Annotated in this window: 51 protein-coding genes and 5 pseudogenes (2 of these 56 running past the window's edge); 32 read left to right on the top strand and 24 right to left on the bottom strand. The window is 64.7% G+C overall.

Annotation, left to right across the window (positions count from 1 at the left end):
- From QNA09_RS28560 to mcrC, 3 genes are all read left to right on the top strand, one after another.
- Window positions 1-217, top strand: partial view of a hypothetical protein gene (locus QNA09_RS28560; RefSeq protein WP_219130582.1) — the 3' end only. The gene continues 356 nt to the left of window position 1, outside the view; 217 of the gene's 573 nt are visible here — the last part of the coding sequence; its start codon lies off the left edge, out of view; its stop codon occupies window positions 215-217.
- 250 nt (window positions 218-467) lie between these two features.
- The gene (locus QNA09_RS28555; RefSeq protein ID WP_082921202.1) at window positions 468-2,711 is read left to right on the top strand and encodes an AAA family ATPase; all 2,244 of its coding nucleotides are present in this window, start codon (window positions 468-470) and stop codon (window positions 2,709-2,711) included.
- Window positions 2,708-3,760 (top strand): 5-methylcytosine-specific restriction endonuclease system specificity protein McrC, encoded by a 1,053-nt coding sequence (gene mcrC / locus QNA09_RS28550; protein WP_064257655.1) that lies wholly within the window; start codon window positions 2,708-2,710, stop codon window positions 3,758-3,760. The genes QNA09_RS28555 and mcrC overlap by 4 nt, the downstream gene beginning before the upstream one ends.
- Window positions 3,761-3,770: 10 nt before the next feature.
- Here the strand turns inward: mcrC and QNA09_RS28545 are convergent, their stop codons facing one another.
- A complete protein-coding gene (locus QNA09_RS28545) occupies window positions 3,771-4,064 on the bottom strand; it encodes a hypothetical protein (protein WP_156666277.1) in 294 nt (97 codons plus the stop codon).
- On the opposite strand from QNA09_RS28545, the pseudogene QNA09_RS28540 reads away from it, so the two are divergent.
- The 4 genes and pseudogenes from QNA09_RS28540 to QNA09_RS28525 all read left to right on the top strand — a co-directional run.
- Window positions 4,057-4,938: pseudogene (locus tag QNA09_RS28540) on the top strand (IS256 family transposase); the annotation flags it as partial. The gene QNA09_RS28545 and the pseudogene QNA09_RS28540 sit on opposite strands and share 8 nt — an antisense overlap.
- A 137-nt stretch (window positions 4,939-5,075) precedes the next feature.
- The gene (locus tag QNA09_RS28535; RefSeq protein WP_068158111.1) at window positions 5,076-6,431 is read left to right on the top strand and encodes a helix-turn-helix domain-containing protein; all 1,356 of its coding nucleotides are present in this window, start codon (window positions 5,076-5,078) and stop codon (window positions 6,429-6,431) included.
- Window positions 6,428-7,249: an IS21-like element helper ATPase IstB gene (gene istB, locus QNA09_RS28530; RefSeq protein ID WP_068158116.1), complete on the top strand. Its 822-nt coding sequence runs from the start codon at window positions 6,428-6,430 to the stop codon at window positions 7,247-7,249. Before QNA09_RS28535 ends, istB begins: the two co-directional genes overlap by 4 nt.
- Window positions 7,250-7,311: 62 nt before the next feature.
- Window positions 7,312-7,746 (top strand): annotated as a pseudogene (locus tag QNA09_RS28525) (transposase); the annotation flags it as partial.
- Window positions 7,747-7,770: 24 nt separating this feature from the next.
- On the opposite strand, the gene QNA09_RS28520 reads toward QNA09_RS28525, so the two are convergent.
- From QNA09_RS28520 to QNA09_RS28505, 4 genes and pseudogenes are all read right to left on the bottom strand, one after another.
- A complete protein-coding gene (locus QNA09_RS28520) occupies window positions 7,771-7,926 on the bottom strand; it encodes a hypothetical protein (protein WP_156666319.1) in 156 nt (51 codons plus the stop codon).
- A gap of 125 nt (window positions 7,927-8,051) precedes the next feature.
- Window positions 8,052-8,288 (bottom strand): annotated as a pseudogene (locus QNA09_RS28515) (transposase); the annotation flags it as partial.
- 44 nt (window positions 8,289-8,332) lie between these two features.
- Window positions 8,333-10,288, bottom strand: coding sequence for a tyrosine-type recombinase/integrase (locus tag QNA09_RS28510; protein WP_064257806.1), 1,956 nt, complete (start codon window positions 10,286-10,288; stop codon window positions 8,333-8,335).
- Complete coding sequence (locus QNA09_RS28505; protein ID WP_064257805.1) at window positions 10,285-11,340, bottom strand: tyrosine-type recombinase/integrase; 1,056 nt, start codon at window positions 11,338-11,340, stop codon at window positions 10,285-10,287. The genes QNA09_RS28510 and QNA09_RS28505 overlap by 4 nt, the downstream gene beginning before the upstream one ends.
- Before the next feature lie 93 nt (window positions 11,341-11,433).
- Between QNA09_RS28505 and QNA09_RS28500 the strand changes: the two are divergent.
- Window positions 11,434-11,691 (top strand): annotated as a pseudogene (locus tag QNA09_RS28500) (transposase); the annotation flags it as partial.
- A 114-nt stretch (window positions 11,692-11,805) separates the two neighbouring features.
- On the opposite strand, the gene QNA09_RS28495 reads toward QNA09_RS28500, so the two are convergent.
- The 7 genes from QNA09_RS28495 to QNA09_RS28465 form a co-directional block, all read right to left on the bottom strand.
- On the bottom strand, window positions 11,806-12,420 hold the full coding sequence (locus QNA09_RS28495) for a DUF2510 domain-containing protein (protein WP_024100410.1): 615 nt from the start codon (window positions 12,418-12,420) through the stop codon (window positions 11,806-11,808).
- Window positions 12,421-13,043: 623 nt separating this feature from the next.
- The gene (locus QNA09_RS28490) at window positions 13,044-13,403 is read right to left on the bottom strand and encodes a hypothetical protein (protein WP_064257446.1); all 360 of its coding nucleotides are present in this window, start codon (window positions 13,401-13,403) and stop codon (window positions 13,044-13,046) included.
- Window positions 13,400-13,687, bottom strand: a complete 288-nt coding sequence (locus QNA09_RS28485; protein ID WP_231912113.1) for a hypothetical protein — start codon at window positions 13,685-13,687, stop codon at window positions 13,400-13,402. The genes QNA09_RS28490 and QNA09_RS28485 overlap by 4 nt, the downstream gene beginning before the upstream one ends.
- A 14-nt stretch (window positions 13,688-13,701) precedes the next feature.
- Window positions 13,702-13,866 (bottom strand): hypothetical protein, encoded by a 165-nt coding sequence (locus QNA09_RS28480; RefSeq protein WP_231912114.1) that lies wholly within the window; start codon window positions 13,864-13,866, stop codon window positions 13,702-13,704.
- 161 nt (window positions 13,867-14,027) lie between these two features.
- Entirely contained in the window at window positions 14,028-14,477 is a 450-nt protein-coding gene (locus QNA09_RS28475; RefSeq protein WP_064257447.1) for a hypothetical protein, read from the bottom strand.
- A gap of 109 nt (window positions 14,478-14,586) precedes the next feature.
- Window positions 14,587-15,258 (bottom strand): hypothetical protein, encoded by a 672-nt coding sequence (locus QNA09_RS28470; RefSeq protein WP_082921156.1) that lies wholly within the window; start codon window positions 15,256-15,258, stop codon window positions 14,587-14,589.
- 9 nt (window positions 15,259-15,267) lie between these two features.
- Window positions 15,268-16,281 (bottom strand): hypothetical protein, encoded by a 1,014-nt coding sequence (locus tag QNA09_RS28465; RefSeq protein ID WP_156666232.1) that lies wholly within the window; start codon window positions 16,279-16,281, stop codon window positions 15,268-15,270.
- A gap of 187 nt (window positions 16,282-16,468) precedes the next feature.
- Here QNA09_RS28465 and QNA09_RS28460 point away from each other — a divergent pair, with 187 nt between their 5' ends.
- Complete coding sequence (locus tag QNA09_RS28460) at window positions 16,469-16,999, top strand: TetR/AcrR family transcriptional regulator (protein ID WP_064257449.1); 531 nt, start codon at window positions 16,469-16,471, stop codon at window positions 16,997-16,999.
- A gap of 573 nt (window positions 17,000-17,572) precedes the next feature.
- Here QNA09_RS28460 and QNA09_RS28455 read toward each other — a convergent pair.
- Both QNA09_RS28455 and QNA09_RS28450 read right to left on the bottom strand, forming a co-directional pair.
- Complete coding sequence (locus QNA09_RS28455) at window positions 17,573-18,310, bottom strand: hypothetical protein (protein ID WP_197481929.1); 738 nt, start codon at window positions 18,308-18,310, stop codon at window positions 17,573-17,575.
- Window positions 18,307-18,657 (bottom strand): hypothetical protein, encoded by a 351-nt coding sequence (locus QNA09_RS28450; RefSeq protein ID WP_197481928.1) that lies wholly within the window; start codon window positions 18,655-18,657, stop codon window positions 18,307-18,309. The genes QNA09_RS28455 and QNA09_RS28450 overlap by 4 nt, the downstream gene beginning before the upstream one ends.
- A gap of 385 nt (window positions 18,658-19,042) precedes the next feature.
- Between QNA09_RS28450 and QNA09_RS28445 the strand changes: the two genes are divergently transcribed.
- Genes QNA09_RS28445 through QNA09_RS28425 form a run of 5 tightly spaced genes read left to right on the top strand, consistent with a single transcriptional unit; the run spans window position 19,043 to window position 22,445 of the window.
- The gene (locus QNA09_RS28445; RefSeq protein ID WP_064257451.1) at window positions 19,043-19,441 is read left to right on the top strand and encodes a helix-turn-helix transcriptional regulator; all 399 of its coding nucleotides are present in this window, start codon (window positions 19,043-19,045) and stop codon (window positions 19,439-19,441) included.
- A complete protein-coding gene (arsB, locus tag QNA09_RS28440; RefSeq protein ID WP_064257452.1) occupies window positions 19,438-20,535 on the top strand; it encodes an ACR3 family arsenite efflux transporter in 1,098 nt (365 codons plus the stop codon). The genes QNA09_RS28445 and arsB overlap by 4 nt, the downstream gene beginning before the upstream one ends.
- A gap of 3 nt (window positions 20,536-20,538) precedes the next feature.
- A complete protein-coding gene (locus tag QNA09_RS28435; protein WP_082921158.1) occupies window positions 20,539-20,952 on the top strand; it encodes an arsenate reductase ArsC in 414 nt (137 codons plus the stop codon).
- 16 nt (window positions 20,953-20,968) lie between these two features.
- The gene (locus tag QNA09_RS28430; protein ID WP_064257453.1) at window positions 20,969-22,015 is read left to right on the top strand and encodes an ArsO family NAD(P)H-dependent flavin-containing monooxygenase; all 1,047 of its coding nucleotides are present in this window, start codon (window positions 20,969-20,971) and stop codon (window positions 22,013-22,015) included.
- A gap of 22 nt (window positions 22,016-22,037) precedes the next feature.
- Window positions 22,038-22,445 carry a low molecular weight phosphatase family protein gene (locus QNA09_RS28425; RefSeq protein WP_064257454.1) on the top strand — a complete coding sequence of 136 codons (408 nt, stop codon included), beginning with the start codon at window positions 22,038-22,040 and terminating at the stop codon, window positions 22,443-22,445.
- A 52-nt stretch (window positions 22,446-22,497) separates the two neighbouring features.
- Here QNA09_RS28425 and QNA09_RS28420 read toward each other — a convergent pair whose 3' ends face one another.
- Window positions 22,498-22,989: an ArsI/CadI family heavy metal resistance metalloenzyme gene (locus QNA09_RS28420; protein ID WP_064257461.1), complete on the bottom strand. Its 492-nt coding sequence runs from the start codon at window positions 22,987-22,989 to the stop codon at window positions 22,498-22,500.
- A gap of 97 nt (window positions 22,990-23,086) precedes the next feature.
- Between QNA09_RS28420 and QNA09_RS28415 the strand changes: the two genes are divergently transcribed.
- The 3 genes from QNA09_RS28415 (at window position 23,087) to QNA09_RS28405 (ending at window position 24,625) form a co-directional block, all read left to right on the top strand.
- Window positions 23,087-23,446: an Rv2640c family ArsR-like transcriptional regulator gene (locus QNA09_RS28415; protein ID WP_060654893.1), complete on the top strand. Its 360-nt coding sequence runs from the start codon at window positions 23,087-23,089 to the stop codon at window positions 23,444-23,446.
- 535 nt (window positions 23,447-23,981) lie between these two features.
- On the top strand, window positions 23,982-24,209 hold the full coding sequence (locus QNA09_RS28410) for an Arc family DNA-binding protein (RefSeq protein ID WP_064257462.1): 228 nt from the start codon (window positions 23,982-23,984) through the stop codon (window positions 24,207-24,209).
- Window positions 24,206-24,625 (top strand): type II toxin-antitoxin system VapC family toxin, encoded by a 420-nt coding sequence (locus QNA09_RS28405; protein ID WP_064257455.1) that lies wholly within the window; start codon window positions 24,206-24,208, stop codon window positions 24,623-24,625. The genes QNA09_RS28410 and QNA09_RS28405 overlap by 4 nt, the downstream gene beginning before the upstream one ends.
- 203 nt (window positions 24,626-24,828) lie before the next feature.
- Here QNA09_RS28405 and QNA09_RS28400 read toward each other — a convergent pair whose 3' ends face one another.
- The 6 genes from QNA09_RS28400 to QNA09_RS28375 all read right to left on the bottom strand — a co-directional run bounded on the left by QNA09_RS28400 (window position 24,829) and on the right by QNA09_RS28375 (window position 32,113).
- Window positions 24,829-25,899 carry a DUF2637 domain-containing protein gene (locus tag QNA09_RS28400; RefSeq protein WP_156666233.1) on the bottom strand — a complete coding sequence of 357 codons (1,071 nt, stop codon included), beginning with the start codon at window positions 25,897-25,899 and terminating at the stop codon, window positions 24,829-24,831.
- A 158-nt stretch (window positions 25,900-26,057) separates the two neighbouring features.
- Window positions 26,058-26,744 carry a hypothetical protein gene (locus QNA09_RS28395; RefSeq protein ID WP_064257456.1) on the bottom strand — a complete coding sequence of 229 codons (687 nt, stop codon included), beginning with the start codon at window positions 26,742-26,744 and terminating at the stop codon, window positions 26,058-26,060.
- Between the two features lie 28 nt (window positions 26,745-26,772).
- Window positions 26,773-27,954, bottom strand: a complete 1,182-nt coding sequence (locus QNA09_RS28390; protein WP_064257457.1) for a hypothetical protein — start codon at window positions 27,952-27,954, stop codon at window positions 26,773-26,775.
- A 115-nt stretch (window positions 27,955-28,069) separates the two neighbouring features.
- A complete protein-coding gene (locus QNA09_RS28385; RefSeq protein ID WP_064257458.1) occupies window positions 28,070-29,479 on the bottom strand; it encodes a ParA family protein in 1,410 nt (469 codons plus the stop codon).
- A 2-nt stretch (window positions 29,480-29,481) separates the two neighbouring features.
- A complete protein-coding gene (locus QNA09_RS28380) occupies window positions 29,482-29,832 on the bottom strand; it encodes a hypothetical protein (protein ID WP_064257459.1) in 351 nt (116 codons plus the stop codon).
- Window positions 29,833-29,956: 124 nt separating this feature from the next.
- A complete protein-coding gene (locus QNA09_RS28375) occupies window positions 29,957-32,113 on the bottom strand; it encodes an FtsK/SpoIIIE domain-containing protein (RefSeq protein WP_219130581.1) in 2,157 nt (718 codons plus the stop codon).
- 990 nt (window positions 32,114-33,103) lie between these two features.
- Here QNA09_RS28375 and QNA09_RS28370 point away from each other — a divergent pair.
- The 6 genes and pseudogenes from QNA09_RS28370 (at window position 33,104) to QNA09_RS28345 (ending at window position 40,270) form a co-directional block, all read left to right on the top strand.
- Window positions 33,104-33,412 (top strand): hypothetical protein, encoded by a 309-nt coding sequence (locus QNA09_RS28370; RefSeq protein WP_064257743.1) that lies wholly within the window; start codon window positions 33,104-33,106, stop codon window positions 33,410-33,412.
- A 47-nt stretch (window positions 33,413-33,459) separates the two neighbouring features.
- Complete coding sequence (locus tag QNA09_RS28365; RefSeq protein WP_064257742.1) at window positions 33,460-33,870, top strand: hypothetical protein; 411 nt, start codon at window positions 33,460-33,462, stop codon at window positions 33,868-33,870.
- Window positions 33,854-36,931 carry an ATP-binding protein gene (locus QNA09_RS28360; RefSeq protein ID WP_064257741.1) on the top strand — a complete coding sequence of 1,026 codons (3,078 nt, stop codon included), beginning with the start codon at window positions 33,854-33,856 and terminating at the stop codon, window positions 36,929-36,931. The genes QNA09_RS28365 and QNA09_RS28360 overlap by 17 nt, the downstream gene beginning before the upstream one ends.
- Window positions 36,932-37,029: 98 nt before the next feature.
- Window positions 37,030-38,388 (top strand): annotated as a pseudogene (locus tag QNA09_RS28355) (hypothetical protein); the annotation flags it as partial.
- 71 nt (window positions 38,389-38,459) lie between these two features.
- A protein-coding gene (locus QNA09_RS28350) for an IS3 family transposase (protein ID WP_153008490.1) occupies window positions 38,460-39,709 on the top strand; the annotation gives its coding sequence in 2 pieces (ribosomal slippage) (window positions 38,460-38,790 and window positions 38,790-39,709; 1,251 coding nt in all).
- Between the two features lie 165 nt (window positions 39,710-39,874).
- Complete coding sequence (locus tag QNA09_RS28345; RefSeq protein ID WP_248957603.1) at window positions 39,875-40,270, top strand: transposase; 396 nt, start codon at window positions 39,875-39,877, stop codon at window positions 40,268-40,270.
- Window positions 40,271-40,789: 519 nt separating this feature from the next.
- On the opposite strand, the gene QNA09_RS28340 is transcribed toward QNA09_RS28345, so the two are convergent.
- Window positions 40,790-40,987: a histone-like nucleoid-structuring protein Lsr2 gene (locus tag QNA09_RS28340; protein WP_231912171.1), complete on the bottom strand. Its 198-nt coding sequence runs from the start codon at window positions 40,985-40,987 to the stop codon at window positions 40,790-40,792.
- Between the two features lie 116 nt (window positions 40,988-41,103).
- Between QNA09_RS28340 and QNA09_RS28335 the strand changes: the two genes are divergently transcribed.
- Window positions 41,104-41,907 (top strand): IS5 family transposase, encoded by an 804-nt coding sequence (locus QNA09_RS28335; protein WP_219130572.1) that lies wholly within the window; start codon window positions 41,104-41,106, stop codon window positions 41,905-41,907.
- Window positions 41,908-41,914: 7 nt separating this feature from the next.
- Here the strand turns inward: QNA09_RS28335 and QNA09_RS28330 are convergent, their stop codons facing one another.
- Together QNA09_RS28330 and QNA09_RS28325 are read right to left on the bottom strand one after the other, a co-directional pair.
- Window positions 41,915-42,073 (bottom strand): Lsr2 family protein, encoded by a 159-nt coding sequence (locus QNA09_RS28330; protein WP_257606232.1) that lies wholly within the window; start codon window positions 42,071-42,073, stop codon window positions 41,915-41,917.
- A 1,022-nt stretch (window positions 42,074-43,095) separates the two neighbouring features.
- A protein-coding gene (locus tag QNA09_RS28325) for an IS3 family transposase (RefSeq protein WP_141764068.1) occupies window positions 43,096-44,294 on the bottom strand; the annotation gives its coding sequence in 2 pieces (ribosomal slippage) (window positions 43,096-44,039 and window positions 44,039-44,294; 1,200 coding nt in all).
- Window positions 44,295-44,833: 539 nt separating this feature from the next.
- Here QNA09_RS28325 and QNA09_RS28320 point away from each other — a divergent pair.
- From QNA09_RS28320 to QNA09_RS28285, 8 genes are all read left to right on the top strand, one after another.
- Window positions 44,834-45,178, top strand: coding sequence for a hypothetical protein (locus tag QNA09_RS28320; RefSeq protein WP_064257745.1), 345 nt, complete (start codon window positions 44,834-44,836; stop codon window positions 45,176-45,178).
- A 4,547-nt stretch (window positions 45,179-49,725) separates the two neighbouring features.
- Complete coding sequence (locus QNA09_RS28315) at window positions 49,726-50,421, top strand: ParA family protein (protein WP_080597800.1); 696 nt, start codon at window positions 49,726-49,728, stop codon at window positions 50,419-50,421.
- On the top strand, window positions 50,421-51,329 hold the full coding sequence (locus QNA09_RS28310; protein WP_219130580.1) for a peptide transporter: 909 nt from the start codon (window positions 50,421-50,423) through the stop codon (window positions 51,327-51,329). The genes QNA09_RS28315 and QNA09_RS28310 overlap by 1 nt, the downstream gene beginning before the upstream one ends.
- A gap of 54 nt (window positions 51,330-51,383) precedes the next feature.
- Window positions 51,384-53,198, top strand: a complete 1,815-nt coding sequence (locus tag QNA09_RS28305) for a hypothetical protein (protein ID WP_064257726.1) — start codon at window positions 51,384-51,386, stop codon at window positions 53,196-53,198.
- Complete coding sequence (locus QNA09_RS28300) at window positions 53,199-53,993, top strand: hypothetical protein (protein WP_064257727.1); 795 nt, start codon at window positions 53,199-53,201, stop codon at window positions 53,991-53,993.
- A 194-nt stretch (window positions 53,994-54,187) separates the two neighbouring features.
- Complete coding sequence (locus tag QNA09_RS28295; RefSeq protein ID WP_308072636.1) at window positions 54,188-56,179, top strand: cutinase family protein; 1,992 nt, start codon at window positions 54,188-54,190, stop codon at window positions 56,177-56,179.
- A 413-nt stretch (window positions 56,180-56,592) separates the two neighbouring features.
- Entirely contained in the window at window positions 56,593-57,480 is an 888-nt protein-coding gene (locus QNA09_RS28290; protein WP_064257729.1) for a replication initiation protein, read from the top strand.
- A protein-coding gene (locus QNA09_RS28285; RefSeq protein WP_064257730.1) for a helix-turn-helix domain-containing protein crosses the window boundary here: on the top strand, window positions 57,477-57,671 show its 5' portion. Its footprint extends 75 nt past the window's final position; the window shows 195 of its 270 coding nt (coding positions 1-195); it begins with the start codon at window positions 57,477-57,479; its stop codon lies beyond the right edge, outside the window. The genes QNA09_RS28290 and QNA09_RS28285 overlap by 4 nt, the downstream gene beginning before the upstream one ends.

Here is a 57,671-nt window from a genome sequence, read left to right as displayed (position 1 = left end):
TGCGCTGCCCTTCACCGGTGTCGTCTATCCTACCGGTGTTGCAGTCGGACCCCAGGATGCGGTCACCGTCTCGTATCTCGAGGGCAGCAGCACCACCTCCACCAGCCGTGTCGTGAAACTCGTTCCGGATCCCGCCCCCGAACCGGAACCAGAGCCGGAACCGGAACCCACCCCGGTATTACCGCCGATTCTCGGCAGCAGTGGCAGCAGCGAATAGCTGACATCCCGCCCTTTCCCGTCGTCGATCAGCATCGTGTCCTTGATCGACGACGGGCCAGCTGGTAGCACGATGCAGCTTTACGCAAAGTTTGGGCCGGAGTTCAGTGGAGAGCCCTTGCGTATCGGCTCGTTCGACCCCGTCGTCGACCAGAGCCCTGCGTCTTTGCCGCCGCGACTTGAGGTTTTCATCGCTAATCGCGGGGGGACGCCTATACCTTGCGCGGGTAACGATCGGGCAGACTGCAGACATGGCCAATGATCATTTTGATGTCGACTCAGAGTTTGCCCTCGAATCTTCACGGCCGGTCCCTGACATGAAGATCGCGCGCGAGATCGGCGAGGTGTTCACTCATATGCTCGGAGACGGTCGGTCCGTGATCGACCCGGCGACCACGATCTGGACAGCTGAGGCGGCAGAAGAACTTCGGGCCAGAATTGGGGACAACCCCATCGTCGGAAAGGACCAGGGCCAATGGGAAAAGCTCGACCGGCAACTTCAAGGAGCATCTCGTGAGGTCGTGCTCCTTGCGGCCGAACTCGTCTTCCTACGAGAGCACGCGCTTCGGTCGGCCCGCCCCGAGACACGCAGGGCCCATGTCGACCGGGTGCTGACGCATCTCGACTCCCCTTTGGCAATCCCGGAGCCAATGTCCACCTGGCTTGACCGCCCGGCCGGGACCGCAGGGTTCGACCCCGGTTCCTGGTACAACGGGGTACTGTGGCGACACGTCATTTGGGCTTCGACCTTCGTGCGCCACTGGACTGGCCTGTCGGAGGCCGAGCGCGAGTCAGCGCGGAGCGATCCGTGGGAGCTGCAGCGCGTCATGCTCGCCTCCGGTGACGACCGCTCCGACATCCGCAACGCCCTGCAGTTCCTTGCGCGACCCGATGTGTTCGAGCCGATCTCTTCGGCCTCGATGAAGGTGAAAATCCGTGATGGTCTGGCCGATCGAATCGGCGGGGCGTCAGGCGGCACCCCTGGCTCGATCGACCGCGATCTACTCGCGATCCGCGCCGCCCTCGCTCACGAGGTCGAGGGACCGTTCCACTTCTGGACACCTGGGGTAGCGGAGCTCTGGGACGCCTCCCGCGCTGAATCGACTCTCACAGACGTTGAAGTCGGTGAGCTGGTTGAGCCTCGTCCACGCCACTACTGGCTTTACTCCCCTGGGCCGCAAGCTTCGGAGTGGGAGGAGTTCTCGTCCAGCGGCATCATGGCGATCGGTTGGGACGAGCTCGACGACCTCGCTACGTACCCGAGTCGAGAGTCGATTCGACAGGCACTCGACGTCGAGGGGACCGGCGGGTCGTTGAGAAACGACGTTCTTGCAGTGTGGGAGTTCCAGAACGAGATCGCCGTGGGCGACATCGTCTATGCCAAGCGCGGGCGGCGCGAGATCGTCGGGCGCGGCGAGGTCACCTCCAGCGCCCGGTTCGAGCCGGGTCGCACCTCGTATCGCCATGTGCGCTCAGTGAAGTGGACCCATATGGGGTCCTGGGAGCACCCCGGGGATGCCGCAATCAAAACACTGACCGATATTACGAGCTATCACGACTACGTCGAGAACCTTGAAGAGCTCATCGCCGGCGAGGAAGAGCCGGAGTTGCTCGGGACTCCGACGCCACTTCCGGCTTACGACAAGACGGCATTCCTCAAGGAGGTCTATCTGCCGGAGGAGCGATACGAACGTTTGCGCTCTCTGCTGGCGCGGAAGAAGAGCGTCATCCTCGCTGGCCCGCCCGGTGTCGGGAAGACCTTCGCCGCAAAGCGCCTGGCATACTCGATCATGGGGGTGAAGGATCCGAGTCGGGTCCAGATGGTCCAGTTCCATCAGAGCTACTCGTACGAGGACTTCATGATGGGATACCGGCCCACCGAGACCGGTGGTTTCACGCTCACTGAAGGGCCGTTTTATCGCTTCTGCGAGAAGGCCCGCGCCGACGACACCGACCGGCCGTACTTCTTCATCATCGACGAGATCAACCGCGGCAACATCTCCAAGATCTTCGGCGAGCTGCTCATGCTCATCGAAGCCGACAAACGCGGACAAGACCTCCGACTGTTGTACAAGAACGAGACGTTCTCCGTCCCCACCAACGTCCACATCATCGGCATGATGAACACCGCCGACCGCAGCCTTGCCGTCCTGGATTACGCACTGCGTCGTCGCTTCGGATTTTTCGAGATGACCCCGGGCTTCCACTCTGCCGGATTCACCCGTTGGCAGCAAGACGCTGGAAGTCCCACCCTCGACCGCCTCGTCGAAGTGGTCATCGACCTCAACAAGACCATCGCCGACGACCCCGCACTCGGCCAGGGCTTCGCCATCGGACACAGCTTCCTCTCCAGCCCTCCAGAAGGCGCCACCGACGATGAATGGCTGTACTCGGTGGTCGAGGACGAACTCATCCCCCTTCTCGACGAGTACTGGTTCGACGAGCCGACCACGGCCGAGGAGTGGGCCAGCAGGCTCAGGGCCGCCGTCGCATGACCGAGAGGTCCATCGCTATCCGTAACGTGTACGTGATGATGGCCTATGCCTTTCGAGCGATCCGCAGCGAAGGCAACGACCGAATCGCGGCCGAGGCCTTCGACCATCTTCACGATCTGTTCGCGGAAATTCTCGTGCGTGGCGTCGGCACACAGGTCAAGCGCGGTCTTCATCGCGACTACCTGCACCGCAGCGAAGCGCTCGCCACCATTCGCGGACGTATCGATATCACTCGCACCGCAGCCACTCGCTCTACGTTCCGAGGAAGGCTGGTGTGCGAGTTCGACGAGTACGAGCTCGACACGCCCCACAACAGGGCGCTGAAGTCGGTCATCGTCCTACTCCTCCGCCACGGTGATGTCGCCGCGCCCCGCCGGGCTGCGCTGCGTCGGCTTCTGCCATACCTGGACGCGGTGACGCTGATCGCGCCGACATCGATCCGCTGGCGCACGCTGACCTACCACCGCGCCAACGCCACATACCGGCTGTTGCTCGGTGTCTGTGAACTGATCGTCCGCGGGCTCCTCCCCACACAGGATGCCGGAAGCACCAAGCTCACCTCATGGGTCTCGGACGACGCGATGAGCAGCTTGTATGAACGATTCCTGCGCGAGTACTACATCGTCCACCACCCCGAACTCTCCCCCACCGGCTCCACCGTCAAGTGGGACTACGACGATGCAGGCGCACTCGGAGCCGAACAGCTCCCGGCAATGCGCACCGATGTCACACTGCGGCGTGGACACCGGGCACTCATCATTGATGCGAAATATTACGGCCGATCGATGCAGGCCGGGATGTGGGGCAAGCCGACTGTCCACTCGACCAATCTGTACCAAGTATTGACGTACGTGAAGAACGCCGACGTGAACCGCGACGGCTCGGTCAGCGGGCTATTGCTCTATGCGCGTACCGAAGCACCTGCGCAGCCCGGACTGGACGTCGTCGTCCAAGGCAACCGCATCGGCGCTCGAACACTCGACCTCAACCGTCCATGGAACGAACTCAGCACTCAGCTCGAAGACATCGTCACATGGCTTCAGAACTAACACATTGTTCCTACAAGGACGTAATGCATCGAAGCTGACTTCCAACCCCGTATTTCCACCACAAAGAACTCTCGGCGGCGGCAGGTAAGGCGGAGAGCAGGGCACTGATCGACATCCACCGCGGGCTGACGTCATCGGCGCCGACCTTGTCGAACTTTGTGACACATCCGTACAGCGCACGAGCAATGATCAGAACCTGTGGATCCCGGGCGGGCGTGCCTTCCCGGAAGATGATCTGCAAGGAATCCGAATTCTGATCAAGACCAGCGTTGGCGCGCTGGCGGGAAGGCACGCCCGTGCTCACGGTAGTAGACAACAACGACGACTCCAACGAGACCCGCAATGCGGCCGGTGCGGGCCGGTCGTTGCTCGACCAGATCGTCCGCGACGGTGCCCGGCAGATGCTGGCCGCGGCGTTGCAGGCCGAGGTCGCCGACTATGTAGCCCGGTATGCCGGTGAGGTCGACGAACACGGCCACCGACTGGTGGTCCGCAACGGATACCACGCCGAACGTGAGGTCGTGACCTCGGCGGGTGCGGTGGCGGTGAAGGCGCCCCGCGTGAACGACAAGCGGATCGACCCCGATACCGGCGAGCGCAAGCGGTTCTCCTCGGCGATCCTGCCCGCCTGGGCTCGCAAGTCCGAGCAGGTATCGGAGGTGCTGCCGCTGCTGTACCTGCACGGCCTGTCAACCAGTGACTTCGGGCCGGCGCTCGAACAGTTCCTCGGCACCGGCGCCGGACTGTCCGCATCCTCGATCACCCGGCTCACGGCCCAGTGGCAGGACGAGGCGAAGGCCTTCGGCACCAGGGACCTCTCGCAGGTCGACTACGTGTACCTGTGGGTCGACGGAATCCACCTGAAAGTCCGCCTCGAGCAGGAAAAACTCTGCCTGCTGGTAATGCTCGGGGTCCGCGCCGACGGCCGCAAGGAACTCGTCGCACTCACCGACGGCTACCGCGAATCGACCGAGTCGTGGGCCGATCTGCTGCGCGGCTGCCGCCGCCGCGGGATGCGCGCCCCGGCGTTGGCGGTCGGCGACGGTGCGCTCGGGTTCTGGAAGGCGCTGCGGGAGGTGTTCCCCGACACCCGCGAGCAACGCTGCTGGTTCCACAAGCAAGCCAATGTTCTTGCTGCGCTCCCGAAGTCGGCGCATCCGGGCGCGTTGGCGGCGATGTGATGGCGCTCTTTGATCCTGCTCAGACCTGCTCACCGAAAGTGCTCACCCGTGTGGCTCCGCCGATGAGGGCGGGTCTCCTTCGATGCTGGTGGTCTCTGACCACGCACCAGCACCCCGAAGGAGACCGCTTTCTCATGTTGACATGGGAGGAAGACGTGGAGATCCACGCACTGCACAAACGAGGCTGGACGATCTCGGCGATCGCCCGGCACACCGGCCGAAACCGGCGCACGATCCGCAACTATCTGAACGGCACCACCACCCCCGGCATCCGTAAACCCGCTGGTGAGGATCCGTTCGAACCGTTCGTCGACTACGTCACCGCTCGTCTGACCGAGGATCCGCATCTGTGGGCACGGACCTTGTGCGACGAACTCGAAGACCTCGGCTACACCGCCTCGTATCAGACGCTGACCCGCCAGATCCGGCAACGCAAGCTCCGGCCCGTCTGCCAAGCCTGCGCGTGCGCGACCGACCGCCCCAACGCGGTCATCGACCATCCGGCGGGGGCGGAAACCCAGTGGGACTGGGTCGAGCTGCCGAACCCACCCGCCTCGTGGGGCTGGGGTAAGACCGCATATCTGCTGGTCGGATCGCTCGCGCATTCGGGTCGGTGGCGCGGGGTGCTCGCCCCGGCCATGACCCAGCCGCATCTGATCGACGGCCTCGACCGGATCTGCCGAAAACTCGGCGGCCTGACCCACACCTGGCGATTCGATCGAATGTCGACGGTCTGTTACCCCGACAGCGGAAAAGTCACTGCCTCCTTCGCCGGGGTCGCCAAGTATTACGGCGTGTTGGTGGCGATCTGCCCACCGCGGTCCGGCAATCGCAAGGGTGTCGTCGAGAAGTCCAATCACACTGCGGCCCAGCGATGGTGGCGCACCGTGGCGGACGAGCTCACCGTCGAGCAGGCCCAGGCGAGCGTGGACAAATTCTGTAGTCGACGCGCCGATGCCCGGATGCGGGCCACCGCCGACGGCAAGGCCCCGGTGCGCACCGTCGCCGACCGGGAACCGTTGACGTCGATGCCGAGCAGTCCGTATCCGGTGGTGCTCAGCGAACCGCGCACCGTCTCGAGGCAGGCGTTGGTGGCCTACCGCGGCAACCGCTACTCGGTGCCCCCGGAACTGGCCGCAGCGCAGGTCACCGTCACCCGGCAGCTCGGCGACGAGGTGATCGACATCGTCACCGCCTCGCAGATCACCGTCGCCCGCCACCGGTTGGCGCCGGACGGGGCCGGCGCCGTGGTGCGCGATCACGGCCACGTTCACGCCCTTGAACAGGCCGCGATGGCCGGTGCCGCGGCCGGAGGCCGACCGCACCGCCGCAAAGAACGCATCCCACCCGGACCCGAGGCGCTCACTGCGGCAGCAGCATTGCGCACCAACACCACGGACCGCCACCCACCGTCGACGACACCGCGATCGACGGTGGTCGACCTGGCCGCCTACGAGCGCGCAGCCCGCGGAAGGAACACCCTCGTATGACCACCACCCCCGACACCACCGCGACCTCGGCAAGTCTTTATCAGCGTCTGCGAGGACACTTGGCGACGCTCAAGTTGCACGACGCTGCCGAAGCGCTGCCGTCGGTGCTCGACCGAGCCCAGAAGGACGGTCTGTCGATGACCGCAGCGCTCGAACAGCTGCTGTCGATCGAGGTCGACGCCACCGAAGCCCGCCGCCTCGCCGGGCGGTTGCGGTTCGCGTGCCTGCCCACCCCGGCCTGTCTCGAGGACTTCGACTTCGACGCCGCCCCCGGCCTCGATCGGGCATTGATCGCCGAGTTGGGCACCTGCCGGTTCCTCGAAACCGCGACGAACGTCCTGCTCATCGGGCCGCCGGGGGTCGGAAAGACCCACCTGTCGGTGGGCTTGGCGCGGGCGGCCGCGCATGCCGGTTATCGCACCTACTTCACCACCGCCGCCGATCTGGCCGCCCGCTGCCATCGCGCTGCGATCGAAGGCCGGTGGGCGACGACGATGCGGTTCTACGCCGGCCCGACGCTGCTGGTGATCGACGAACTCGGCTACCTACCCCTGCCCGGCGAGGCCGCCTCCGCACTGTTTCAGGTTGTCGCGCAACGCTATCTGAAGACCTCGATCATCATCACCACCAACCGGGGTGTCGGAGAGTGGGGTGAGGTCCTCGGCGATACGACCGTCGCCGCCGCGATGCTCGACCGGCTTCTGCACCGATCGGTGGTACTCAACCTCGACGGGGATTCCTACCGGCTGCGTGATCACCACGCCCGGTCGGAAAAGCTCCGTCAAGCCACCACCGGCACCCGGCAACCGCTACAGTGAACCCGCCCACGAGTGGGCACTTTCGACGAGCACAAGCGAGCACCTTCGCTGAGCCTCATCAGATGAAGGAGATCTACAACGCGGAGGACATCGACAAGGCCCAGTTGGCGATCGCGGCGTTCGAACGCGACTACGGCGCGAAGTACCCGAAGGCGGTGAAGAAGATCACCGACGATGCCGACGTGCTGCTCGAGTACTTCCGGTATCCAGCCGAGCATTGGGTGCACCTACGCACCACCAACCCGATCGAATCCACCTTCGCCACAGTGCGATTGAGGACCAAAGTGACCAAGGGCCCGGGTTCGAGGGCGGCGGGGATGGCGATGGCCTACAAGCTGATCGAGGCCGCGCAGTCCCGGTGGCGGGCGATCAACGCGCCACACCTGGTCGCGCTCGTACGGGCCGGCGCTCTGTTCCACAAGGGCAAGCTCCTCGAACGGCCCGTCGATATCACCCCCGAACCGTCACCTGATTCGCCGGTGTCCGAGGTCGCCTGACGACCCTCGATCCACAGGATTTGACTATTTCTCACAGCGCACCGGGGCGGGAGTTGACAACAACAGATTGCCGTCCCGACCGGCGAACGGCACGAACTCGGGCACAAACGTCCCCGTCGCCTCACCCGTGGCATTACCGGTGAGCGATTCGGCGTCGGCGTCTTCATCGAGCTCGCCCACACATCTCCAACTCCAGTCGACGCTCGTCCACTACCCGATCCAGATCGAACGATAGCGCCCCGTGGAGTGGTGGACTTCGGATTGGCTCTGCAGCACACGTAGCGATCAACGAGTCGTGCTGAATACTATGCTGTTTCGCTTGAGCCGGTCAACGACAACGCCGGTTCGGTAGCGTGTTCCTTCGCGGCGATCACCGCACGGAGCTCGTCCATGCTCACATCCGAGACATAGCGGCGGGTGACCTGCCATTCGTCGTGCTGCTCGATGACCACCGCGGTCGCCAGACGCAGGAACGCCGCCGGGTTCGGGAAGATCTCCACGACATCGGCTCGACGCTTGATTTCCTTGTTCAACCGCTCGATTATCCGGCCCTCAGGGATGAGATCAACCCTGATCTCACATCGAATCAGCGATCGAGACGCTGCAAGTGGTCGGTCAACGCCTCAGCGACACGATGATGCCGGGCAGCTTCATCGGGCCATCCACGGTCACGAGCATCGACCTCGAGAGCCTGGATGTCGGTGCGTTGCGCCTCGAGCGCGCCGCGGAACTCAGGTCCGGTGACGAAGTTGTCGCAGGTCTCGCAGATGTTGGCATAGGGACACGCACCCGCGCTCTCGTGACGGGAACAGTAACCGTGGGCAACACGCGTTTTGAGCATCTCACTGCCGAGCCAACTCACCGCGTCGGGGACGATCGGTTTGCCGACCGGAGTGAGCGTGAACCGCCGCCGCATCTTGCCCATCGCCTGGTCATAGGCATCCCGCAACGTCGGTGAAGCCAAAGTGGCGTAACGCAAAGTCATCTGCGGAGTGACATGCCCGAGCAACGCCATCAACGCCTGCAGGCTCATCCCGGCGTTGGCGAGTTCGGTGGCCCAAGTATGCCGCAGCTGATGCGGGGTCACCACCAACGGCGCACCCCCGGCCCCACGCAGTCCGCAAGCCTCGACGGCAGCGAGCAGACCGTTGCGCAGCCGGGTCTGGCTGAGACGGCGGCCGTGTGCGACGAACAGGAAATCGGTCAACTCTCCGGTGCGGGGATGCGGCAATGGCCGACAGATACCACGCCCGCCGGTCCACTCGTCCAACGCGGCGATAGTGGTCGCCGAGAGCGGGACCATGCGTTCGGTGGCGAGCTTGCCCAACGGAACCTTGAGCCAGGTCCCGGCCGGGCCGTAATCGATGACGCTGCCGAGCTCGAGATCCAGTAGCTCCCCGACCCGCAGACCGGCTCCGCGCAGCACCGTCAACCCGATACGAGCGAACGAATCATCCAGCTGGGAAACCGCATTCATCACCGCAGCATCGATGTCGGGCGGCAATGCCCGCGGAAGCGGTTGGTCGAGTTTCGGGACGTCGGCGGCGAAGACCAGACGGCGCGGTGGGGCCTGCTCCCAGCCCCATTCGGTGATGTCCTCGAGCAGGTTGCGCACGCTCAGTACCGTCGATTGGATCACGGCCTTGGAGATGATGCGCCCGGCCCCGGCAGCGGCGCGTTGCCCACGCCAGGTGCGGGTGCGATTCCAGACGAGGAAGCCCTCGATGTGACTGCGGTCGAGATCCTCGAGGGAGGTGACCTCGGGATGGTTGGTGGTGAGGTAGTCCGCGAACGGCAGCAGGTCGTTGATCAGCGATTCGGCCGATTTCGGGCGGAGCACCGATGCCCGGACGGTGACGTAACGCAACAGGGCCTCGCGGATCGGATCGGCCATCGGGGCGTCGGCGAAGCGTTGGGCGTAGGTGCGGGCCCACGGTCGGCGCCGTGGTGGGGTGTCGACGATGCGGGCCTGAAACAGCATTTGTCGCAGTCCCGCGATACGGTTGCGGTAGGCGCGTTTCGATGTATCCGGGATTGACTGTGTGGCAGCCAATGCGGCGTCGAACTCGCCGACGGTCTCGGCGCTCACACCGCTGACGGAACCGCCGTGCCAGGCGAGCAGCACCGCCAGGCACTCGCCGAGGACGGTCTCGACCCATTGCGGTGTCCACCCCAAAACCAGGCCGGCGGCCCGGACCGCGGCGAACCCGTCCGGGTCGCGGTCCTCGACGGCCCGGCCGAGTCCGGTGAGGTTCTTGACGGCCGCGAGTTCGAGGTCGAGCCGCAGGTTGCCGCGTCCGATGAGGTGACACAGCAGTGGCCAGGCCCCGGTGCGGCGTAGTTCGGCCAGCCGGTCGGCAGCGGGTCGGGTCATCCAGTCCCGCAAGTCCGGATGCGTGGTGAGGAAGGTGGTCGCGATGAGGGTGCGAGCGCGCACCGACCTGTCGCTGAGCCCGAGGCTGGCGACGTGCTCGAGGTAGTCGGTGAGCACCGCACCCGGTCCGGCCGGCAGGACGACCGTCGCAACCACCGCGGTGCTCATTGTCGTGTTCCGGCGAGACTGGCGCGGGCCGCGCCGTATTCGGCGGCGAGCTGCTCGACCGACAAATGCACATATTCGGCAGTGGTGTCCGGAGACACATGCCCCATCAATTCTCGCAGCACCATCAGATCGATTCCGGCGGCAGCGAGTTCGGTGCCGTAGGTGTGGCGCAATCGGTGCGGACGCACCCTCGTCGCACCGGAGAGGTCCCGGTGCCGCCGGAACAGCGACCGCAGTCCCGCCTCGGTCACCGGCGCCCCCGCGGTGGGGCCGCGCAGCACCACGAAACACTCCTCGGTCGCCAACCCCGGTGGCCGTTCGAGGCGCAGATAGGCCGACAGTTCGGTGAAGAACACCGCATCGACCGGCACCACCCGTTCCTTGCAGCCTTTGCCGAGCACCCGGAGTCGTCGCTGGCCGAAATCGACGTCTGCCAACCGCAGGGATCGCACCTCGGCGTTGCGCAGCCCGCCGAACAGCATCGCCCACAACATCGCTCGATCCCGATGGGTGCGCAGCGACGCCGCAAACTGCTCGATCGCGTCGGCGTCGAGGGACTCGGGCAGTAGCCGCGGTTGGCGTACCAGCCTGCCTCCGGCTCGGGGTCGGCCCGGCCCGAGGTGTCCGAGCAGTCCTCGCGCTGGTGGTCGCAGTCCCTGTCCGCGCCGCGGTGAGGGCACCGGATTTTCGGTGCGTATCCCGGTCATCACCAGGTATTCGAACAATGCGCGTATCGCCGCGACTCGTCGGTTGATCGTCGATGCCGCAGTGCCCCGATCACCTCGTGTCGCCATGCCTGGGCGGGGTTTGCGGTGCACGTTCTGCCAGTCGACCCACTCGAACACCGTCACCGGCGTCACCGCAGCCACCGTGAGGTCGCGATCGAGCAGGAATCGGGCCAGATTGAGCACGTCGAACGCATATGCCCGCACCGTTGCCGAACTGAATCCGCGTCCGGCCAGATGCGTCAGGAACGCGTTTGCTGCTGCGCATCCTTCCCATTGGCCGTCGATCACATGCCCGTTGCTGCTGATGCGCACCCGAACGGTCATTGTCCGCCGCCTTTCGATCGGAGCCGACACCGCCAGCATGCGCCTCAACCGGTCGTCGGCTCAGGACCTCACGCTGCAACCGTGATCGTGTCGTGGGAGGGCCGGTTAACCGAGCGGCTCAACCGCGAGATCCGCCGCCGCACCGACGTCGTGGGCATCTTCCCCAACCGGGATGCCATCGTCCGCCTCATCGGCGCCGTCCTGGCCGAGCAGACCGACGAATGGGCCGAAGGCCGCCGATACCTCGGCCTAGAAGTGCTCAGCCGCTGCCGGCTCACCCTGACCACCAACACCGACACCAGCCAGGCGACGGAGGTGAGCACCGATGAACTGATGCAACTACCCGCCTGACCACCAACGAAGGATCAAAAACGAGTTACACCACTACCAGGGGCTTGACCCTCAGCAACACCCCTCACGCAGCACCGTGACGGCAGTCGGCGCCGGCATGAGCTCCTGCTGCGCTCAGAAGGTGTCGTTGATGGTGATCCTGTCGTACGTCGCTGGGAACTTGTCGCCACTGGAGCAGTTCAAGGACGTGGTTTGACCGACCGGGATCTGTTCTGTCGTGCAGTCGACGAGCGCCACTACCTCGTTTCCGTCCATGAACTTGATCTCCACGAACGCGCCGTCCCTGTCACCTCGCGCATTGGTCACCTTCAGGCCCTCTATCTGGACGTAACCGAGTCCGTCCTGCGTGACGGACCATCCGGGTGCGTACTGGAAGCCCGAAACCTCGAAGGGTTGACCCTCGGAAATCGTCAGGGGGTTATCGGGCCCGCCAGGGGCAGAGTCCTGGGCCTCCGCGGTTTCGATTGCCTCGTTGACCTCGTTCGCGGCAACAGCGAGGAATGCGATACAGCCACCGATCGCCAATACACCCACTGCGACCAGCGCCAATAAGATGTTGCGCACGGTGTGCGATTTCTTGGGCGGCTGAGGTGCCGACGGAGGCGGTCCGCTGTTCTGTACGCGATCGGTCCACCGGCTTCCGTCCCACCATCGCATGACACCGGATGGGTCAGGGTAGTAGCCGGGTGCGGGCGAACCGGCACCGCCGGGATTCGATGCGTCAGACATCAGTGGAATCCTTTCCGCTGGTGGACGTTCGGTTTCCATCGAACGTAGTCACGGGAAGTACGTTCGGTCGCGTTTTCGGTCACGATGTAGTCCCGCATCGGTGAGATGAATCCTTCGAGATGCACAGGCGCTTTCCGGTTGGGGTCTCGATGTCGCCGATGTTCAGGAGGATCCCTGAGCATCTCGATGGAGCGACCCGCACGACCATCAGCAGGATTGCCCGGACCGAGTTGCTCGTCGTGGGCGAGATCGGGATGCTGCCGCCGGGGTCAGGCTGCCGCCGAAGCGTTCACTGTCTCATCGGTGTTGCCGATTCGCGGCGCGGCGTCGTGGTGATCAGCAACCTGCATCTGTCCGGGATCGACACGATCGTGCCGAAATTCTCGCGTCGGCTGCCGTCGAGGGCTGTTTGCAGCGCGGCGGTACCGCGGCCCCCGCGAGATCGAAGCACGGGCGCACACAAAGGAAGCAGTACGCGCCAAACTGATTCCGCGTCGACAGATGCATCAGTCGGCGTGACGGGTCGATAAGGCCGGTCTGCGAAGCGAAGAACAACGCGGGACTGTGGTCCGCATAGTCACACAGCCGAGTACGCATTCGATGACAACGTCCTCCTTGAAAGATCACTCCATCTTTTCGGGGTGCGCTGTACCGGCATACCTCAACCACAACGTGCGCCGCTCGACGTCCATCAGATACCAGATTCGCCTGTCGGCAGTGACCTCGTACTGCCACTGCTCCCTCTCACTACCGTTGCGCACCCCGGACGCGAGCGTGCCTTCGAGCCGGTGATGACGCGTGGTGGGCACTTGCTCGACCTCGCGGCGCCGCATCTCCTCGTAGGCCACCAACGTGTTCGCCGGCGCCTGCCGACACAGCTCGTCCCAGCCTTTCGCAGCCTCGTTGGTCGCGAACCGCAGCTCCCACAGAGAATCGGAATCGGATGCCGGCAGCGCGACCTGCTTCCCTCGTTCAGGGCTCACAGCTCCGGCACCGGCACAGTTCCGAAATCGCCCTCGGATGGCGTCGACAGGATGCGGGCGAGCTCCGGGTCGGCATACACCTCCGCGGTATGACGCCACATCTCGATGGCGCGGGCCGCGAGAGCCGGATTGTCCAGGGATGAGCCTGCGCACAGCGATGTGATGAGCTCGTTGATGAAATCGGCGCCTTCCTCGTCGGAGAGGTAGCTCACCCACGGAAACGCCGCCTCGACGACAGTGCGGACAAGCCCGGGATTGTTCGCGTGCAGCAGGGCATCGACCATGGCCGTCGCCGCTGTCAGGACCGCACGTTCCTGTCGGCTCGGGTCGCTGTGATCAGGACCAGATCTTCGTCATCGCGTCGGGTCACGCGCAGCGGGCGCGTGCCTGAGCGCTGCCACGCCGACAGCGTCGCTTTGCCCTTGTTCTGGATGTCCGAGAACGGAACCTCATGCGCCGACATACTTTCAATTTACTTTTAAAGTATGCATTCGGCGAGGTGGTCCTAGGGGTAGGCCGTGCTCGGTGGGAGTCAGCCGAAGTCGACGCCGATCCCGCTATACCGTGCGCGTCGTTCCAGCGATCGGGGTCGAACGCGCTCGCGGGGCTGAGAGGGTCACCGGCTCACGTGTGCCGCCGCTGACGCTGTGTGGGGGCGCTCCTGGTCGTCGTGGAAGCCGGTTCAAGGGTGACCTGCACGCTGATCCGAGGTCCTTCCCGCTTGATCTCGACGCGGACCTGCGCCCCCGTAGGTGCCGGTAATGCCTTGTCGAGCAGGTAGGCGCAGATCAGGCGGTCGTGGATTTCCGGCGCGACGCCGAGTACGACTGTGCTCGAGACGGCTGCAGCGCCATTCGATGCGCGGAAGGCGGTAACGAGTTCGTCGACGATGCGGTCGAGCCGCAGCGCGGTTGCTGTGGTCACCTTCTGGCGGCGCCCCAGAGTGTTCGGTGCACCCTGGCGGGGTGCGACCCATCCTGCGCTGCCGAGTGTGGAGGTCCAGCGCGCGGCATGGGCACGCCGAAGTGCGGTGGACGCAGTCCGTGCACGCAGCGGCAGAGACGATCTCGCCATCAGTCGATCCTTATCCGTGGATGTAACGCTGGATCAGGGCGCCGAAGCGCGCATGCGCCATGCGCAGGCCGGTAATACGTTGTCCCTTGTCCGCCATAGTCGCTAAGCCTCAGAGGACACGCGCGGCGTCTTTTCGAGAACCTGTGCAGGGTTGGTCGAGTTTCCATACCTGGAGATCGTCTCGGTGTTGGTGGACGATGGCCATCAACGAGCTCAAGTCTTCGACATCCTTCGGGTGATGGCGGCTGTTCCAGGCGAGAGCTTTGAGCACGACCGCCGATTCCACGTCCGGTATGCATACGGTGAACGTGGTGGAATCACCGTTGTAGAGCTGGGCGTGGACCGTCACGTCGAGCGGCTGGGAGTGCAGTGCGAGGGACAGTCCGGGAATGGCGTCGAAGCCGAATTTCTTGTCGCCGAGGAATTTTGTTTCTCGTCCTTGTCCGGAGGTCGCTGGTACCAGCAGGTCGACTGCGAGGGGATGGTCGGGATCGCCGGAGGGGGCCTCCCATCTGTTCCCCCGGACGCGCGTGTATCCGCGGCCTACGAGTTTGGTGTCGAGGTCGGGACTTCCTGCGATTTCTGGCGAGATGCCGGCGTCCGCGTCGGCGGTGGCACGTTGGTGTGCGTCGCTGGTGGGATAGACGTAGGTGAGCAGATGGACCATGTGGCCACCGATGACCCGATAGTCGAGACCTGCGGCTGCGGCGGCCAGGTCCGCAAGGGCGCGAAGACCGAGATCGGCTGCGTTCGATGCTGATTGGACGACGATGTCGGTCACTGCCGGCGGCTATCTACGTACCGCGCCATGAAGGATCGCGTCCTGTAGGTGTTCGGCTGCGTCGAGTGCGTCTGTTCCTTCACCATGCATCACATCGTGCAGCGCAATGATCGGGTCGACGAACTCGGGGGTTGAGTCCGTGAGGACGGCGGCGGTACGCCAGAGGGTGGGATCTTCTGGGACGGTTGCTGTGAAAGTGTACTCCTCGCGGGAAGCGACGCTGAAGCCAGCAGGAACGAAATCGAGAAGTTCGCGCATATAAAGCGCCGCAGTGACCGGCATGCGCCACGGTGCGTAATGGTCAGCGGCGATGTCTCCCGTCTGGAGACAGCAAACGTCCATGTCGCGGCACAGTTGTCGTGCATCGGTGATCTGCCCAGTGGGCGCGTCGAGTCCGTACCAGTAGGTGCAGGCACCTCCCGGGCCGGGATATTCGTCGAGGAAGCGGGTCAACAGCTCTTGCCGTCGGTGGACCGTCCAGCCGCCTTCTACCGGTTCGACATACTCGTGGCCTTTGAGAGCTTTCGACACAGCTTGGGGTGTGGTGTGCAGGTGGCTGGCCAGGATCCTCTGGGGCAGCGGTTGGGGGGACAAGAGCAGGAGGCGTTCGATCGCCCACCGGATCCACGGCGGTCGCCCCCTGCGGCGGAGCGGTATGTGGTCGGGTGTGGGTTCTTGATTGATCGTCGTGGAGTAGTCGGTGCCGTCGACGATCAGACGCCGTTCATCTACAGCGAGCAGGTGGACGGCCGAAGCATGGGCCAACTGTGTGAGATGTGAAGTGGCGCGCGCAACAACGAGAAAGAGCTTCACGTCGCGTTGCTTCTTACGTTGCGCGTCGACAAGCTTTTTCAGGGCGCTGGGCGTGGGAGGCGACGCGGACGCTTTCATCCGCACCGGTAGTACTCGCTGGGCCGGAAGGGCGAGCATCCAGTCCCCGAGGGAGCCGTTCGTTTCCACCCGGACGTCGGCAGCGCGAAGCACGCTCAGTGCGTCCGTGACCAGCTCACTTGTCGATCGCATGGCTCCTACCAGATCAACTATTACTCTGCAAACAACTTATAGTGTAGACGACTGAATTAGGTTGATCAGCATGCCGCGCTGGCATTCATGGCTGGGTAAGCTCCTGCAAGGCCGCAGGGAAGAACTGTGCAGACGACGAGGGCCACATGCGTACAACCTCCGCCGGGCGCGGCCATCTCGTAGCTACATGTATCGGGAAGGCTATGCCGGTACGAAGCTGTCCGACATCGCGGAGATCGCCGGAATCAGGACCCCGGCGATCTACCGGTACTTCCCTTCACGTGAAGACCTCGTCGATGAGGTGATGGCCGTCGGGCACCACCGGTTCATCGAGCATGTGACTTCCGTGATCGACGCGCTTCCTCCCACGGCGACGCCACTGGACCGCGTACTCGCAGCGGTAGCCGGGCACCTCGAAGTCGCCTTGACGATCTCCCACTATGCAGCGGCGTCCACGCGCAATATGAGCCAGATGCCCGAGAGCATCCGGGATCGGCAACAGGAACTTCGCCGCGAATACGGTGCGATCTGGCGACGTCATCTCGTGGAGGCCGAGGAGGCCGGCCAGTTGCATCCCGATCTGGATCTGCGAGCTGCTCAAGGGCTGATCATCGGCGCGCTGAGCTGGTCCAATGAGTGGTGGGATCCTGAACGCGGCACCCTCCAATCGCTGATCCGCAATGCTCAAGCTCTCGTCCGCAACGGCAACGGCCGTTGAGACCTCATCCCGGAGGATCTGCGTTTGTTCTCCCCGGCCCAGCATGGTCGGGCCGGTAGTCGTACTCGGACAGTAGGTGCAGGCACCTCCGGCGTCGGATTCTCATCGAGAAAACGCGTCGACAGCCCCTGCCGTCCGTGGACCGTCCAGCCACCTTCTGCCGGTGCCACATACTCGTGGCCTTTGAGCGCTTTCGACCCAGCCTGGGGTGAGGTGTGAAGGTGGTCGGCCAGGACCTCGGGCTCGATGTCCGCCGTGCCCTCCTGGTGGATGCAGCACCTCGCACCGCACCTGCGGGTCATCCTCGATGGCAACATCGGACCGATGGCCAACGCCAAAGCCGACCGCAACTTCATGGGTTGGTCGGCCATGCCATCCGATCCCATACTGTCAGCGGTCCTCGACGCAATCTCGAGGCAGAAGGAAAGACGAGAGCAGGAACCAACGTGTAGTTCCTTCCCGCCGCGTCTCATGGATTCGGTTGATGCCGAACACCGTGGCCTCGCCGTCGGTGAGGCCGTCAACGCAACAGGTCGGGCCCCGACCTCCCGGGTGGGGCCGTCATCGCCAAGCTCAGGTTCCGCGCTGTTCCCCTCTCGGGTCCTTCGGTCCAACATCTGCTCGATCGGATGCGGATGCCCAAGGGAGTGCAGCTGTAATCTCGGGTCCAGCAGTCGGCGGTGACGTGGGTGTGGCGCGACTTCCGTCGGACCGCACCACAACCCGGCTCGACAGGTGGTCCAACCAGCTCTGAGCTCTGGCGAGGGACCGTTCCTGGTCTTCGATGTAGGTCGGTGGCCAGTCGATACCGCTCGCGATGCGGTCCTGGATCGCGGTGGCCGTGACGAGCTGTTCCGTCACGAGTGCCGCGACGAACTCGTAGTCCTTTTCTCTGCCGGCGATCGTCTTGGAAACGCACAGATCCACCGGGTCCAAGCACAACCCGGTCCGCCCGTACCGGGTGGACGCGTCGTCGTCGACGACGAAGTGGACGAGCCGATTGTCCCAATTCTTCGGGAGGACCACGACATCCTTGTGAATGCCTTCGACATAGAACCCGAAGGCAGTATGAAAAGGTGAGTCCTCACCAAGTCGGGCATCGAGCAGCAGCAGTTTGTCCTCGACCGAGGGCGGGTCCGTGATCCCACTCAACGGCAGAATGTCGACTTCACGAGACAAGAAGGTCGCCGGGGGCAATTCATCGGTGTCGAAACTGCCGAGGATCGATTGAGAGCCCAGGACGATCACACGCGGCTCGTCGAGGTTGGCACACGCAGCTTTGATCGCGCGCCCGAGTTCTTCCCGATTCACCGTGTCGCGGTACCCCTGAGCCGGGTTCCGAACTCGTTGAGCACACGTTGGCGTTCGTCGTCGCTGAGCAGCACCGACAGCGGCGACAGATTCCGCATCTCCCGGCTGGTGTCGTCGTCCGACTCGACGATCGTGCGGATACCGTCGATGTCGTTGTCGCGGACGATCCTGTCCCAGCGGTCGAGGTAGCGGTCCATCAGCGGACTGCGCCCCACCTGCCGGCGGATCGTCCGGAGGTTCCGGCGCACGGGTTCGGTGTCGACCGAGATGCCGCTGCTCATGATCTTGTCCAGGACCGCGGACTGCACGAGTTGTTGACGCAAGGTCTTCGGCGTGACGACGCTCATCTGCCTCACCCCTACTCCGACTTGCCGTGCTCTGCCGTGACCCTTCCCATGATAGGGGGGACTGTACAGCGGTTTTGAGGACCACTTCAGGTAAGCCGGCTCGGGACATTCCGACGCTGTCCTCGAACCTGGACTGCTCGAGGACAGCGGCAAGAAGCGCGAACCGCCGGTCGGTCTGGGACCACACCCGATCACGGTTCATCAGAGAGTCAGGATCATCCCAGGCATGCCTCGAATTCGTACGCTTCGGCTCCCCCGCCTGCGTCGTACGCCGCCACGTGGCTCCTGACCCAGTCGTTCGGGCTGAGCTCGCACTTTCCGGTCCTGCTCCGATGGGGCGTGGTCCCGGTTTGCCCGTTGATTCGATCACTGTCAATATTGATGGGTGTCGATTCAAATTGATAGTGACGACCTCTGTTGCGCGCCACTGGTACGGGAACCTCTGACGGAGGACTGGGCCGGAGAGTTGGCTCGGATGTTCAAGGCGATCGGAGACCCGGTGCGCCTACGAATGCTCAGCCTGATCGCCAGCCATGAGGGCGGCGAGAGTTGCGTGTGCGACATCAGCCCGGCCTTCGACCTGTCCCAGCCGACCATCTCGCATCACCTCAAAGTGCTGCGCGAAGCCGGTCTGCTCGACTGCGAACGCCGCGGAACGTGGGTGTACTACCGGGTGATCCCATCGGCCTTGGCCCAGTTGTCGGCCGTGCTGTCCCCGGAACGCGGAGTCGTACCAGGCTCGGACTGCGCCATCGTCAACGATGCAGCGGAGGCGACGCGATGACCACGACGAACACCGATCACCCGGCGGTCGTCGGGAAGATGTCGACCCTCGACCGATTCCTGGCCGTGTGGATCGGCGCCGCCATCGTCGTCGGCCTGCTACTGGGCCGGATGATCCCCGGACTCGGCGAGGCTCTGAGTTTCATCGAGATCGACGGCATCTCCCTGCCGATTGCCCTGGGCCTGCTGATCATGATGTATCCGGTGCTGGCGAAGGTGCGTTACGACCGTCTCGATACCGTCACCGGCGACCGCAAACTCCTCATCAGTTCCCTGATCTTGAACTGGATCCTTGGCCCCGCCCTGATGTTCGCCCTCGCCTGGCTGATGCTGCCGGATCTGCCCGAGTACCGCACCGGCCTGATCATCGTCGGTCTGGCCCGCTGTATCGCGATGGTGATCATCTGGAACGACCTCGCGTGCGGGGACCGCGAAGCCGCAGCAGTGCTGGTCGCGATCAACTCGGTCTTCCAGGTGATCATGTTCGCCGTCCTCGGCTGGTTCTACCTGTCGGTGCTGCCCGGCTGGCTCGGACTCGAACAGGCCACCCTCGATGTCTCGCCGTGGCAGATCGCCAAATCGGTGCTCATCTTCCTCGGAATCCCCCTGATCGCCGGTTTCCTCACCCGCCACTTCGGCGAAAAGGCCAAGGGCCGTACATGGTACGAGGACACCTTCCTGCTGAAAATCGGACCGTGGGCGCTGTACGGTCTGCTGTTCACCATCGTGATCCTGTTCGCGCTGCAGGGCGAGCAGATCACCTCCCAGCCGCTGGACGTGGTGCGCATCGCGCTGCCGTTGCTGGCGTACTTCGCGATCATGTGGGGCGGGGGTTATCTGTTCGGCGCCGCGATCGGCCTCGGCTACGAGCGCACCACCACGCTCGCGTTCACCGCGGCGGGCAACAACTTCGAACTGGCCATCGCCGTGGCGATCGGCACTTTCGGGGTGACCTCCGGACAGGCGCTGGCCGGAGTGGTCGGGCCACTTATCGAGGTGCCGGTCCTCGTCGCCTTGGTGTACGTCTCCCTCGCCCTGCGCAACCGCTTCACCCGTCACGAGTCGGCACACGTGCCCGCATCGAAAGAGGTTTGAGCCGTGAGCACACCGAGTGTGTTGTTCGTCTGTGTCCACAACGCCGGCCGCTCACAGATGGCCGCCGGTTTCCTCACCGCCCTCGCCGGTGACCGGATCGAGGTGCGCTCGGCCGGCAGCGCCCCGGCCGATCAGGTCAATCCGGCCGCGGTCGCGGCGATGGCCGAGGTCGGCATCGACATCTCCGGTCAGAATCCGAAGATCCTCACCACCGAGGCAGTGCACGCCTGCGATGTGGTGATCACGATGGGGTGCGGGGACACCTGCCCGGTATTCCCGGGCAAGTCATACCGGGACTGGGTGCTCGACGATCCGGCCGGTCAAGGCGTCGAGGCGGTGCGCCCGATCCGCGACGAGATCAAGGCCAAGGTCGAAGCCCTCGTCGCCGAGTTGACCACCCCGTCCTCACCGCGCTGACCTGCGAGGTTCTTCGATGACGACGAACGTCGAGGTGCTCGTGATCGGCGGTGGGCAGGCGGGTCTGGCTGCCGGCTACTACCTGCGCCGGGCCGGGCACCGCTTCGTGATCCTCGACGATCAGCACAGCCCAGGCGGGGCGTGGCCGCACATGTGGCCGTCGCTGCGACTGTTCTCCCCGGCGGAATTCGCGTCGCTGCCGGGGTGGCCGATGCCGCGCTGGCCGGACGGTTTCCCGCCGGCACGTCATGTCGTGGACTATCTCACCGCCTACGAAGCCCGCTACGGCCTGCCGATCGAGCGGCCGGTGCGGGTGCAGGCGGTGCGCCGCGACGGCCCCGCTGTGCTGGTCGACACCGACCGTGGGCAGTGGCGGGCGCGCCGGGTGATCAGTGCCACCGGCACCTGGCAGCGACCGTTTCGGCCGAGCTATCCGGGCGCGGGTCTGTTCGCCGGGCGGCAACTGCACACCGTCGACTACCGCACCCCGACCGAGTTCACCGGCGCCGATGTCGTCGTGGTCGGGGGTGGCAACTCCGCCGCCCAGCTCGTCGCCGAGATCTCCACCGTCGCGGCAACCACGTGGGTCACCACCCGTCCGCCGCGGTTCCTGCCCGATGGTGTCGACGGCCGGGCCTTGTTCGAGCTCGCCTCCCGCCGTGCGGTCGCTCTGGCTGCGGGCCGGCCCGATCCTGGTGGCATCGCCGCCCTCGGGGACATCGTGATGGTTCCGGAGGTCCTCGCTGCACGTGAACGCGGCGTCTTGACCGCCCTGCCGATGTTCGATCGGCTCACCGTCGACGGCATCGCCTGGGGTGAGCGCCATCAGCGGGCCGATGTCGTGTTGTGGGCGACAGGTTTTCGTCCCGCCCTCGCACACCTGCGGCCGTTGCGGCTGCGCGACCACACCGGCACGGTGCCGGTCTGCGGCACCCGCTCGTTGAAGGAGCCGCGCTTGCATCTGCTCGGTTACGGCGATTGGACCGGTCCCGGTTCGGCCACCATCCTCGGCGTCGGCCGCACCGCCAAGGCTGCCGTCGCCGACCTCGATCTCGACAATTGACCTGCGTGAAAGGGCCTCGCCTGTGAGCACACCCTCGGTGTTGTTCGTCTGTGTGAAGAACGGCGGAAAATCCCAGATGGCCGCCGGGCTGATGAAAGCCGCTGCCGGCGACACCGTCGCGGTGCACTCCGCCGGCACGAAACCCGGTACCAGCATCAACGCTCTGGCAGCCGAGGTGCTGCTCGAAGTCGGCGTCGATATCACCAGGCAGATCCCGACACCGGTCGATCCGCACTTGGTCCGCGATGTCGATTTGGTGGTCACCCTCGGCCGCGAAGCCCGTCTCGATCCGGTGGCCGGGACACGGTTCGAGAACTGGGACACCGATGAGCCATCCGAACGCGGCATCGACGGCATCGAACGGATGCGGCTGGTCCGCGACGACATCGCCGCTCGTGTCGCCGACCTCGCCCAGCGGCTTCGTCGCTGACGACATCGATGTCGGCCACCCGAACCTGGGTGGCCGACATGAGGTGGGTTGTTCAGCAGCAGGACGTTGTAGTTGGGGTCTGCTGCGTCCCTTCGGTCGGGGCGGCGGCGGTGCCGCAGCACACGCCGCCTTCGGCGGTAGCCGGGTCGTCGAGGTGCTGTGGGCTCGAGCCGAAGGTGTCCGAATCGGCGAGGACGGTGTAGACCTCCCATTTCTCCCCGGCGGGGCCAGTGACCCACACCTTGTCCTGGGTGGCGAAGCAGCAGGTGGTGCCGATCTCCTCGTCGGTGAACAGTCCTTCGCCGGTCAGGCGGGCGATCTCGGCGTGAACCTTCTCGCTGGATTCGACCTCGACGCCGAGGTGATTGATGGTGCCGCCCTTGCCGGGGTTTTCGAGCAGTACGAGCTTGAGCGGCGGTTCGGCGATCGCGAAGTTCGCATAACCGGGCTTGAGCTTGGCCGGTTCGACACCGAACAGTTTGGTGTAGAAGGTGACCGCTTCGGTCAGGTCGTCGACGTTGAGGGCGAGTTGTGCGCGGGACATGACATCCTCCACCTGTGTGACATATATCGAAGTACTGGACGCCTACAGAATGCGCCACCTTTTCGACGTATGTCAAGAAAGTAGATAAGCTCGAAGGATGCCGAAAGCCCTACCCGTCATCGACGTCAGCGCCCCCATCTGTTGCGCGCCGGTCTCGGCCGCCCCCATGAGCGACGATGCGGCCCTCGAACTCGCCCTGCGGTTGAAGGCCCTCGCGGACCCGGTCCGCATCAAACTCGTGTCGATCCTGCTCACCGCCGACGACGGCGAAGTGTGCACCTGCGATCTCGCCACCGGCGTCGACCTGACCGAATCCACCGTCAGTCACCACCTCGGCCAGCTCCGCAAGGCCGGCATGGTCGAATCCGAACGACGTGGGATGAACGTCTTCCACCGCGCCCGCACCGAAGCCCTCGACGCGTTACGTGCGGTGCTGGACCCGAACTGCTGCCGCTGACCCCTCATCGACCGCGTGGGCCGATCGTGTTGCCCGGCGTTCGAGGGCACGCCGCCGCGCAGCAGTGGCGCGGAAGCACCAGGAACGGGTGACCGCTCCCGCCCGAACTCACCGATCGAGCTCTGGTCCGCGCCCTCGGTCGACTCCGCAGGAAAAGGCGCCGTTGTCGTCGGCCCTCGGGGTCACCCTCGAGGACCGCCCCAGCATCTCCCGGAATGCTGCGGGGGTGAGCCGTCGCTGCGGCCAAAAGCCCGTCGAGCACAGCGCGATAGTTCTCGGCCGAAGGCTCGGCAACCGACTGCCCCACCTCCGCCGCGGGTGCCCGATCAGGAAGGAACGATCCGAGCCAGTTCGTCACGCGGGTAAGGACAAGATCGCGGTCATCGGTATAGACGGCCGGCCACTGAATTCCGACCGCGGCGATGCGGTCCAGGATGTCGCCAGCGCCGACGATGCCGTCCCGGATAAATCACCGGGTCGCGGTTCTCCGACATTCCTGGGTGATATCACTAGTGTGATATCGGAGGTGGTCACGGTGGAACAGATCCTGATCCGCAACCTTCCCGCGGGAACCAAGGCTGCCCTGCGGGCGCGTGCTGAGCAGCATCACCGGTCGGTCGAGGCGGAGGTACGCGACATCCTCGGCGAGGCCCTCGAGCGGGAGCCAGTCACGCTCGTCGACCTCTTGAGCACCGATGAGGGTGCCGACATCGAGTTCGAGCCCGAGCGCCTCGGTTTGACCGCCCGAACCGCCGAGTTGTGAAGTACGTTCTGGACACCAACGTGGTGTCCGCGCTGCGAGTTCGGGGCCGTAACCGGTCGGTCGAGATTTGGGCGGCGTCGGTGCCGGTGGCCGACCTGTTCGTGACGGCCATGACTATTGCCGAGATCGAACGAGGCGTAGTCGCCAAGGAGCGATCCGACCCGAATCAGGGAGTGGTCCTGCGCCGGTGGTTCGACGAACGGGTCCTGCCCGCCTTCGCTGACCGTGTGTTGCCGTTTGATCTGCCGGCCGCCCGGGTGCTGGCCACCTACCGGGCGCCCGAACATGCGCCGTTCGACGCCGCTCTCATCGCCGCTGTCGCCCAGGCCGCCGAGATGACCGTGGCGACGCGCAACACCAAGCACTTCGACCCGCTCGGTGTCCGGTGTGTCAACCCGTGGGAACCGAATCCCTGAAGGCCCGACTTCGGTGCAAACGCCCGTCGACCGGGCTCGAGTGCGGTCAATGAGGCTCGCTGAGCTGTCCGGTACGGCCGGCCTCGCTCAGGGGAGCATGAGGCACCGACGCATGACATCGCCCTGAAAGTGGGGACGCGAGCGGGAACGCGAAGTCGGGAAGGTTGCCGCTTCACGGACCGCAGCAACCCCTCAGACATGAGTCACGCGGGTTGCAGTTCCCGCACCGGTCCGGTGCTGTCGACCGCCGGGAGCGGCGGCACGGCGAAGCCTTCAGCTTCGGCGGCCGCAACGAACGAGCGCCACCGACGACTGACCGTGGACTTATCGACGTGCAACCGCCGCGCAACCTGGGTTTGCCGCAGGTGCGGCTCGTCGATGAGCATCGCCGCCACGCGTTTGACCGGGTCGGTGAAACTGCCGTCGGCGAGGAACTGCTGCAACCCGGCCGCGGTATGCGGGTAACCGTTGCGCGTTGCATCGGCGCCGCGGGCGTTCCCGACAACATCGGCGTCCACGGTCGTCTCGGCGAGGGCAACACCCGCAACGCCGGACTTGCGTGAGGTGCCGGGTGATGCACTCTGCGCTTCGTGGTGCACCTCGTGGGCGCGGCCGGCATCGATTGCGCTCTCCGGCGTTGCCACCGCGGCAAGCGTGAAATCGTGCTCCGTCGTCTTCTCGGTCGCGGGGCGGATCGGTGCAGCGGTGGTGCCCTCACGGTGCACGAGCTGATCCACCGTTGCAGCATCACGGCGTTGGGCGCGTTCGTCGATGACAACCTGCAACATCATGGTGAACAGGTGAAACAGTGCCAGCCACAACAGCGGGAAGATCGCCGCAATGACCGCGGCAATGGCTGGGGGTTGTGGGATGAACCCGAGGTGCTCACCCGCTGCAACGCGTGCGAGGTTGCGGGCGGCGAGTTGATAGGAGTGGTACGAGTTGCCCACCACACTCAACGCGACGGTGACGACCGCCAAGCTCATGCAGTAGCGCCGCGCCCAAAGGTGCCGGTTGGCAACGCGGAAGATGACGTAGCCGGCTGTTGCAGCGGCCTGTGCAACGTCGATGGCAACCGGGGCCATCCATGCACGACTCGGATGCACGTTGATTTCGATGGCCAGTGCCCGCAACGCATCGAACGACAGCGTGAACGCCAACGCCGCAAGAAGCAACGCCATCGTTGCCACCGCGGCGACACCGAGCATCTTCGAACGCACCGGCCGCGCATCGTGGCGCAACGGCGGTGCGGACTGAGGGGAGTCATCGGACACGACGGAAGCCTCTTTCTACGACATTCTCTAGAGGGGTGCTGATTCGACTACTGACACGTGCTCTTGGCATCTCACTCCCCTACCCGGGGTGCGGACAGGACATCGACGAGGTGCGCCGCACGAACCTCACGGAAACGGGCGGGTTGCCGAGTCGGTGGTCAGTTGAAGACGTCGACGAACCATGTGCCGTCGATCTGCTGGGTGGTGACGGTCTGGGTGATGCGTTGCACGCCGTCGGGGCGCAGTTCCGACAGGTCGACGAGATAGACATCCTCGGACAAGGCCTTGGTGCGGACGCAGTAATTGGTGCCGACGGGGATCTCGTCGATGAACGGCTGCAGCTGCTCGGCCGGGACGACGGAACTATTCGGGGTGGCCAAGGCGCGGGCGGCGACCGCGTCGCGCCGGACGTAATAGGCGTAGTTCCAGGCGGCGATCACCCCGGCGCCACTGCGCTGGTCACCCCGGTCGGCGCGGCAATCGTCATCGAGATCCGACGCCGGCGCCGTCGGCGTTGCGGACAGTTCGAGCATCGGTGTGCCCACATCGTCGGACGGCGGTGCTGCCGCTGCGGACTCTTCGCCGCGTGCATTCCACATCACCCCTATGGTGACGGCTGCAACCCCCACTGCAATGGCGATGGCAACCGCTGCAACGCGGCCGGTGCGCCTCGCTGTGCGCGGCACAGGTCGCTCGTGTGGGGTCACCGCCGGTGCAACCAATGCACCGTCGATCGCATCGCCGGGTGCAACCGGATCGGCGGTTGCACCCGAGGGTGGGGTGGGTGCACCGCCGAGGAGGTCGACGACGGCCGGATGCCGAAATGTTGTCTTGCCGAGTTTCATCGGGGTGCACCCACATCCTTTCGTACGGTCAGGCGGAGACCGGGGCGCCAGCGCCCTGTCCGACGGCGGTCGAGATCATCTCGGCGGCAGTGCCGGCCGAACCACCGAAGAACGCCTCCAGGGTGGTGTCCACGGCGGCGATCACGTTCTCGCCGCCGGGTTGCGCCGTGACCCATTCGCGGGCTTGTGAATCGATGTGCGGTGCTGTCTGCACCGCGCTGTGCACGACCTCCGCAGTGGCGGCACCGACCGGTCCGGAGGTCTGCCACTGCTCGACCGTCGCCGCGGTCTGCTCGGTGATCACGTCCTGCTGCACGTCCGGCAACTCGACCTCGATCGGCTGTCCTTCGTCGTCCCCGGCACCGAAGGCGGTACCGGCAGCGAGGCCGACTGCACCACCGACGAGCGCGCCGGGGACTGCGCCGACGGCGCCACCGATCGCCGCACCTGCCGCGGTTCCTGCGACACCGGTCGTGATTTCGGGCAGCACCGGGATCGGCAGCGGCACCACCCCGCCAAGGGCGGCGCCGCCGATGCCGCCGATGGTGCCGCCGATCAGCGCACCCGGTACCGCACCGGCCGCGGCGCCTGCGGTCGCTCCGGCGGCGACACCGCCGATCTGTGCGGCGGCGACGCGGTCGGCGCGATCAGCGTGGACACCGACGGAACGCCAGAAGGTGGCCACCTGGGATCGGGTCAGGCCGGCGGTGTTGTTGGTGCGCTCGCGGTCGGCGTCGGTGACCCAGTTCGGCTGGGTGAGGTGGTAGTCGCCGATCATGATCTTCTCGGGCGGGGCGATGTAGATCGGGGCCTGCTCGACCGGGGTCGGGGCGTGCAGCGTCGACAGGTCCAGCGGCGGGGTGTACGTGGTCTGCCGGTTGTAGCGGCCGGTGTCGTAGTCGTAGTTCGGCAGCGGCTCGTACTGCGGCTGCACTGCAGGCGGGGCGGACCAGTAGATCGGCTCGGACGGCGCCTGCGGCACAACTTCCACCTCGGTCTGCGGTGCCGGGGTCGCGGTGGTGCCGCCTTGCGTCCCGCCGCCGGTAGTGCCGCCCTGGGATGGGGCCGCACCGGCGGTCGGGGCCAGCACCAGTCCTGCCGCCACTGCGGCGATCGCGACGAACGCGGCCGTGGCCTGACGCTGGACTGTGCGGTGGCGACTGGCAGCGCGGCGTGCGGCGCGGTTCGGGGTGGGGTTGTCGTTACTCATCGGGCATTGCCTTTCATCGGTCGGCCACAGGGAGGGCCGGGTCTGGTCGGGGATCGAAAAGGATGACGTGGAGCAGCCTTAAGCCCGGACCGAAAATGGTTCCGGACCAACGGGATCAGGGGTCGTCTGCGATCAGGTCGACGACGGTGGCGGCGAGGACGGTCAACGCCTCGCAGGTGTCGCGTCGTAACTGGCTCAAGGTGATGCGCTCACCGGAGGCGAACAGCGGCTCGAACGGCATCCGGCACACCGGCACACCGAGTGCGGAGAACGCATCGACGGCATCGGTCTCGACCATCGGCACATCCCCCGGCCCCTCGGTGATGACCACGACCGTGCGGACGAGCACATCCGGGCGGACGGCGGAGATCGCGGCCAGGGTGCGCTGGGCAGCGACCGCGCTGTCGCGGCGCAGCGGCACCGGAACGATCACGGCGTGCGCAGCGGTGATCGCCCACCGCCAGCTGCCGGCGTGGCGCGAGTTGCCGGTGTCGGCGACCAGCAGGTCGTAGTGGTGTCCGAGGATCGCCGCCACCGTCGCGGCGTCGTCGTAGCTCACCGGTGCCACCGCCCCGATTCCGCCGGCGACGACATACGAGCCGCACGGCTGACGGGTCAGATACCGAGTGAGCACGGAGGAGCGCACCGGCTGCGCCTGATCACCGAGATCGGCGAGCAGCGACGCCACGTCCTGCCCTGCGGCCGGGGGAAGCGCGATCCGATCGGTGAAGCTGCCGCCGACCTCCCCGAGGTCCAGGCACGCGATCGTGGCGGGGCCGCGATACTCGGCCAGTGTCTCGGCCAAGCCGATCGCCATCGGGGTTTTACCGACGCCGCCTTTGACGTTGGCGACGGTGACGAGCGCGCCGTCCGGCAGCGGCCGGGCGATCGTGGTGTGCGCCGCGCGCAGCCGCATCTCGATCGAGTCGGGTTTCGGTGCAAGCGCCAGGCCGAGCATCGCGTTGAGCCGTCCCCGCATCCCGAGGCGGGCGGGTTCGCCGGCCGCTGGGTTGACGCGGGGTGCGGACAGCGCCGACAACGCCTCGATCCGGCCGCTGAGCGGCTCTGTGGCCAATTCTGGGGGTGGTATGGACTTCGGACCCCGCGATCGTGTCGGCGCGGCCTGTGCAGGCTCCTGAGCGGGCGCCCGGTCGACCAGTGTCGATGTCTCGTAGGTGAACGGTTCGGCAGCCACGGTCACCGGCGCGGCCAGCACTGTGTGAACAGCCTCGGCGGCCGCCGAAGCGGGTTCGCTCACCACGACCGGAATCGGGACGCTCGGAGCACTTTCGGTGAGCTTGCCGTCAGGGCCGACCGTGAGGAACCGGGTGTCCTTGCCGGTGCGATAGACGACCTCGACGGCGGACTGCTGCTTGGCTGCGAGGGTGCGCACGAAGTCGTGCACGACAGCGGCCAGCGCCCTGTCCTCGGTTGCCGCCAGTTCCATCGGTGGCACGTCGGCGCCGGTGAGCCTCGCGCGCGCGGTGGTCGCGGAGGTCGCCTCGATCTCGACGGTCGGCGCCATGGTTAGTTGATCCCGCCGAAGGCACCGGCGCCGGCCAGCGCGGTGTCCATCTCGTCGATGACAGCATCGGTCTGCTCGAGCTCGGCCAACGCGTTGGTGCGGGCTTTGCCGTCGGGCAGCGCTTCGATGACCACGCGGCGCTTGGCCGACGCCTCACGGATTTCGGCGAGGCGTTCGCGCGTGAGTTCCTGCCTCTCGTCGAGTTTGGCCAGCCACACCGGCGAGGTCTGTTTGAAGTACTCGCGCAGCGCCTTGATCACCGGATCGTTGGCGCCCTTGGAGACGAACGGGCCACGCAACGCGGCGACGTCCTCGGCAGTAGGGGTGATCGACTGAGAAATGCGACGAGTCATCGGGTTCCTTCCGGTGGTGATTACGGGCGTGGTTCACGGGGCCGACGAGCGGTCACTACGGGGTTGATGCGATCGCGACGACACGGACAGCGATCAGACTCTCGTGCGGTGGGTCGCCCGATGCTCATGCGCTGCGTCCCACGAGGTCGGGTTCGGGCAGGACAACGACGCCGTTCGCGTCGAAAGCAATGCGGGTGGTGACCCGGTCGGCGCCGATGGTCAGGACGGTCTCGATGACCTCGCCTCGGCTGCCGCGACGCACATCGACCGCATCGACGGTGACCGGCACCAGGTCGCCGTCCTCGTTGTCGATGAGCACGGTCTGCCCGGCGGTCACGCTCGAGGCCGGGATGACATCGGCGAAGTCCTCGTCCGCAGGATCAAGTTCCGGTGCGGCTTCGGCTCCAGTCTTGGCCATCGACACGGTGCCGATACCGCCCGTACTCGTACCGCCGAGGACGATCGGCTCGGGCACGCTTCCGTAGTTGCGTGCCCGCCGCGCCAGGGCGCGTTCGGATTCGATGAACTCGGCCAGCTCCGGCGAGTAACAGGTGAACTGCGGCGCCTCGGCCGGCATCAATCCGTCGATGATGGATTTCTCGTTCTCCGACAGCTGGTTCCACTTGTTCGGATGCTTGTCGACGTTCGGGGTCCACCACATCTGCGCATCGACGGGCGAGCCGTCGTCACCGAGCGCGATCCCGCGGCCCTTGACCGAGGTGTCGACCTCACGGCCCACCGTCGAATCCCCCCACATCATCAACGCCCCGTCCTGCGAGAGATTGCCGAGCGAGATGCGGGTGCCGAAGTTGTCACGCGCGTTGCCGGAGGCACCACCGAACAGGGACGCATCCGGACGCTGCACACCGAGCAACAACCGGATGCCGGCCGAACGCGCGAGCACCGCCAGATCCGCCCACGCACCGAGCGGATCGAGTTCCTTGAGCAGAGTCTTGGTTTCGTCGTCGCCGGTCTTGGCCAGACGCTGCCACTTGCCGGAGAGGATGAAGAACTCGTCGAGCACCGCGATCATCAGCGGCAGCTGCGAGCCTTCGATCTTCATCTGATGGATGTAGGCGTTGCGCGCCATCATCTCCGTATGCAGGGCGCGCACGAACATCGCCGCGCGCAGCGCGTCGTAGATGATCGCCCCACAGCCGGGGTAGCCCTCGAGGCCGTCGAGTTCGATCATCTTCGGATCGACCCCGACGAACGGAACCCCGCGACGCGCCGCTTCGGTCAGCAGCGTGCGGATCACCGAGGTCTTACCGCCGCCGGTGGGGCCGACGATCAAGCAGTGCGGCTTGTTCGAACTCGTCGAGACATCCCAGAACATGATCCGGTCCGCCGCGCCGGTCGCATAGGGCAGGTGCCGCAGGTTCTCATCGACCAGTTCCAGGGGGTGGTCGACGCGCTCGGGCATGGCGGTGACCAGACGCATCACCAGATAGCCCTTGTTCGGATACCAATCGCAGGTCCAGTTCCGGCCGGATTCGTGCGGGCCGGCGAGCGAGGCGAGGGCTTCGTCGACCTTGGCCTGAAAGCCCGGTGCTCCGGCGTTCATCGACTTGGCGAAGGCGATGCGGTAGCCGGTCTCGATGCCGTCCTCGTCGATGGTGTCGACGCTGACCTTGGGACTTTTGAAGATCGTGGCGCCGTCGAGCGCATCCTGCAGGACCTTCTGTCGTTCGCTGCGGGTGTCCGGGGAGATCGGCGTGCGGGTGATGACGAGCCGGTCGCGGTGCGCGTCGTGCCGCACCGTCACCGCCGAAGTCTCGCTGGTCCCGAAGGCCGTTTCGACCGCACGCGAGAGCGCCTCGAATTGCTTGGGGCGGATCACTGCACCGCGCGAGAGCTTGATCGTCGCGCCTCGCATCGAGCGCCCGGTGGTGGGCCGCGAAATCGAGACCTTGGTGGGTATATGCCCGGTGCTCTGCTGAACCATCGCGTCGAGCATCTGTGACCACCGGTGAGTGCGGTGCCGCGAAATATCCAGGGCGATCAACGGAGCGGTGGCTACTGCCAGCGGCCACCGGTAGTCGTACAGCCCGGTCAGCGCCTCGACGACCGAAGCGTTTCCCGCGACAGAAGCAATGAGGATGGGGCTGGAGAAGGCAGCTGCGGCAGAGATTGCCGTCAGCGGCGAGAACGGCACGAAGCGGGACACGCACGTGGTCCGCCCGTCGCCGGTCCGATCGCCGCGAGCGTCGGTGGTGTCGCCGAACGTGTCGCGCCATGCAGCGACGAGCCAGTCCTTGAGTGGGTCTGGAGTTGCGCTCACTGCATGCGCCTTTCACTCGTGCTCGTCTTCGCCGGATGCCGTCCGGTGCGGTGTGCGAGCACAGTGGCAGAGGGGCCGAGTTTTCACCAAGCAGGTGACGGCATTCCGAACTGACGCAGGTGATGCGCTCGGATCCGCGAGTGCCCAGCTCGATGAATTTGTGCCTCAACGTGTTCGGCGCTCACCTGAGAAGATCTCCACCACAGCGCTTGCAACGCGATGTCACCGAGCGCTTTTTCGACTGCTGATCCCAGCGCTCGCATACCGGTTCAGCGAGCGTTCATCCGAGCATGCTTATGGGCACTTGCACGTGGTGTTCCGAACGCTCCACAGCCGCCCTCCCCGTGTGGTTATCGAGCGTGGGCACGACCGCCGCAGTCAGCGCTCCGAAGAGCGTTCGACGTGGTCGGTTGCGAATACCGTTGGCGCCGCGCGCAATTCTGGATTACACTCCCCCCAAGGAACGCCGGGGGGAGTGACCCCGTAAGGGGTGGGCGTCGCGAGCGCTCTGCGCAGCACTGGGATTCACCGCTCGAATCCATCGCCCATCTCACGCGCTCTGTCGAGCGCCATGATGCGCACTCCCCCACTCCCCCACGATCACCCCTGCCTCCCCCAGCCCGATCACGGCCCTGCGAACCTCTCTCGCACAGGGCACACACCTGGCGTTGATGCATGTTCGTCCACCGCCCCGGCCGGCACTATCGCTCGGGTCGCTGTTCAGGCATCGAAGACGCATCGACGATCACCTCGCTTCATGTGCGGTGACGGCGCGCGTGAACATCGCTGCTCCGCACTCCCCGCCACGTGCGCTCGGCATGGCTGTCCGGTCTCGATCGTGGAGGTGTTTCTCGCGCTCGTTCTTCCCCGTCGACCTCGCCGGATGTGTGCGCTGTGTGCATTCACCTGTTTGGGCGAGATCGCGTGCTCGTTTTACGTTCTCGGCCGTCGCCTTTCGGGCGTACCGACCGAACCATCACTGGAGTGCTCATGTCTCTCGCGCCAAGTCTTGCCGAACTGGCGATCACGACCATCCCGAGTGGTGACGTGCTCGCCCAGACCACCGAGGTCACCACGACCGGGGTCCGCGCTTGGATCGAAGACAACATCGTCTTCACCATCCTCGTGTTGATCGCGTGCGTGGTCCTGATGGGTGGGCTGCGCGGCAACCTCTCGAAGGTCGTCACCGTCGGCGGCCTGTCGCTGGTGGGCATGGCGTATCTGGGCATCGCGACGAACACCACCGCGGCAACCGGCATCGGCAATTGGCTCCTCGGTCTGGTCGGCATCCAGGTCTGACCACCGCACGCAAGTACCGGCCGACGACCGCAAAAGGGGTACCGATCGTGATCGACAACGACGACATGCTGCACCGCGTGGACCGGCACTATCTCGGCCCGACCGGCTTCACGCTGCCGTTCCGCCTCCGCTACGCCGCAGTCGGACTCGGCGCGCTCATCACCGCGACGGTGTTCGTCCTCGCCCGCGCGGTCGTGCAGGTGCCGCTCGGCTTCCAGTCTCTGGTGGTGATCGTCGGGATCGGTGTCGTGATCACTGCGCGGGTGACGAAGTACGTCAACGCCGACCGTTCGGTCCGGTCGGTGATCCGAGCTGCGTGGAACGACCTGACTGCACCGCGCCCGCCCAAGGCAGGACAGACCGTCGTCTTCACCATTCCCGCTGCTATGCGTGCCTCGCGCAGTACGCCCCCGCAGCGTCGAGCGAAGGGAACTGCTGACGATGGCTGTCCAGCCTGACAACGACATTGCCGCGTTGTTCGATCCGAATTTCGACGAGCCCGCACCGGCGATCGTGCCGCCGGGTGCGTTGCCCCCGTCGTGGGCGGCGGCGATGGCAGCACACCGCATCGCCTCCCCGCCCCCGGTTCCGGATCCGAATGCGGACGCGACGCAGGCCGCGGAGCTGGCGTGGTCCCAGGTGCCCGACAGCAGCATCACCGCCCCTGCTCCGGTGACCACTTCCACCACCGCAGCGAGTGCAGACGCACCGCCCGCACAGCGCAGGCGCGGCCGCACCAAGCGCGGCACGTCTGCCGACACCGACGCGGAGTTCACCCGGCAAACCAAGACCGCCGCCAAGCGCGCCGCTCGCACGCGCAAAGCAGTGCGGCTGCAACTGATCGGGGTCGAAGGCAACATCACCCGCACCCGTAGCCAGTCCACAGCGTGGTTCGTCCAACCACCAGGGCCGTGGAACATGCGCCCGGTCGCCCGGCAGCGCCGCTACATCCGCAGCGAAGCGTTGGTGCTGGCGAACCTCGCCGAAGCCGGCGTCACCGGTCTACACCGCCGGCTGGTGCGTACCCCGTGGCCGGTGCGCCAGTGGGCGCAAGCTCACGACGGGTGGGCCGAACCGATCGCGGATGTGCCGCGCGCGTTGTCGTGGCCGGACTATCTGCGCGGTCAGCAGCACGCCATGCTGTGGGGCAACCCCACTCTCAAGGGCCGCTACTGGGGCATCGAACTACCCCCGCGCTCGGCGCTCGCGGTCGGGCTCGACACCATCTCCGAATGGTTGCTGCCCGCCGTCGATACACCGCTGCTCGGCCGGATCGCGAGACTCGTCCGCTCGTGGGCGCACACGGCGTTCCTCAACGAGCAGAAGGCGCTCGCCGAGCACCTCGCCACGATCGAACGCATCCTCTCGGGACAGGGGGTGCGTGCCAAGCCCGCCACCGCCGCGCAGATGGACTATCTGCTGCTGCGCTCGGCCTCACTGGGGTTGCCGCTCGATGCCGAGGGCGTGATCTCCGGCGGTGGGGACTGGGAACACTCCGATGTTGCTGCGCTCGAGGACCTCACCGACCTCGAATTGACCCCCGGTGACGGGTACACCACTGTGCGCGGACAGGTCGGTGGCCGGGACTACACCGGCTACGCGATCGTGCTCACGGTCGGGCGCATGGCGCCGTTGCCGATCCCGGAGCGGATGCTGCCCTGGCAGGTCATCGGCGACTCCTCCGGTGAACCGCTCGAATGGTCCGAACGCATCCGGTTGAAGACCAAGAGCCAGACCATCCGCAGTCTGCGCCGGCTCACCGCGCGCATCGAGGCGCAGTTCGACCACTACACCGTCGAACACGACCAGGTACCACCGCAGGAACTCGCCGAACAGCACGCGCTCGCTCAACGGGTGCTCTCCGACATCGAAGACGACCACTCCGGCCTGTCGGTGCGCACCGACGGCTGGTACCGGGTGCTTGTCGTCGGCTCGTCCCCGGACGAGGCGAAGCAGAAGGTCTCGATGCTTCAGGAGATGTACGCCCCGCGCATCCGCCTCGAACACGAGCACGGCCAGTACCAACTGCTGCGCGAATTCCTCCCCGGTGAGCCGCTCGCCAACATCGCGCACTGCCGGCGCATGAGTGTCGAAACCGTCTCCGCCGGGATGGCCGCGGTCGGCGACCGGATCGGGGACCGCACCGGCGTGGTGATCGGCGAAACAGCCTCGATCGCGCCCCGACCCGCGGTGTGGGATCTGTTCGCCGCGCATGAGAAGAAACACAAGTCCGGTCTGACCCCGATCGTGGCGGTACCCGGCTCGGGCAAAACGTTCCTGGCCGGGATCCTCGTCTACCAAGCGGTACGTGCCGGCGCCTACGGGGTGGTGCTCGACCCATCCGGACCGCTCAAGAAACTCGCGCAGCTCCCCGAGTTCCGGGGTATCGCCGAAGTTCAGGCGTTGACGGGGCGCACCTCGCGGCCCGGCTCCCTCAACCCTTATCGGGTGATCGTCGATCCGCGCCGCGACGACCCCGACTACGACCCGACCAATCCGGACTACGCCGACGATGCCGATCCCGTCACCGCAGCCCAGTCGCAGTACGAAGCCGACCTGCGGGCCGCGCAGGCCGAGCGGATCTCGGTGGCGGTGTCGGTGCTGAAGATGATGCTCTCCCCCGCCCGGCTCGAGCACGAGTGGACCGAAACCGTCCTGCAGACCGCGGCGAACACCGTCGGCGGCGGACGGCACCACAACCTGCGCGAAGTCCTCGACGCGATCGCCGCGCTCGGTCGCGACGACGAGAACCTTGATCTGCGTACCTGTGCGCGCAGCGTGCATCAGGAGTTGTCGATGATGGCTGATCTCGCCGAGGCCCGCGTGCTCTTCCCCGAAGCGGGCACCACCGGTGAGCCGGAGGACATCGTCGACAACAACACTCGACTGACGGTGTTGACGATGCCCGGCTTGCAGCTCCCACCCACCGGCACCGACCCGTCGCAGTGGACCCCGCAGCAACGCATGGCCGGCCCGCTCATGCACATGGCCGCGTGGCTTGCGAACCGGCTCGTCTACGAACTGCCCCGCTTTGAGCGCAAGGTGCTGTTTCTCGACGAGAACAAGTACCTCGAACAAACCGGTGCCGGCCGCACCCTGAATCTGCGCATCGCCCGCGACTCGCGCAAGTACAAGGTTCGCGCGTTGGTGTGCTCGCAGCTGCCCGACGACTATCTCGGCGTCGGCGGCAGCGACGACAAGTCCGCATTGACCTACGAGGTCATCATCGGCGATCTCGGTGGCAACACCCATGCCATCGACGGCGCCCTCAAACTACTGAACCTTCCTGCCGGGGAAGGCTACGAAGCGTTGTTGGCCGATCTCGGTGGTGGCGGAGAAGACACCCTCGATGAGGACACCGACACCGAGCACCTCGACCAGGCACGCCGGTTCATCGTGAAGATGGCTGACGACATCGAACTGGTCCGCTCGGACTGGACCCACTTCGTCCACCTGGCACACGTATTCGCCGCGCTCGATTCCCGCGCGACCCGCGCCGCGATGGACACTCCTGCATGAGCGCGCAACGAGCACGCCGGATTCTCCCGGCACTGTCACTCTCCGTCCGCTACGTCGGGCAGCCTGTGGGGCTGGTGGTCCGTGTTCTGGTCGTACTGATGTTCGCTGCGGTCGTCCTGATTGGGGTCGGCACCGGGGTGGCCACAGCCAGCGGCTTCGACTGCAAGGACGTACCGGCCCCGGAGTTCCCCAATGAGACCGTCGAGACGACCTTCGACTCGTCCAGCGCCAACCGGCCGCCGATCGAAGGTGGGGGTGGCACGGGTTATGAAAGCTACGGTTGGGCCGGACTGAAATGGCACACCTACGACCTCGGCTGCGGTGAGGATCTAGTGCGCGCTCCCGGCGCGGTCAACGACACCACGCTGGGCAACACCTTCCTGACGATCGGGAAGTCACTGGCGGCCGCGGCGTTCTGGCTCGACGACCAAACCAAGACCGGACGCGACGCGCTTGATGCCGGGGTCGACTCGGCACTCGAACAGTTCGACCGGATCGTCTACTCGATCAGCGACGGCATGCGCGGGGTCTACGGACAGTGGCTGGGGATTGCACTGACTGTCGTCGCTGTGATCGTGCTGTGGAAGTCGCTGAAGGCAGACACCGCCGGCGTTACCCAAACCTCGGCAATCGCAGCGGCCGGGCTGATGCTCGGGGCGCTGATGGTCGGTGCACCGCAAAAGGCGGTTCAGGTCACCGACGACACGTTCGGCTCGCTGATCACCGATACTCAGGATCAGATTTTCTCGGTCCAGTTCGGGGACGGCCCGGGCGGCGGCACACTTACCGGTGGACCGACCGACCCGCGCAACGTGCTGATCGACCAAGTTTTCCTTCCCGATTGGCGCACGGGTTGGTTCGGCACCAATTACGACGATGCGGACACAGCCGGGCTCGGTCCGAAGTTGCGTGATTCGCTGGCGTTTTCGTACGAAGAGCAGGAGCGCGTCAAGAACGACCCGGACGCCCAGGCCGAACTCGCCGCCCAGAAGGCCGACACGTTCCGCGAGATCGTCGCGTCGCTGGAATCCGACCATCAGTTGTCCTACTACCAGTTTCAGGGCAAAGACTCCGGCCGCACCTCGACCGGTTTCATCGGCATGATCAAACTGGCGATGCCATCGATGCTGTGGATCGGCGCCTCGATCCTGAAGATCACCGCACTGCTCGCGATCCGCTTCGCCATCCTGTTCGCGCCACTGTGGGTGCCGTTCGCGATGATCGCCGGTGGTTGGCTGGGCCGCATCCTGCGCATGCTCGCCACCGCCTATGTGTGGGGCGTGGCCGGTGCAGTCATCGTCGCGCTGTACCTGATGGCGCTCGTGCAGCTCTACGTCGATGCCGACGGACAGGTCGACGGGTCCTGGCGATTGTGGTTCATGGTGCTGCTCACCGTTGTGTGCTGGGCGATCATGCGCCCATTCAAACGGGTAGGCCAGACGTTCACGCAGAACAGCTGGGGGTAGCCCCTGGGTGGTGAACACGCTGACACTGGCCCATACTGGGCCGGAGAATGCAGGACATCACCATGACGAAGAAGAAATACTCTGACGAGTTCAAGGCCGACGCCGTGCGACTCTACGAGAGTCGCCCGGAAGTGTCGTACTCGTCGTTGGCCGCGGATCTGGGAGTCGCTCGGGGGTCGTTGAAGACGTGGGTGCATTTGGCGCGTAAGAAGGCCGCGATGGCGCGGTCTGCGCCCGAGAAGAGCGTGGATGCCTCGGAGACACCCGAGGAGCAGTGTGCGCGGATGCAGGCCGAGATCGAGCAGATTCGGGCCCGCAACCAGGCTTTGGTCGCGGAGAACGACAAGCTCAGCGAGGAACGAGACATCCTGCGCAAGGCCACGAAATATTTCGCGGCAGAGACGAACTGGTGATCCGCTTCCGGTTCGTTGACGACCACCGAGACACCCATGAGGTGAAGCGGATGTGCACGGTGCTCGGCATCCACCGGTCGAGCTACTACAAGTGGCGAGCCGGAAAGGCGGCTCGGCGTGCCCGCCAGCAGGCCGATGCGGCGCTTGTCGACCGAATACGTGCCCACCACCAGGAATGGGACCACACCCTCGGTTACCGGCGGATGACCGCCGAACTGGCCGATGATGACGCGGTGCCGGGCACGGTCAATCACAAGCGGGTAGCCAGGTTGATGCGACAGAACAACATCGTCGGTGTGCACCTGCGTAAACCGAAGAACACGACGATCAAAGATCCTGGGGCGCAGGTCTTCGAAGACCTGGTCAACCGTGATTTCACCGCTGACGAGCCTGGACGAGTATTCGTTGGTGACATCACCTATCTTCCGCACAGCAGCACCGGTGAGTTCCTCTACCTGGCGACCGTGATCGACGTGTGTTCCAAACGGCTCGTCGGCTGGTCGATCGCAGATCACATGCGTACCGAGCTCGTGGAGAACGCGCTCGACAATGCGGCGGCGGCCCGAGGGTCGCTGGAAGGAGCTATTTTTCACTCCGACCACGGCCGTCAATTCACCTCCTCGGACTACCAGGCGACATGTCGCCGGCACGGCGTGCGGCAATCGATGGGCCGGATCGGGTCGAGCGCCGACAACGCGATGGCCGAGTCCTTCAATGCGTCGTTGAAGCGGGAGACGCTTCAGGGCGCGAAACGCTGGATCGACGAAGCGCAATGCCGCACCGAGGTTTTCCGCTGGATCACTCGATACAACACACGCCGACGGCACTCATCACTGCGGAACCGATCACCACTTGACTTCGAGGTCGACCATGGGTCTACCCTCGATCAGGCCGCTTGACGTACACACCCAGTGTCCACTATCCAGGGGCCACGCCCGTGCACCGATGGCACCCGCCTGACGGCGGAGATCACCGAATGCGGCTACCGGGGTAGTGCCAAGACCGTCCGTCGGTTCCTGGCACCACTGCGTGCTGCGCATCGGACGCGCCCGGCACCGCCGCCGGTGCCATCCGTCCGGCAGGTCACGGGGTGGCTGACCGCCCGACCCGACCGTCTCACCGACGTCGACAGCCACCGTCTCGCCGACATCCTCGAACGCAGTCCCGCACTGAACGCGCTGCAGGGACACGTTCGCGGCTTCGCCGAGCTCATGACCGAGCGGCGCGGACACGAACTCCCCGAGTGGATGAGCGACGTCGATGCCACCGGATCACCGGCCCTGCAGTCCTTCACCACCGGCCTGCGCCGTGACCTCGATGCTGTCACCGCCGGACTAACCCTCGAACACAACTCCGGGCCGGTCGAAGGGCACGTGAACAGAATCAAAATGCTCAAGCGGCAGATGTACGGGCGAGCCAACCTCGACCTGCTGCGCAAGCGCGTCATCCACCTCGAATAACGAAGCGTGGCAGTGACTTCACGGAAAGTGCGCCAGATCCAATTACGCGACGGTCGACAGCACCGCCCGTATCAAAGCGGCATTCGAGATAGACCACACCCGGCGAGAGACGACGGTGCGGTTGCGGACTCGCACATCACCCGAGGGCCTACGCTCTGCCGTGTGCCCCAAGACGCCGGGACAGTAACTACCGAAACAGCTGAATGGATAGCGACGACATCGGTCAGCATCGAAGGACGTCGATACTCTCGACGCGAGCACCTCACCGCGCCCTTCTTATCCCTGACATTCTGTCCGCGACAAAAACACAAAAGTGCCCTGCCGATCGGATACGGCAGGGCACTCGAGCAGTGTCGTCCAGTTATCGCCACCCGAAGACGGCCACGCATTCTCCCTATTTCCTCATTGTCGATCGCACTGACTCGACCTCCCTAGATTTGGCCCATCACGAGTGCTCCAACCACGGTGGACGAAGACGGCGCGAAGCAGTGAGCCGATGCTACTGCAGAGAGCTAGTTGTCAGTGAGCAGCGACGTACTCGTCGACGAGGGATTGAGGCAGACGTCCTCGGGCGGGAACCTCGAAACCTTCTTCAACCGCCCACTCTCGAATCTCCTTGGAGCTCGGAGAATTCGGATCGGATGACCGAGCCGTTCCGGCTCGCTTCTTGCGTCCTCCGACGCGGGTCGCACGCTCGACGTAGTGAGGTTTTCTCACCAGAGAGTCACCGACGACAGCAAAGACATCCGAACGGTGTGGCGTGAAAAGAGGACGTGGGGTCCTGCCTGGTAGGGATTGTTTCGAGCAAGAAGCAACCCGGAGCAGGACCCCACGTGATTACCTATCGTGCCACGCTCGACGTGCCCGAGCACACCCTGACCTTCGTCGCCCGTATCCTCGCTGCCCACCGCCGCAGGACCGATCGCCGGCCGTGGCAGCGGGCCGCGACCGTCTACGTCCAGGCTCTGATGGTGCTGCGGTGGTTTCGCGACGGCACCGCTGTCGCCACCCTGGCGCGCGATGCCCGCATCTCGCAGGCCACCGCCTACCGGTATCTCCATGAAGGTATCGACGTGATCGCTGCGCACGCCCCGGACCTGCACGACGTGCTCGAACGTGGGATCGAGTCCGGCTGGGAGCATGTCTGTCTCGACGGCACCCTCATCGCCTCGACTCGCTGCCGGGAGCGTTCCGAGTCCGGGCACGACGTGTGGTACTCGGGTAAACATCGCCGCCATGGCGGCAACGTCCAGGTCCTGACCGATCCGACCGGCTACCCGATCTGGGTGTCCGAGGTTGCCCCCGGTTCGGTGCACGACCTCACCGCTGCTCGTCGGGGCGGGATCCTCGGCGCCCTCTACCACGCTGCCGCCGGCGGGATGCCCACCCTCGCCGACAAGGGGTACACCGGTGCCGGGATCGGTGTCCACGTCCCGACGAAAGGCCATGGTCTCGATGCCGGCGCCCGTTGCCGCAACACGGTGTTGTCTGCGATGCGTGCTCCGGCCGAACGCGCGAACGCGCTGCTGAAGACCCGGTGGAAGGCGCTGCAGCGAATCAGTCTGTGTCCGTGGAGGATCGGCTCGATCGCTGCTGCGGCTCTCGTTCTTCTTCACCTGCAAGCACCGGCCTGGTGAGAAAACCTCAGTAGTCGATCTTCTTCCGGAAGTCGCGAGCGTTCTTCTTGTTCAGGTCGATGGTGTACTCCACCCCATCGACAGCGAAACTGATGGTTTCTCCGTCATCGTCCAACGCAGTTCCATCGATGTCGTCGAAAGTCTCAACGATTGTTCTACGCGCCACAGGTTGATCTCCTCTTCGAATGCATCCGGCCGGAGTCTAAGTAGCCTCTTGTCACCAAAGCCAAACCAACTCCGAAACCCACATCATTGACATGAACAACTCTACTCAGAAATTATCGCACGACTGCGACGATCCAGCGCCTCAGAACTCATGGCCGACAAGCCACATAGAGGTCCGTAATCCCATGCCTATCGCGGTTCGTCACCGCATGCGACATCAGACGACCGAGGCCTTTCTGTTTATGCAGCCCGTCACACGCCACCTCGGCCCGTGAGAGCACCGTGATCCGCAAAATAGTTGAGTAGACGCGACCACACAAAACAGCGGCAGCGGTCCGGATCGCGTCCTTCGCGTACTCCGCGCCCATCAGGTCCATGCCCTGCGCCCGAGATGCCATATGGGCGATCGCATCGACCCTCAATTCCTACAGCCACGTTCGCCGCTCGGGAACCCCGCGAATCAGCAAGCACGACACCAGACTTCGAAACAAAGGTACGTCTTGTAAACCCTCTGGCATCGCATCGGCCACGAAAGTGTTCGATTGGACACCACCGCAGTAACCATCGCGGCCGGCCGGAACGAATCCGCAATTCGGTTCGCGCAGCGGCCCATCGGTGTCGTTCGCACCACCGCCAGAGCGAGCGATCCGAAGCAACCAACAAGCTTCGACGTAGTTTCACGTCCCCACGACAGGATTTCAACGACCGACGCGTAGGGATTCTGAACACAAACGTTCTCACTTGATCGGACCGCCGGAAATATGACCCCGTGAGCCGATCACGGTTCGAGCCGGACTCCCCGTCAATTAGCTCAGCACCGGCCACGACCTGATGCCTGGACCAACACAGTGAAGAAACCGGCAACAGTAGGTGCGGCCTACGAAAGCCAGCCATCTCACATCACGATCGCGCACGACTACTGACGCCACACTCCACAAGGGACCGCAGACACTGCAGCGAAGGCCCAATAGAACCTGGGCTGTGTCAAGGATTGTGGACAGGTCCTCGGTGATTTCGGGTGTGTCAGGCCGCCTCGGTTAGGTCCTCGGCGGCGGGATTGTGGGCGTCGGCCCATGCCTGGGCCGGGGTGCGGTAGCCCAGGCTGGAGTGCGGTCTTTGACGGTTGTAGAACACCTCGATGTACTCGGCGACGGCGAACCGTGCTCGGGCGCGGGTATGGAACACCTGCTGGTGGTACATCTCGTTTTTCAGGGTGGCGAAGAACGTCTCCGCCGCGGCGTTGTCCCAGCACACCCCGGTGCGGCCCATCGACTGCACGAACCCGTGCTGGGTGCAGTAGGTGACGAATTCGTCGGAGGTGTACTGAGACCCGTGGTCGGAGTGAAATATTGCCCCTTCGGCGGCTTGGCCCTGCGTACGGGCCATTTCCAGGGCGTCGACGACCAGGCTGGCGCGCATGTGCTCAGCGGTCTGCCATCCGATCACCTTGCGCGTGGCCAGGTCGATCACGGTGGCCAGGTACAGCCACCCCTGGCCGGTGCGTAGGTAGGTGATGTCGCCGACCAGTGCGGTGCCGGGGCGGTGACTGCTCGGGGCGAAGTCGCGGCCCAGCTTGTCGGCGAAGACTTGGGCTTTCTCGTCCGGGACGGTGGTGCGTTTGTAGGCCTTGCGCTGGATCGCCGCCAGGCCGAGCTCGCGCATCAGGTCGGCCACGAGCCCCACCGAGGCCGGGTGCCCCTCGTCATTGAGAATGGCAGCGATGCGCCGGCACCCGGCAGTGCCGCGCTGCTTATGGAAAACGCGCTCGACCTCCATCTTCAGCGCTTCGCGGCGCGCCTGGGTGGCTGTAACCTGCCCGGCGCGGGCGCGCCACGCGTAGAACGACGAGCGGGCCACGCCGAGCTGGGCGCACATCCAGTCGATCGGAAAGTTCGCCTTCTCCGCCTCGATCAGGACTGACTTCTCGTTCAGTCCTGCTCCCGGGCGAAGAAGGCCGCGGCTTTTTTTAGGAACTCATTTTCCATCTTCAGCTTGCGGTTCTGCTCCTCGAGCTCGGCCAGCCTGCCGTGGTCGGCCGGACTCATCGACGTGTCCGGCTCCGGATTGGCCTGCCGGTGCTTCTGAACCCAGTTGCCCAGAGTGCCCGGGTTGATCGCCAACTCCCCGGCCACCTCGGCAATCGAGCGGTCACTCTGCAGGACCAGCTGCACCGCCTCGGTCTTGAACTGCGGACTGAACTTCCGCCTCGAACTCGCTGCCATGATCTCGATCCTCTCGCCTCAAGAGGTTGTCCAAGATCTTTGATACACCCCAACCCGAACCCTTGCCCCGACAGTAGCGACGGGTTGATCGAGCCCTTCCTCATCATTGGGCGACAAGAACTGTCTACGGCTCGTCCTTCCAGCAAGACCAGCCTTGGCACGGGTCCCGCATCGCGAAGACCCGAACGCGGACCGCGGACTGCACCGATCCGCAGCTGCGTTCACCAGGCCACTCCCCCACTCGAGTCGACACCGACCCACTCGAAGCTGACTCCGCCCAGTTAGGTGCTCATCCCGGACAGGTTCCCTGAATTCAAGCTGCCGCACGACGAACGTCAACTCTCCTGCACGCGTGAGGCACCTCCGGGCGACCCTGTCGGCGACGCACGAACCACTAGTACACCCGACTCGCAGACACCCTGAATCGCCCCGAGATCCGTGTCCGCTCTCCCGCGCGACACCAGCAACTCGAGGTCACCCACTGCGATCGTGCGCGCAGCGCAGGCGTCACGCCGGACCCTGTCCCCTACTCCGTACGGATGAAGTACGCTCCATCCGCCACCGCCCAGCGACTCATCGAAGCCAAGGCACTACCCTCGGACTCCTCGACCCCCGGACTTCTCGACCCCCGGACTCCTCGACGCAGTTTCACCCGAGCACGGCGCGCAGAGACCTACTCCCTCGGAGAGTCCAAGGAGCCCATCTCTGCCGACATCCACCGCGCGGAGGGACGTGTTCTCCTCCACGACGTGCTCGTCGGCGACTTCGTCTACGGCCACACCTGTACACACGCTCCGCCCTGGATCATCCACGCCACTCCTGTGCGATTCGAGGACGTCGAGAGCGGTCCGATCGCGTGCTTCGGCCGTCTCACTGTCAGCTAGTAACGTGCGCCGCCGGTTCGCCTACGACCTGCGCGGCGCCCGCCCTCGAGTGCGCACCGCGCCCGATGTCGCTGCAAGATGGCTCACGGCACGCCGGGTACGGTAGGCACTGATCTTTCACTCCCTCCCCCTGATTTCACCGGTCTCCGCGAAATCGGGGATGTGAGGGCACGATTCGTAATTACAGTCCGTCAATGCGTCTGCCCGACTCTCGCATACCATCGACCCGTGAAAATAAATTCGAGCCGGTGCGCGACATGAGAGGGATCATGTGATGAAATTACTGCCAGGAATATAAACCGACGGGAGGAGATCGAACCGTACCCATCGCACACAACTACATGACGCTTGGACAGCACATGACAAAGCCCCCTTGCGGAGGCTCGTCATTCGGTCGAACTTTGCCGAGATCGACCGGAACTCCGAACACCTAACGGCGTTAGTTTTCACCCTCACCGTCAGGTGTCCTTTTGGGGACGAAGTTGCCGCTTCGACTCCATTTTGTGCTTTCACCAGGGATTTCCTTGCCGAGATCCCCGATTCCCCGAAGGGACTTACCGTGCCTGGTACGTCTCAGGGTACCCCATGCCCTGAACAGCAAACAACCTTTTCGACGACCTCCGATGAGCAGATCACACGCCCAGAGGACGAATTCGCCGTTTCCCCTGTCGCCAATTTCGGCGATATTCAATATTCCGACGCCGTATCTCGGGCTAAAGAAAATATCGAACGCGTCGAAAAAATGAATGAGGAAAGCGATCAGCGCGGCCGCACGTGGTCAATTCCCGTCTCGCCGCAATTGCAGGCCAAAACCCCAATATGGTCAGGTCGCACACAATGGCAACGCCAAGTCCGCGAGATTCTCAACCGCGAAGAGGGCAGAAATCTCTGCCGGCGCCATCACGCCGACCCCGAACGTGTCTTTGCCGTCGCGGTGAGCATGGCATCGTTCGCGGATCAGCGGACAGGCCGACGCGTCACAGCGTCCCGCGAAGTACTCGCAGAACGCGCAGGGGTGTCTGTCACTGTTCTCAAGCGCGCTCGACGAGTGCTGGTCGAGTTCGGGTTGGCCCGCGAGATGGTCCGAGGACGTTTCCTACGTACACTCGAACAGTGGGCAGCTGAAGCGCATCATGGACGTAAACAGATCAAGGCCACCAGCGTCTGGGCTCTGCTCTCCCCCAGATCAGTCGTCCTTCGGACCACCCGCGACCGCCTGCCCCAGGCGACGTCTCCCGCGCAGCGCTGGACCAGGACGCCCGCGGCAACCAACGAACCGCGGCGGCCGCGTTATCCCCAGAGCCGGGACCGTGGCCCCCAATCTGTTGCTCTATCTTTTAGTACTTGTACTTCTGTTAAGAAGTACAAGACAACGCGCGCGAGCGCGCGCTGGCAGGATGACTCTCAAGAACAGCCCCGAGAGCCGCGCCCAATCAGCCTCCAGAAGGCTGCTGCGGGATTAATTGCGCATGCTCCATGTCTGGACACCGGCGAGCATATCGGGTCCGTCTGTGAGGCTCTCAGAGACCATTACGTCGATCCGGAGCGTTGGAGTGGTCGCGATATCGCCGTTGCGCTCACTGAAGACACTCGGCGACGTGGTTGGATGTGGCCTACGCGAGGTTCGCTAAAGCATCCTGTCCGATACCTTCGATGGAGACTCTCCGCGATCGACTGGTCACTCCCCTCCCCCACCGAGCGTGCCGAGGCCGCGAAACGACGTCGCGATGCCGAACGTCATGCAGCTGCACTCGCGATGGTGGAACGAGCGCAAGAGACTGCATCGGAAAGCGTTCGGCGTACCGCGATGGCGCGGATCCGCAGCGTGTTGCAAGAGAAACGCGCTTAGGACGCCCGGAATGTGTTGACTGACGGCACGCTCGAGTGTCGCCACCAGCAGGTAAGTTTGACGAACCCAGACCTCATCCTTGAGCGGTGTGTCGGCCCAGCGATGAGTGCGTGCCCATGGTTTACCGCGGTAAACCATGAGATTTCCCTGTGCGGCGGAGTGGGCTATTGCCAAGGTGCGTCTTCGCGTAGGAGTTGACTCCGCGGTTTACCGCGGTAAACCCGACCTCTCCACCCCCTCATCTGATCTCCAGTGATCTCGTCCTGTTCTCCGTGGCGGTGATGGCTATCACTTCCGAGCCCGCTATGGGCTCCTAGGCTGTGCTATCGCGGTCAGGCGGCAAGGTGGTTCAAAAGCACGTCTCGGACGAGCCCAAACCACCTTAGGTGTGTCTTCGGTTTACCGCGGTAAACGACAGGCTCGACGACCACCGGCTTACCTCTGAGTTGCTCGACGGCGGGATACCCTGCCTCCGCTTAATTGGTTTACCGCGGTAAACCACGGGCAAGAAGCGAATCCTCTCGCCGGCTATTCACCGACCATGGCAGTTGCTCGACCGTCTGCGCCCTTCGATCGGTTGCGCTTCGCATCAACGATCTTCTTGCAGCGGCCCGCTGTTTACCGCGGTAAACAGCAAGTCCGTGTCCAGTCGACGTCCACCCCTGAACCGTTCCTGGTTTACCGCGGTAAACCAGGAACAGAATCTCCTGAGCGAGAGCGCCAGGATGCGAGCTTGATCAATGTTGTCGCGGTACTGGTTTACCGCGGTAAACCAGTACCGCGGAAGACAGTCCTGCTCCGCTGTTCGCATCTCGGCTTGTTCAGTGCATTGCCCCTTCCTTGCCGGTTGCACCCAGACCGCTAAGAGACATCGCATCTCGGACAGGTCACTGACATCGAGGGTATGTTCCGTCGAGACGAGTAATCTTCGGTCCCGAATAACTCGCCTTGGCGGTTTACCGCGGTAAACCGCCAAGGCGAGTTGGATTCTGCTAGCGCACTAGAGCTGGAGAAGGACACGATCAGATAGTCCGGGGCCAGTGCGGTTTACCGCGGTAAACCGCACTGGCTATAGGGGTTCTGACATAGAGCGTCTCGGTATCTATAGTGAGATCCACTCTCGCCGGCACGAATCGGAGCCTCGGTTGTAGGAGTGAGCTACGCGGAGGACCGACCACAGGTCCGCGTTGTTTACCGCGGTAAACAACACCAGTGCACGGTGGGACAGGCGAATCGAACACGAGACGCACGTTCGGTGCATTCTGTCTCACCTCCCGTCAACCGTGACTCTGCTGCAACAGGTTGCCCCGAAACCCGTTCAGGCGGGGGAGTGGGGCAGGGATTCGTTTACCGCGGTAAACCCGCATAGATCGACCCACGCCTCATGATCTCGCGGACGGATATCGGCGGATAACGGAAAGGCGGATTGAGCGGCACACATTCGTCACTGGAGGACATAGGCTGGGCTGGTTTACCGCGGTAAACCCCTTGCGGATGTTGTCTGTCCAGAGGTGAAGCGCATCTGATGCGGGCCGCGACGAGCTCCCAACGCAAGCTAGAGGCGACCTTTGCGACTGCCTCGTTTACCGCGGTAAACGAGGCAGTCGCATCGAGACACGACATGCGACGACACTCCGCGGATGCACTCACGCAGTCCAGTTTTGTAGGGATGGGTTGCTAGGAGTGGTGGTCGGGGAGGATTGAGAAACCAACGCCACTGTAGTTAGATCCGTGCCACCGGGCATCGGCCAAGGTTCGGTTGTTCCTTGGTTGTGAGGAGCCGGGGAGGTCACGCGTTCGGCTGTTCGAGCCCTGAGTCGACCCGTGTATGAACGAGCAGCGCAGGTGACACATCGGTTGCGTGCTCAAGACAACGGCATGGAAATGAGGATCTTCCTGATAATATCCGTCGATGGACGGAGCGCCGAGGCCAAAACCTACGGCAGTTTACCGCGGTAAACTGCCGCTTCGGCAAACGGTATCGGGCGACCATTGAAGCGGAATGCGCCGATCGGCGACGGCGCAAGGAGCGCCGGGATACTGTCCTCCTTCAGCGAGTTCCACCAGGGCAGTGTTGCGTATAGCGCCGAAAAGCATCGTGCACGCTTTGTCGCGCATGACGGTCGGCGTGATAATTCATCGTCACTGTGACGAAATGGAATCAGGGTAGAGGTAACCCTCGAACGGTAGAATCAACACCGCGTTCCGCCTCATGCATGATGCCTTCGCAACGGTGCCGGTGACACGCCGAAGCGATCAAAGTTTTTCGGCCCAGAACCGAGGCGGACTCGAGTCGGGGGAGTGCCCTTGTGTACCCTTCGACCTCGACCCGGCCGCGTTTCCATCCACGCGTCGACAGTCTCAGGGAGCCAACCGAACCGGGGCCCGATCGACGCATCGGCTTGCGGCAGAACGCCTTTCCGTAGATAGCCTTTGGCGGTGTTGTAGGTGATGCCGACACGGTCGGCAACTTCGTGCAAAGTCAGGTAGCGAAGCACATCTGCGATGATACGGCGAAAGCTTGTTCGGTAGACCCGTAAGGGTCTATTGTACGAGTTGCGCGCCTCATGAAACTGCATCGGAACCGTTACAGTGGTGCAGGCGCAATCGTCATCTCCGCCAAACGATGACGACGCGAGTCCGAAGTAGCCCCACCCTGGGGTGAAGCATACGGAGGTAACCTGTGGCTGTTCATGTCATGCTCAACCAAAAAGGTGGCGTCGGAAAATCGACGCTCACCATGAACCTCGCCGCCGTCAAAGCGGATGTCCTCACCGCAGGTGACGACGACGATGTTCAGTCCCCGGTCGCCGCGATCTCGGTCGACCCCCAGGGCTCCGCAGTCTGGTGGGCTTCGCGCGTCGAGGAGTTGCCGTTTCTGATCGATCAGGTCCACGACAACCTCGACGTGCTACGTAATCTCGACAAGCTGCCCGGCATCAAGCACGTCTACGTCGACACCCCGGGCTGGATCGACCTGTCCGGCGCCGACGACGGCACCGATGTGCTCGGCACCGGCAGTTCCGCCGACGCCCTGCGCGCCGTGCTCGAGGTCGCCGATCTCGTCATCGTTCCGATCGAACCCGAACCGCTGTGCTTCGATCCCACCGCGCGCACCATCAAGCAGGTCATCGAACCGCTCGGCAAGAAATTCATTGTTGTGGTGAACAATTGGGATCCCCGCGACGGCAAGGTCGACCTCGAGCAGACCCGCGAGTTCGTCCAGGCCAACGGCTGGCCGCTGGCGCGAACGGTGGTGCGGCACTACAAGGTCCACACCCGCGCCGCTGCCGAAGGCCGTGTGGTCACCGAGTACGAAGCCAACCGCGTCTCGTTGCAGGCGCGGGAGGATTTCTACAAGCTCAGCCTTGAGCTCGCGGACGGTGGTCGCTGATGCCGCCCAAGGGTGGGCGCGCGAACTTCGCCTCCCTCGTCGGAGCAGTCGGCGACAATTCTCCGGTCGACCGCAAGCGTACCCCCACACCCACGAAGACGAAGACGACGATCGAGCCGCTCGAAGGCCAACTGCTCGCCGATGTTCCGGTCGATCAGCTCATCGCCAACCCCCGCAACCCGCGCGACGAACTCGGTGATCTGTCGGATCTGGCCACGATCGCCGACCGGCAGCTGCAACCCGGCACCGTCGTCAGCCGCACAGCCTGGCTGAAACTGTGGCCCGAAGACGAAGACGACCTCGGTGCAGCGCAGTACATCGTTGTCAACGGCAACCGCCGGCTCGCCGCCGCCCAGAAATACGGCCGCCCCGGCCTCGATGTGGTGCTACGCGACAGCATCGCCGTCGACAAGGGCGAAATCCTGTGGGCGGCAACGAGTGAGAACATCGACCGCCGCGACTTCGACGTCCTCGAAGAAGCCAAGGCCGTCGAGTTGATGGTCTCCGAGTTCGGGAGCGCAGACGCGGCAGCGAAGAAACTCGGCCGGTCCAAAGGCTGGGTGTCCCAACGCCGCGCTCTGCTCAAACTCGCCCCCGAGCTGCAAGCAGCCCTGCGTGCAGGTGATCTCGCTGTGCGCCAGGCCCGCTCGTTAGCCCGGGTTCCGCTCGAGGAGCAGGTCGCGGCGTGGGAAGCGGCCCAGAATCCGGAGCCGGAAGCCGACGCAGAGACTGCGGAGCCCGACGCGCCGCAGCCGAAAGAGCCTGCGAGCAAGCTCGAGCCGGTGGACAAGGTGGCTCAGGCGCTCAAGCGTCTGGGGGCGGATCCGGATGTGCTGGCCGCGGCGGTGCGGAAGCACTTCACCGACGACGAGCGCCGCAAGCTCATCGATGCACTCGAGCTCCGGTAACCGCGACTCGGAGACAGGTTCGGTGGATCGCAGAAGGACTGCAGTGGTGAGCCGATGAGCGGAATCGACGACCAGATCGCCCTTTTCGACCTCGACCCCGAACCTGAAAAGCCGCTGAACGGTTCGGTCGCACCCGAAGACACAGCGACCGAGGCACCACCGCCACCAGCAAAGGACGACCTGCAGTCGGCCGATGCAGAAACCGCCCCACCCGACCCCGTTGACGTTGCCGACATCGATGAGGTGGAGAAGCCGGCGACCGAGGTCCGCCCGTGGGAATCCCTGCCTGTGACCGAGGACGCGGACGGTCACGCGATCATTGTCACCGCCGCAGCGACGTACACACCCTCGGGCGTTCGGCTGACCGGGCCGGTCGACTCGATCGAGAAGCTGGACAAGCTGCTGCACTGGGCAGCGCTGACCCCCCACGGACTCACCGCCCAGGTGTGGTTCGTCGGTATCGACTCCTGCGCCCAGCTCGGATGGACCATCGATCCCGGCAGCGAAGACGACGTCGACGACCTCGAACAACTCCGTCAACGCGCAGCGACCGAACTGACCCACGCCATCGCCGCAACCCTGCCGCCTCTGATTGCTGCAGGATGGGAACTCCGCGGCGACCCCGGCTACGTCATCCACCTCATCCGCAAGGTCGGCAAGGCCACCCAGATGGTCGACCTCGTCCTCGAGCCCTACGTATGGACGTATTGGAACAAGGACTTCGGTTGGGGAAACCGTGTCGGAGACATGGGCATCCTCGGCAATCCCGCCGCTGGCACCTATCTCCCTGACGACGACCTTCCCGCCGCCCGCGAACTCGGCCGCCGCCTCGCCTGGTCCATCAAACACCTCGACACCCTGCCCGGACCGACTCCCGCCCGCACCGGCGCTGCAGTCCTGGACAAGATCCGCCGCGAACGCCTCCGCACCGGCAAGGGCATCGTCGTCACCGCCGGCGGCCCGATCCCACCGATCGACGGAGCCCCACGCGGAGACTTCGAACCCCCCGCCGGCTGGTCCCGCATCCCGGATACCGACGATCTCGACGGTGCCACCTCACTGGTCACCATCGACCAGCGCGCCGCCTACCTCGCCTCCGCAGGAATGTTGTCCTTCGGCTACGGCCGAATCCGCAACCTCCTAGGTGCCGACGCCGCGGCCGCGGCAGCAGTCGACAAGCCGGCATTCGGAATCTGGCGCGTGACTCTGCCCGCCGCCGCGCAGTACGCGCTGCCGGAAAAACTGCCGCTGCCGCACCCGGCGATGCTCGACGACCAACCCGTACGAACATGGATCACCACCGTCAGCCTCGACGGATTGTGCGCACCCATCGCAGACGGCGGGATGGGCCTGGACGTCGATGACCTCGACATCACCGAGGCCTGGGTCTACGAAGAACAAGGCCGCGCCCTCGACAAGTGGGCCAAAGTGCTGCGCGAGGCCCGCGCTGTCACGGCCGAGACCGGCGATGTAGCGATGAAACGGTTCCTCGGCGCCTGCTACAAGGGCTACGTCGGCCGGATGGTAAACCCCGACATGTGGACCGCCACCCGCATGCAGCACCACCACCAGCCCCTGTGGCGTGCGGCGATCATGGCGCACTGCCGCTGGCGTGGACGCCGAGTGGCGATGCGCATCGCCCGTGAAACCGGACGCTGGCCGATCCGCACCATGACCGACTCCTGGGTGTATCTAGTGGGGGAGGAGCAGGATCTCGCCGACGACAGCGACGCGCTCGGCAAGATGACCTTGGAGAAGCAAGTAGCGCTGACCGACGAGATGCTCCTGGCGTTCGCGGCCGCAGAGACCACCCATGACGTTCGTCTCGCGATCGCCGCAGCCTACGGTTCACCGGACCAGGAGGACTAGGTGGCACTGCACCTACCGAAGCCGCGGTCGAAATCCGTCCCGCAGAAAACCGTCGGCCTCGACGGTATGAACGTCACTGTTGCGGCTGCGGCAGCCGAGGGAGTCGCCAAAGCACAACAAACAAGTAGGGGGCTGGCCGGATTGACCTCGAGGGTCTCGGTCAGACAGCTCCGGACCGAGATCGGGAACGACGGTTTGCGGCAGGCCGCCATCGATGCCGGCCGTACACCGCCGTCGGACCGGACTCTGCGCCGCTGGGCGCAGCAAGGACGCATCCCCCATGCCGAGGTGGTCGAGTTGGCCCAACGTCGCGCCGCCATCGCACGGCTCGGGGGAGTGAACGAGGTAGCCAAGAAGATCGGCCGCAGCCCGTCCTCGGTACGCAAGTACATCTCCGGAAAGACCAACGAGCTGCGCAACGATGCACGGTCGAAACTCAAGGATGTCAAGGCCAAGGACATCATGGGCAAGGCCGGGGTTCTCAACCCCGACGGCACACCGAAGATCGCCACCATCCGGGTCACCGGACGCGTGCACGTCCGCAACGGCGATGAATCCGGCTACGATTACCGCACCCGCACACTGGATTTCGGTAACTCCGATATCCCCTTCAGTGCCGCAGAATCGCAAGCGTTGGCTGCAGCGCTGGCCAACGACGACCAAGCCCGAGTCGTTGCTATCCTCGAACGCCACGCGACGATCGACTATCCCGAGAACAAGGGATTCGATGTCTACAGCGATCAGTTCGGCTTCCACTTCGACGCCATCGACAAGATCGACGTCACCTGGCACTGAGGCAAGGTCACCGAGGGCCGCTTCCGCTATGCGGGGCGGCCCCTCCACGGTTCGGCGCGTGTCTTTGAGGCCGGTCATGTGCGCGGTTCAAGCAGCGAAAAGCGGGTCCGAGAAGTAGTTCACCCCGTTGGGAAAAACCCCGGTTGTGGGTGAACGTATGCAGGCACATCCCCATTCGGTCATCAGAGGTACCCATGCCTGTCAGACATTCGAGGTCCCGCCGCACTGTTGCGCTGGTTGCCACCGCGACCGTCGCGAGCGGAAGCGCGCTACTCACTGCACCTGTGATCGCGCATGCGGCTCCGACCAAGTGCGCGGCGACGTTCAACCTCTTCATTCCCGGCACCTGGGAGACCGACGAAAACGCAGACCCCAGTCAGCCGGTGGGCATGCTCAAGCCGATCGCCGACGCGCTTGAGAACACCCACGGCAGTGCCGTCGAGGTCTACACGTTGCCGTACATGGCCAGAGCCTTCGACAACGGCCACACCTACGCCGACAGCAAGGCCGACGCGGTGTCGAAGGCCAAGCAGGTCCTCGCAGACGTCGCGAACTCGTGCCCCCGAACCAAGTTCACGATGATCGGCTACTCGCAGGGCGCCGATGCCGCCGGCGACATCGCTTCCGACATCGGCAATGGTAGAGGGCCCGTCGACGCCAGCCGTGTACTCGCAGTCGGTCTGTTGGCAGATCCTGGGGCAGGAACGAAAGGGTCAGCGACCGTGGGCCCGCGCACGTCCGGGCAAGGCATCGCTGATCCGCGACCCCAGGGAATGGGGGCCCTGTCCGGCCGCGTCGCCTCGATCTGCGACCCGGGGGATCTGTACTGCTCGATCGAGAAGGGATCGAGCCCGTTGCTCGGCTCACTGGGGTCGATCCTGAGCAAGAGCTCGAGCGTCGGTGCTGTCCCCACTGCGGAATCTGGGGTCCACACGCAGCTCGCCGCGGCCCTGACCTCCGACTTCTCTGATGCGGATCTGCCGGCCCTGGGGACCGAGGTGGCCACTGTTGGGCAGCAGCTGACGGCACCGACTGTCGATATCGACCAGGTGGCCGACACCGCCCGATCCATCGCGAAGACCCTCGCTCCGCTGACCGATCTCCTCAGTTCCGGTGCAGCGAACCCCGCGGCGAACGGCCAGCTCCTCGCCGCGCCGGTCGGGACCGCCGAGCACACTGCTGGTGAAGTCCTCACCCGCGCGGGGCAATCCGACCTCAAAAGTGCCTTCAACGCGGCCCTCGAGATCGCGGACACCGCGAGTACCCTTGCCGGGGGCGCCTCCGCCAGCCTCCCGTCCTCTGCGCCCGAGATCCAGACGCTTGCCGACAATGCAAACCTGCTGACCGGCCAGGTCGGACCGCTGGTTTCCACCCCTGTTGATGCGCTCAGTTCGGCCACCAGTGTGCTGTCGGTGCTCAAACCGACCGTGGTGGTCAACCAGGTCCTCAACGTCGCTACCGGCGTGACTTCCTTGGACCTGCCCGGCATTCTCAACAACCTGGCCCTGCTGCCGCAGAAGGTCGCTGCGCTCGACGCGCACGGAGCCCACCAGATCGCAGGTGAGTTGAACAACCAGTTCTCGCCGTTGGTGAAGATGGCGGCGGAGGTCGACATGCGGTGGGTCTCACAAATCCTTGCGGTCATCCCGGACCCATCCGGAGCGACACAGATCGCTGCCCTCGTGTCGTCGATCTTGTCGAACGTCGATGTGATCAGACTGGCCAACATCGTCGGCCAGATTCAGGAGATCGCCTGGGCAGCTCTCGAAAAGCTCTTCCCGCCGCCGGGGATCGCGCCTGATCCAATCGGTGCGGGGGCTGCCATGACCGGCCTGCTGCCGGTGGGGCTGGATCTGGCATCGGTTGCGGTTGACATGCTCTCGGGTAAGGCCACCAAGACCCCGCCGGAGCTGCTGGGCAAGCAGGCGAACGCTGTATCGACGAGTATCACCACCCAGGCCGCGAACCTGGATCTTCCGCAGCTGTCGGACTCTCTGGTCACGCTCTCGCAATCCCAGGGTGCTCAGGATCTCGCCGCGTTGGTCAGTGAAGGGCTCAGTGCTGCGAGTTTCTTCACCTCTGGCGCTCACACCAACTACAACACTCTCGTGGTCGACAACGCCGGGCGAAATGCCATCCAGTGGCTTTCCGACTGGCTCAATCTTCAGATCGGACGTGCCGTATGAGTTCCCGTGCCCACAATCCGTCTGCCCGCTGGACCTGGTGCGCTACATGCGCTCACCGGGGATATCTCACCCGTGGTGACGCGCGGGCGGTCCGAAAGCGTCACCGGGGGGAGAAGGGTCTGGCGGTGTTCGCGTGCCCTCACATCGACGGCCTGTTTCACATCGGGCACCGTCCTGACGCGTTGAGTAGCGGGGAAATAGGTCGTGGCCTGCTGCGCACTCAGGCGGTGCGGGCTGCGGCGGCAGAGCGGTGGACGTCGTGAACAAGGCTGTGCTCGTGGTTTGGGGTGCATTCGCTTTCGTCGAGCTCGGCGAGGCGAGAGGTCCGGGGACCAAGGACTCCCCGGGGATACCTGATATGGCTCGGCTTGGCCTACCCGAACAAATGATCTTGGTGATGCACAGTATTCGGCATGGATACCGCGAAGGTGTTGCTCCTCAGTGATGAACAGTGGGGCAGCGAGGTGCTCCTTCCGCATCGTCCGTTCGCGACGAAGCAACTCGAACACGGTCAATACAGGATGAGCCGCGACGACGCCTTGACGATGCGTTACATCCAGCACTCCCCACACGCCTTGCTCGGATCGATCGTCATCGACTGCGACCACCCCGACGCGGCGCTGCGGGCGTTCGAAAAACCCTCGGATCATCCGGCACCGAGCTGGGTGTCCCAGTCCCCGTCCGGTCGCGCGCACCTGGGCTGGTGGCTCGGCGACAACCGCATCTGCCGCACCGATTCGGCGCGCATGATGCCCCTGCGCTTGGCGCATCGCATCGAGCGGGGCCTATGCCTGTCCGTAGGTGGGGATTTCTCCTACGGCGGGCAGCTGACCAAGAATCCGATTCATCCCGACTGGGAAACCCTCTACGGGACCGCCGATCCGTACGCCTTGCGGGACTTGGTCACCATCCACACCCCGCGTCAGGCGCCGCGCCGACCAGACCGCTCTGCCGGGCTGGGCCGCAACGTCACCATGTTCGACACCGCCCGCAAGTGGGCCTATCCGCAGTGGTGGAGCCACCGCAACGACACCCTCAACCAGTGGCTCCAGCTCGTGCTGCAACGCTGCCACGCCGTCAACACCGAGTTCACCGACCCGCTGCCCTTCGTCGAAGTCCGCGCCACCGCGTATTCCATCGGCAAATGGATCTGGCGCAACTTCGACGAGACCACCTTCCGCGCCCGTCAGGCCGTACGAGGCAGCAAAGGCGGCAAGGTCATGACCGAGGCCAAGCGGGAGGCCAACCGTAAACGCGCCACCAAGTTCGATCTGGCCACGGCCTTGGAGTACGCGCTGTGACCGGCGGAGCGAGGGCGAAGCAACGCCGAGCCATCACCGCCAAAGAACTCGCGCAGCGGCTCGGCTCCTCCGAACGCACCGCCCGGCGATTAGTAGCCGAGCCCCGAAAAGACTTCCTCGAACGCGCGCAAGCACGCCGTACACAAGTCGTCGAACTACGTGAACAGGGGATGAAGTACCGCGAGATCGCC

Source organism: Rhodococcus sp. AH-ZY2, from assembly GCF_030916465.1.
GTDB lineage: Bacteria > Actinomycetota > Actinomycetes > Mycobacteriales > Mycobacteriaceae > Rhodococcus > Rhodococcus ruber.
This window is presented reverse-complemented; position numbering and strand designations above follow the sequence as displayed.

Excerpts from the sequence above, each read along its gene's own strand:
- QNA09_RS28555 (WP_082921202.1), top strand. The coding sequence starts at position 468 with ATGGCCAATGATCATTTTGATGTCGACTCAGAGTTTGCCCTCGAATCT.
- mcrC (WP_064257655.1), top strand. The coding sequence starts at position 2,708 with ATGACCGAGAGGTCCATCGCTATCCGTAACGTGTACGTGATGATGGCC.
- QNA09_RS28535 (WP_068158111.1), top strand. The coding sequence starts at position 5,076 with ATGTTGACATGGGAGGAAGACGTGGAGATCCACGCACTGCACAAACGA.
- istB (WP_068158116.1), top strand. The coding sequence starts at position 6,428 with ATGACCACCACCCCCGACACCACCGCGACCTCGGCAAGTCTTTATCAG.
- QNA09_RS28510 (WP_064257806.1), bottom strand. The coding sequence starts at position 10,288 with ATGAGCACCGCGGTGGTTGCGACGGTCGTCCTGCCGGCCGGACCGGGT.
- QNA09_RS28505 (WP_064257805.1), bottom strand. The coding sequence starts at position 11,340 with ATGACCGTTCGGGTGCGCATCAGCAGCAACGGGCATGTGATCGACGGC.
- QNA09_RS28495 (WP_024100410.1), bottom strand. The coding sequence starts at position 12,420 with ATGTCTGACGCATCGAATCCCGGCGGTGCCGGTTCGCCCGCACCCGGC.
- QNA09_RS28485 (WP_231912113.1), bottom strand. The coding sequence starts at position 13,687 with ATGGTCGATGCCCTGCTGCACGCGAACAATCCCGGGCTTGTCCGCACT.
- QNA09_RS28480 (WP_231912114.1), bottom strand. The coding sequence starts at position 13,866 with ATGTCGGCGCATGAGGTTCCGTTCTCGGACATCCAGAACAAGGGCAAA.
- QNA09_RS28475 (WP_064257447.1), bottom strand. The coding sequence starts at position 14,477 with ATGGCGAGATCGTCTCTGCCGCTGCGTGCACGGACTGCGTCCACCGCA.
- QNA09_RS28465 (WP_156666232.1), bottom strand. The coding sequence starts at position 16,281 with ATGCGATCGACAAGTGAGCTGGTCACGGACGCACTGAGCGTGCTTCGC.
- QNA09_RS28460 (WP_064257449.1), top strand. The coding sequence starts at position 16,469 with ATGTATCGGGAAGGCTATGCCGGTACGAAGCTGTCCGACATCGCGGAG.
- QNA09_RS28450 (WP_197481928.1), bottom strand. The coding sequence starts at position 18,657 with ATGAGCGTCGTCACGCCGAAGACCTTGCGTCAACAACTCGTGCAGTCC.
- arsB (WP_064257452.1), top strand. The coding sequence starts at position 19,438 with ATGACCACGACGAACACCGATCACCCGGCGGTCGTCGGGAAGATGTCG.
- QNA09_RS28430 (WP_064257453.1), top strand. The coding sequence starts at position 20,969 with ATGACGACGAACGTCGAGGTGCTCGTGATCGGCGGTGGGCAGGCGGGT.
- QNA09_RS28420 (WP_064257461.1), bottom strand. The coding sequence starts at position 22,989 with ATGTCCCGCGCACAACTCGCCCTCAACGTCGACGACCTGACCGAAGCG.
- QNA09_RS28415 (WP_060654893.1), top strand. The coding sequence starts at position 23,087 with ATGCCGAAAGCCCTACCCGTCATCGACGTCAGCGCCCCCATCTGTTGC.
- QNA09_RS28395 (WP_064257456.1), bottom strand. The coding sequence starts at position 26,744 with ATGAAACTCGGCAAGACAACATTTCGGCATCCGGCCGTCGTCGACCTC.
- QNA09_RS28390 (WP_064257457.1), bottom strand. The coding sequence starts at position 27,954 with ATGAGTAACGACAACCCCACCCCGAACCGCGCCGCACGCCGCGCTGCC.
- QNA09_RS28385 (WP_064257458.1), bottom strand. The coding sequence starts at position 29,479 with ATGGCGCCGACCGTCGAGATCGAGGCGACCTCCGCGACCACCGCGCGC.
- QNA09_RS28380 (WP_064257459.1), bottom strand. The coding sequence starts at position 29,832 with ATGACTCGTCGCATTTCTCAGTCGATCACCCCTACTGCCGAGGACGTC.
- QNA09_RS28370 (WP_064257743.1), top strand. The coding sequence starts at position 33,104 with ATGTCTCTCGCGCCAAGTCTTGCCGAACTGGCGATCACGACCATCCCG.
- QNA09_RS28360 (WP_064257741.1), top strand. The coding sequence starts at position 33,854 with ATGGCTGTCCAGCCTGACAACGACATTGCCGCGTTGTTCGATCCGAAT.
- QNA09_RS28320 (WP_064257745.1), top strand. The coding sequence starts at position 44,834 with ATGAAGTACGCTCCATCCGCCACCGCCCAGCGACTCATCGAAGCCAAG.
- QNA09_RS28315 (WP_080597800.1), top strand. The coding sequence starts at position 49,726 with ATGCTCAACCAAAAAGGTGGCGTCGGAAAATCGACGCTCACCATGAAC.
- QNA09_RS28310 (WP_219130580.1), top strand. The coding sequence starts at position 50,421 with ATGCCGCCCAAGGGTGGGCGCGCGAACTTCGCCTCCCTCGTCGGAGCA.
- QNA09_RS28305 (WP_064257726.1), top strand. The coding sequence starts at position 51,384 with ATGAGCGGAATCGACGACCAGATCGCCCTTTTCGACCTCGACCCCGAA.
- QNA09_RS28295 (WP_308072636.1), top strand. The coding sequence starts at position 54,188 with ATGCCTGTCAGACATTCGAGGTCCCGCCGCACTGTTGCGCTGGTTGCC.
- QNA09_RS28290 (WP_064257729.1), top strand. The coding sequence starts at position 56,593 with ATGGATACCGCGAAGGTGTTGCTCCTCAGTGATGAACAGTGGGGCAGC.